The sequence below is a fragment of the Ferruginibacter sp. genome (assembly GCF_031391665.1).
Lineage (GTDB): Bacteria > Bacteroidota > Bacteroidia > Chitinophagales > Chitinophagaceae > Ferruginibacter.
The window spans coordinates 1-49,259 of the sequence record NZ_JANMUN010000090.1 but is presented as its reverse complement, the minus strand read 5'-3'; the positions used below and the strand labels follow the sequence as shown (position 1 = coordinate 49,259).

Below are 49,259 nucleotides of genomic sequence, written 5' to 3'. Positions count from 1 at the left end.
CTTGTAGCAGTGGTTTCGGGCAAATAATAATCTAAATAAACATTGGGTTGTAAAAAGAATTTACCAATGCCATAAGTAAAATCAAAAGAAGCAGCAACAGACTGCAGTTGAAATTTATTGGCAGATTCCGTTTGCTTCTTATTTTGAAGTCTTTTAATTTTTAGCCGGTCGAATATTTTATTGGTATGTGTTGAAGTAATTTTATCACTTCCAAAATTAACGATTAGAGAAGGGGTAAAATCAAGTGCATCATCTTTTGAAAATATTTTATAAAAACTAAAATCATGCGCTACGTTTGCTGATACGGAAAAATAACTGGTCTTATTATTTGTAGAATCATAACCGGATATAAGAACAGTTGTGTCACGACGTGGAATTGAATTAAGAACAGGATAGGTAAAAAGCCCACTTCTAAAAACCACTTCTTTGTAATTTCCATTAGTATAACCTAGTGCTAACCCCGGCAGCAGAATCCCTTTAGCCCTTTTTATATAACCGTAAATATCATTTTGATACAATGATTTTGAATTGTATTTATTTTTATCACTCAAATATCTGGTGTACGAAAAACCGGCCAGCACTTTCTTTCCAAAATAATCGTATGCAGCACTAATACCTGTTTGATACAATTCTAATTTATTTGTACTGTCTGAAGTTAAAAAACCAGTAATTCCAAAACTAAACCCTGCTTTAGTATGGTATATTACTGAAGGAGTAAAAATAATTTGATTAGCAACACCTGTTGCATTAGCCGCATTATTGTTAGAACTGAATGCGCCATTACCCAAGCCTATACTTATATCAACAGAATTTTTTGATTGCTCTTTCATCATTTTTAAAAACTCATCATTCTCCATCATAGAATCCAGCATAGCTTTATCTTTTGCAGAAAGCGAATCTGTTTGGGCAACAGCAACCGAAAAACCAGCAGCAATTATAAAAATAAGCAGGTAAATTTTTAGCATACAATTCAATAGTTTTTTAAGACTTTATTTTTCAAAATTAGTTTAACTGCAATAAAAATTAAAACTATTAAACGTAAAGTTTGATATTATAATTGTTTTACCCGATAAAAACCATACCTTTGCGCCCAATTATTAATAACTGAGAATTACATGACATGCTCAGTTGCTGTTGACAATAGCTTTTACACCGGGTTTATTTTATAACCCACGAACTTACTCCAACGGCCAAAGCATGACACCATCCTAATAGTATTTCGCTTGGCGAAGTATAGGGAAACAAACATGTGGCTATCAATAAAACAACATTTAAATGAATGCATTTGAAGCCTTAGGCTTAAACGAACAATTGGTACAAGCTGTTGCCGATTTAGGATTTGAAACTCCATCGGAAATTCAGCAAAAAGCAATACCCGTTCTATTATCGGGCACAACCGATTTTATTGGTCTTGCTCAAACCGGTACAGGAAAAACTGCTGCTTTTGGTTTGCCATTATTACAATTAATTGACCCCTCGGAAAGGCATGCACAGGCTTTAGTAGTTTGCCCTACAAGAGAATTGTGTTTGCAAATTACCAACGACCTGGAGAAATTTAAAAAGCACAGTAAAAATATTTTTACCGAAGCAGTATATGGCGGTGCGTCAATCACCATGCAAATACGCAACCTTAAAAAAGGCGTACAAATTGTTGTAGCCACACCGGGAAGATTAATTGATTTGATAGAAAGAAAAGCAATTGACTTACAAAAAGTAAAATACGTAGTACTTGATGAAGCAGATGAAATGCTTAACATGGGTTTTAGAGATGATATTGATTTTGTATTGAAGAATACCATCAACAGGGAAAGCATTTGGTTATTCAGTGCTACCATGCCCCCAGAAGTTAGGGCCATCAGCAAAAACTACATGGAAACACCTAAAGAAGTTACCGTAGGTAAAAAGAACAGTGGTAATGTAAATATTGACCACCAGTTTTTTGTAGTGCCGCAACAACACCGCTACGAAGCATTAAAAAGATTAATAGATTTTAATCCCGGCATGTACGGTATAATTTTTACCCGTACAAAAATTGATGCACAGGAAATTGGCGAACGCTTAGCAAAAGCAGGTTACGAAATTGAAGCCCTGCACGGCGACCTTACGCAACAGCAACGGGATAAAGTAATGGGCCGGTTCCGTACAAAAAGTTTACAATTATTAATTGCAACCGATGTGGCTGCCAGAGGGATTGATGTGGATGGCGTAACACATGTTATCAATTTTGAATTACCTGATGATATGGAAGTGTACACCCACAGAAGCGGACGTACAGGAAGAGCGGGCAAAACCGGTATTTGTCTTTCTATATGTCATAGCAGGGAAACTTTTAAAATAAAGTCGCTTGAAAGAATGATCAACGCACAGTTTCATAAAGTAGATGTGCCAAGTGGTAAAGATGTTTGCCGCAAACAGTTTTTTCATTTTATGGATACTTTAATGCAGGCCGATGTTAGCCATGGCGATTACGAAACGTATATGCCCGACCTGATGGAAAAATTTGCAGGTGTTACAAAAGAAGAAGTACTGCAACGTGTAGCCGCTTTAGAGTTCAGTCATTTTTTAAAGTATTACGAAAATGCGGAAGACCTTAACAGAAACGATATTCGTGGCGAAAGAAGGCAGCCTGCAACAGGTGGCGATGCAAGAGACGGCAGCAGAAAAGAACGTACAGATTTTAACCGCAGGGATAATGGTTTTACAAGACTGTTCATAAACCTTGGTACCAAAGATGGTTTTTACAAAGCCAGTTTTTTACAATTTATTTTAGATGAAAGTAATTTAAAGAAAGAAGTGCTTGGCAAAATTGATATGAGGGATATGAACAGCTGGATAGAAATTGATAAAGCCGAAGCAGGACGCATGATAACCGCTATTGATGGCAAGCGTTACAACAACCGCACTATTCGTATGAATGAAGCTGATGGTGGTTTTAAACGCCCCAACGATGAAGGTACTGGCGTTACAAGAGAAAGAAAGAGAACTTACGCACCAAAAGAGAGAAGAAGTTTTAGATAATTTTTTTTCAATACAAATTTTTAATCCCCTGTTTACATTGCTGGGGATTTTTTTTTCTGTTTTACTAAAACAATGATATATTTATTTTCCGATACAAAATTTACTAAACACATAGTCCAAAACATTTTCGTTAGTAATTGTACCCGTAAGTTCGCCAATGTGCTGCAGGCAAAGTTTTATATCGGGTGCAATTAAATCGGTGCTAAGGTTAGCCTGCAAATTTTGTTGTATAGATAAAAGATGGGCTTTTATTTTTTGCAGGTGTTCCAAATGCCTGGTGTTGGTAATAAGCGTATTTTCTGTATTTATTTCCTGCAGAATTATTTTATTATAAAGTGCAGCAGTAAGCTCTTCGATACCAGTTTTATTTTTTGCAGAAATGTATAAGTAGTCATTTTTTTTAACAGCAGGTAAATGGGCATCTATTTTATTTACCACCACAATGTAATTTTTGTGCCTGATGCTTTGCAGCAGTTCGGTATCAATATCAGTATCTTCTACAATCATCAAAACTATATCAGCCTGTTCAATTTTTTCCCTGCTTTTTTTTATACCAATAGTTTCAATTTCATCCTGTGAGTGGCTTCTAATACCTGCTGTATCTATAAAATGAAAGAGTATTCCTTTAATGTTGATAGTTTCTTCTACCGTATCTCTTGTAGTGCCGGCAATGGCGCTTACAATAGCACGTTCATCATTTAGCAAAGTATTCAGCAAAGTGCTTTTACCTGCATTGGGCTTACCAATAATCGCAACTTTTACGCCATTAGCAATAACATTTCCTAAATTAAAAGAATCAATAAGACTGCTTATTTTCAGAAGAGAATTATCTAAAAGTTCATTAAATTTTTTTCTGTCGGCAAACTCAACATCTTCTTCGGCAAAATCTAATTCCAATTCCATTAATGCACTAAACTCAATCAGCTTTTCTCTTATCTCAATTAAATCATTTTTAAAACCGCCTTTTAAATTGTGAAGCGCTGCCTGCTGCTGTGCATTACTGTTACTTGCAATTAAATCTGCTACCGATTCAGCCTGTGTTAAATCTAACTTGCCATTTAAAAAAGCACGTTGGGTAAACTCTCCCGCTCTTGCCAGTCTTGCGCCTTTGTGTATGCAGGCCTGCATTATATGCTGCTGTACATAAGCACTTCCATGGCAGCTTATTTCTACCACATCTTCGCCGGTATAACTTTTAGGATTTTTAAAAAGTGATACCACCACTTCATCAATTACTGCATCATCTGCTTTTAATAAACCCACATGAAGTGTGTGCGATGATTGATCGTTTAAATTTTTAGAAGGAAACAACTGATTTATGATTGCAATAGCCTGTTGGCCACTCAACCTTATTACACCAATAGCACCAATACCCGGTGGGGTTGCAATCGCTACAATGGTATCTTCCCAAACAGAAATATTGTTTTGCATGCGGCAAAGATACCGCCTGTGTTTACTATGCCCGAACTTTAGGCATTAATTTTTTGCCAGTAATTTTTTATCTGCCTCGTTTATCTCATCAATAAAATAATGTTTGATGTTATTGATGGTAACTTCATCAGCCATATCAACAAAGTTTTTAAATGCAGATTCAGCACCTGGTTTAATAATCAGTACCATATCATCTGCAGTGCCTTTTGCATTTTTTACTGCGGCTAATTTCGCTAACAATACTTTTCTAATTCCGTCGGTGGTAAAAGCCGTTTCTTTTATTAAAGGATTATTTTCTGGCATACCCTCGTAATAAAATATTTTATTGTCTTTGCCCAGCATAACGGTAAGTACACAAGTTTCGCAAATTTCTGAAGGCTCAGATGCCTTATCATTAGGTACAATTAAATTCATTGCAGTGGGCTTTGTTAGTGCAGTAGTAAACACAAAAAAAGTAAGTAATAAAAAACCTAAATCAACCATTGGGGTTAGATCTACACGGGTACTTTTTTTATTTAATTTTTTACCATTATTATGTTTTGCGGTTGTTGCTGTTTGTATTTCGGCCATAGTAGTAAGTTTTATAAGAGACGGCAAAACAATTCTTTTCCATAATCAACAGCACAAAAAAAATCCTTCCGTTAAACGAAAGGATTTGAAATATTTTTAAAAAGAAAATTTTACTGAGGCTGAACCGAAAAAGTAATTGGCTGACGACGGTATGCATTTACATTACGTCCGTTTTGTATAGCAGGTGTCCAGTTTTTGGTTCTTTTAATAACCCTTATTGCTTCCTGGCAAATACCATAACCCGGATCAGTTTCACAACTAATATCGCTTAAGCTGCCATCTTTGCTCACCACAAATTTTACTATTACAGTAAGGTTACCTTCTGGTGCACCGTTTTCGCCGGGTACTTCAGTATTAAGATTTTTTTCAAGATAGCTGCGCCAAGCCCTGTCTCCACCAGGGAAACCAGCTTCTACTTCCACCTTGGTAAATATCTTTCCTTCATCATCATCTACTTTTGGTACTTCTACTACACCAGTTCCTTTATCTTCCACCGGTGCCTGTACTACCTGTTCTTTATTATCACTTTCTACAGTTTTTGTACTGATGGCCTGGTCTTCCTTTATCTCCTCAATTTTTTCTTCAGGTTTTACCTCTTCATCTTTTACAATTTTAGGAGGTGTAAATTTTACCTGGTTAATTTCGGGAGGTGGCGGCGGCTTTGGCGGTGGTGGTGGCGGTACTACAGGCGGTGGCGGTTCTTTTTTTAACTCTGCCATTTGTGTATCTACCACGTCAATAGTTTCTGCACTGTTTTTGCCTACAAATTTTGCAAATACAGAACCTAAAAATATTAACAACGCAATAGCTGCTGTTATCAACAAAGCTTTTGTAAGCCTTCTGTTGTACGATTTGCGCAAGTCGTAAGCACCGTACTGTTTATTTTTTCCATCGAAAATAATATCGAGGACATCGGCGCTTAAAATTTTATTTATATCCATTGTTACAGACTTTTGTTAATTAGATTCAAAATTGAAACAATTCCATAAATTATTTCCCTCCGGGATTTGCTTCTTCAGTTTTTTGAATAAGCATTTCTTCAGTGGGTGTAATATCCACTTCGGCATAGTGGCCGGGAGGCACGTTACTAATGGTCATTTCATCCAGAATATCAATAGCGTTTTTAAAAGTAGCGTCCTTATTGGCTTTAATAATATACATCAAATCTCCAATAGGGGTATTTTTTGCTTTGGTTGCAATCACTTCACGTATTTCTTTAAAAGTTGAACTTTTAAATTGTTGACTGATCGTTTCCGGAAGCAACTCTCCAAAATAATAAAATACGTGGTCATCTTTACCCAGTAAAAGGGTCATAGCACCAGAGTTTTTTACTTTTAGCTGATTTTCCGGATCGTCCTTAGGCTCGTTCATTGCCATACCTTTTGGTGTACTCATGGTTGTAGTAAACACAAAAAAGGTAAGTAATAAAAAACCTAAGTCAACCATTGGCGTGAGATCGACCCTGGTAGATAATTTTTTTGGTTTTTTTACGCCGGGGCCTTTTTTATGGCCACCACCCGACGACGTATCCATTTCTGCCATATCAATATGTTTTTAACTCCGCATTTGCCGAGTTGGTTAACAAAATTTATTTTACTCCTTCTGCTTTAGGAGGATTTTTACCTAATTCAGAATCAGCAGGAATACCTTCAGGATTGGTAACAATTTTAAACTTGAAAATATCATTCTTTTTAAACGCAGCTTTTACGTTTTTAAAAGCAGGATACTTAGCATTGTTATCACCTTTAACCAATAAATTAAGATTGTCTATTGACTCTCCTTTAAAGGCATTAGATACACTGTGTATCCAGTCGGCCAGTTCATTATTGGTGCTGTCACTGGGGATACCATCCATTTTTTCTGCAGGTATACCATCCTGCAACTGCAGAAAACTTTTAAGTTTACTGAAAGGCATTCCGATAAATTCCTGTTTTTTAAGTTTGGAAATTTCTGCAGGAGTCAGACCTAAACTTTTTGATGTATTAATATCTTCAATAATAGCATCTTTATGTTTTTTATCATTCAGCATTAAAAAAACCTTTCCGTCTTTTGCTAAAGTAACAACAATGGCCTCGTCTTTTACCACTTTGGTTGATACCGAAGTAGGTGTAGTTATAGTTACTGCCTCAGGAGGTTTTTGTTTGGTTGCCAGTATAAAAAAAGACAACAGCAGAAAAGCTACATCACACATCGCCGTCATGTCGATGTTGGTGCTTTTTCGTGGTATTTTAACTTTTGGCATTTTTAAAAATTTTAATGTTTACTTAAGATGCAAAATCATTGTTCTTCCATACCATTATTTGTACAGAGAAGCAAAACTTTGTGTTAAAGTAAAACCTGATTCATCAATACCGTAAGTGATGCCATCAATTTTTGTGGTAAAAATATTGTACATAATAATAGCTACCGCAGATGTACCAATACCCAAAGCTGTATTATACAAAGCCTCGGAGATACCTACTGATAATTGTTCAGCAGCTGCACCGCCACCATCGCCGCCCAGGTTACCGAAGGCACGAATCATACCCAATACCGTTCCTAACAATCCTAACAATGTTGCAACAGATGCAATGGTTGAAAGAAATACAAGATTTTTTTCCAGCATAGGTAATTCAAGCGAAGTAGCTTCTTCCACTTCTTTTTGAATGGCCATTACTTTTTGATCGGTACTTAATTCACCATTATTGATCATTTCTTTGTAACGGTGTAAACCAGCTTTCATTACATTACCTACACTCCCTTTTTGTTTATCGCATTCTGCAAGGGCAGCATCAACATTCTTATTGGCAAGGTGATATTGCACTTTACGGATAAAATCGGCATTATTACCAGTACCGTTTGCTTTTGAAATGGTTAAAAAGCGCTCTATAACAAATGTTACCACTGTTAAAAAGCAACCGATAAGAATTGGAACAATTATACCACCTAAATACATTTTACTTAATGCAGTTTTAGGTTTTTCATGGTCGGGCATAAACCATCCGTGTCCTGGTTTTTCAAAGTTGGAATCACTACCCAGTACAAAACGCCAAATTATATATCCTGCAAGGACACAAATAATGGGAGCTAATAAAGAAATTGCATTACCTGATTTTTTTACCTGCACTGATGTAGCTGGTTTTACAGTTGGTTTTGTTTCTGCCATGACATTCAATTTTTAATTAGTGAAAAAGTAGATTTTAAAATTTTGTTTAAGATTTCATTATTGATTGCGCAATTCTACTAAATAAATATTATCAAACAATCATTTTTTACTCACATTTTTTAACGTGGAGGACACAAGTTAATAAAATAATTGAAAGCAACAACCTGATGAATAATTTTTTTTAATTTTTTTTTATACGGATGCCCAATTCATTTTTTTACATAAAAAAAAAATAAAATAACCCAGCCGTAACAATTTATTTACCTTTTATCCATAAATACTATTATTTTAAAAGGTATTCTATATTTTCGTTTATCAACTCTATCTGTTTAATAAAAATAAAACTCATGAACTATTGCTTTAAAAAAATTACGCTTGCAATCTTTGCGGTATCGTTTGCGGTTGCTGCATCAGCACAGGATAAACCTGTTATGCCGCCGGGATCACCTGCAATACCACCCGCCGGCGCCCCCAAAACCGGGCCTAAACCTTATAAAGAAATTATTACCGACAAAGCCAGAACCAGTAAAGGTTTGTTTACTGTACATAAGGTAGAAGACAAATATTATTTTGAAATACCTGCTAAATTATTAACCCGTGATATACTGGTGGTAAACAGGGTTTCTAAATCATCTGTAGAAAGCGCCAAACAATTTTACGGCTATGCCGGCGATCAGATCGGAGAAAATGTAATCCGTTTTGAAAAAGGGCCTAACAACAAGATCTTTTTAAAAAACATCTCTTATAATGTAAATCCTTCTGACAGCACCAAGGATATGTACCGCTCCGTAATGAAGAGTAATATTCAACCCATATCAATGGCATTTGATGTTAAAGCTTATGCACCTGATAGTTTAGGTGGTGGTATTGTTATAGATATTACTGATAATATTACTGCCGATAATGAAATTTTTGGTTTTGCAGGGTTTGCAAAAACACAATTTCAGGCTGGCAGTTTTCAGGCTGATAAATCTTATATAGTTAGTGTAAGGCCTTACCCAACTAATATTGAAATAACCACTGTAAAAACATTTGGTAAAAGTGCAGGTATACAAATGCCTGTTCCGGGAATGCCACCTGCGCCGCCAAGCCAGGCCACTGTTACTTTAGAAATGAACAGCTCCTTACTTATTTTACCCGAAAAACCAATGAAGCCAAGATACAGGGATAACCGTGTTGGATATTTCAGCACAGGTTTTACTGATTTTGATGCTAACCCACAGGGAGTAAAAGATATTAGTTTAATTGCCCGCTGGAGAATGGAAGCAAAGCCGGAAGATATGGAGAAGTATAAACGTGGTGAGCTGGTTGAACCGGTTAAACCCATCGTTTTTTATATTGACCCCACCACACCAAAAAAATGGATCCCCTATTTAATTATGGGTATAAACGATTGGCAGATTGCTTTTGAAAAAGCAGGTTTTAAAAATGCTATTGTTGGTAAAGAAGCGCCAACAAAACAACAGGACAGTACCTGGAGTTTGGAAGATGCCCGTAACAGCGCTGTTATTTACAAACCGTCGTCTGTTGAAAATGCTTACGGGCCAAGTACTGTTGACCCAAGAAGCGGAGAAATTATGGAAAGCCATATCGGCTGGTTTCATAACGTAATGAAGTTATTGCACGACTGGTATATGATTCAGGCAGCTGCTATTGACCCTAAGGCCCGTAAAATGGTTTTTGATGATGAATTGATGGGACAGTTAATTCGTTTTGTATCATCGCATGAGGTTGGGCACACACTTGGTTTACCGCACAACTTTGGTTCATCTGCAGGGGTGCCTGTTGAGAATTTACGCAACAAAGCATGGGTTGAAGCAAATGGCCATACACCAAGCATTATGGATTATGCCCGTTTTAATTATGTGGCACAGCCAGAAGATAATATTACTGCGGCGGGTATCTATCCCCGTATTGGAGATTATGATAAATGGAGTATTGAATGGGGCTACAAATTAATTCCCGAAGCTGCAACTGCCGAAGATGAAGTGGCCATTTTAGATAAATGGATTGAAGCTAAAGCAAGCGATAAACGTTTTTATTTTGGCCGCCAGGGCCAGCCTGATGACCCACGTGACCAAAGCGAAGCCATTGGTGATAATGCCATGAAAGCATCAACTTATGGTATTAAAAACCTGCAGCGCATTTTGCCCAACTTAATCAGCTGGACAAAAATGCCTAATGAAGATTATACAGATTTAGGGGATATATATGATAATGTGGTGGGTCAGTTCCGCAGGTACATTGGCCATGTAACGTATAATTTCGGCGGCGTGTACGAAAATTTAAAAAAGAATAATCAGCCCGGAAATATTTACGAATACGTAAGTAAAGAAACACAAAAAGAAGCGGCAGACTTTATTAACAAACAGGTATTTACCACACCAACATGGCTTATTAATAAAGATATCAGCAGCAAAACAGGCTTAAACTCCACCACCACAATTTTATCTGTTCAGGAAACAGCTTTAAACAGAATGCTCAGCACCAGCACCATGAACAAGATGCTGAACGCCGAAGCGGCTATTGGCAGCCAGGCTTATACCATAACAGATTTGCTTACGGATTTAAGACAGAATATTTTTACGGAGCTTACTGCAAAAAAAGCCATTGATATTTACAGAAGAAATTTGCAAAAATCTTATGTAGAAAGATTGGGCAGTATTATTAACCCTGCAACCGGCCCACAAGCTGGTTTGAATTTTACATTTGGCAATGCTGCACCGGTAATGGATACCAAAAAATCGGATATCCTTTCTTATTTAAAAGGGCATGCAAGAGAATTGAAAGCTGCAATTGATGCCGCTGCAATTGGCAGTACTGATAAAGCAACCAAATATCATTTACAGGATTTGAGTGACAGATTGAGGAAGACGCTGGATCCTAAATAAATTTAGAATAATAATTTTTTAAAAGGCGCTTTGTAATGAAGCGTCTTTTTTTTATGTTTTACAATATTTGGATGGACACAATATTTGTAGAGGTATATTTATGCTGCGGTTAAAAACTGATGAGATTTGCAGGCACAAGTGAATTGCCTGCGGCAGAAGAATGCGCCAGGTTGGGGTTGCAAAGTATATGACAACCTTGTGTGAGCAACTCGAAAGGCAAAAGAAATATTTCGATAACATCAAATGATTATAATAAGGGTATTGCAATTGTTCTTTTGGTTTGGCAGAGGCATTACCGAAGTATGTTTTTACAAGTCCGATTTACCGGGTTTTTTTAGATAAAGAATATATACCTTTTTTAGAAACAGTATCTATAACCACTAAATATTGACATCAATTTTATGAAGGTAAATTATTGATACAATGAAGATGATAAAATTCAATAATTTTAAAAAAAATGAAGTTGATAAAACAAATAATAAAACAATAAAGATGTCCAGATAAATTAGCTTTTCTTTCAACAAGTACCAAATTGAATCAAAATTTGTAAATAAAATATTCCCTCTTGGAATAGTATGCCTAAAACTAAAGTATAAAAAAATATTAAACCACATTATTAGACAACTTAAAATACTTAATAAAATCAAAGATCTTTTTTTGAAATTATTGCTCATTTATTATTTCTTTAGTAATTAAAAAGAATGGAGTTCCACCGGTAAAATTTTACAGAAGAATTTATTCTACTGGCGCAGATATGCAGCGTGGCTTTGAGTGATAGCGTATCTGTGCCATGCTTATTCAAAACATAAAATGTTTTATCTGTATAATTACTAACAAGCCTTCTATTGCTTAAATTAATTATTTTAAAAGACTTCCCTTACTCATACCGCAGCGCATCAATAGGATTTAATTTACTTGCTTTTACTGCAGGATATAATCCGGCGGCCAATCCTACCAGTGAGCAAACAACTATTCCTCCAATTATCCATCCCCAAAGTAATACTAACCCTGATTTTAAAAACATGGCTATCAAGTTGCCTAAAAGGATTCCAACGATAATTCCTACAACTGCTCCCAGTAAACTAATTAAGATCGACTCCCACAAAAACTGGTTGCGAATATCTTTTTTTGTACCACCCAAAGCTTTTATCAAACCAATTTCTTTTGTTCTTTCGTTTACAGCTACCAGCATAATATTCATTAATCCAATTGACGATGCCAGCAAAGTAATTAATGCCACGCCAATTATCCCTTTTTCTAAAAAGCCCAGATTATTTATCAGCGATGCTGCAATACTGTCACTTTTATCAATGTAAAAATTATCTTCTTCCTTAACATCTAATTTGCGTATTGGCCTGAAAGCACCTTTGGCCTCCCCCACTGCTACATCCATTAAATTTATATCACTAACCATTACTGCTATAACAAAAGAGGATGTTTGTGTGGCATACAAACGCCTGATATTATTGTAAGAAGTAATGACCACTTTGCCGGTATTAAAAAAAGCACTGGAGCCTTTATCTTCCAAAACTGCAAGCACCCGGTATGGATTATGATCTACGCTTATAACTTTATCTACTGCTTTTGAAGGATTTTCGGGATATAATTTTTCCGCAACACCGCTGCCTATAACACAAACATTTCTGCCCGATTCAATATCTGCAGGTGTAAAATTTCTGCCATAAGCAATTTTATAACCGTTTAACTCCAGGTAATTTTCATCGCCGCCGGTAACGTTTATATCAGGATTTGTTTTTTTCTTTTCGTTATTTACCACAATACTTCCTGCGCCTCTTATTGCTAAACCAACAATTGCCGGAAACGGATACCGCTCTTTAAATTCTTTTGCCTGCTCGTAAGTAATAATTTTTCCGGTGTTAGATTTTTTTTCTTTTAATGCCGACTTACTGGTTTTTTCCACATCACGCTGGCCGCCGCCGCCAAAGCGGATGTTCCTGTCTTTATACCTTACACTAAAAGCATTGGCACCCATGGTAGAAAAACTATTGGTAAGACTGTTACTGGCCGCTTTTAAAGAAGTTAAAAACCATATTAATGCACAAATACCCAATGCAATAATAGCAACTGTAATGCCCGTTCTTAAACGGTTACTGCTGATGTTGCGCCACGAAAGTTTAATAGTGTCTTTAAAAGTCATTGCACTGTATTAACCCTAAAGTTAACAACAGAAAAGAAATGAAGGGAGAAAACTTTTATGAATGGTATGAGAAAGGGAATTGGGAATTATTAATTGGGAATTTGGGTTTCAAATTCGGCAGCTATAATAAATTTTAAAATTATAAGTACAGCCAGTCGATAATTAAATCCGGCTTAACGCCTAAAACAATGATAAGTGCTGCAGTTATTAAAAGCAAAATTTTAAAAGCCGGGGTTACATCCCATTCCTGCACTGCTGCATCATTACTTTCTTTAAAATACATAGCCTGTATTACCCTGAAATAATAATATGCACTTATTGCTGCACACAAAACTGCAAGGATAACCAGCCATAAGTTGTGGCCGTTAGTTACTGCTGCTAGCAACATGTAAAATTTTCCCTGGAAACCTGCTGTTAATGGAATACCGGTAAGCGACAATAAGAACACCGTTGCTGCAAATGCCAGTACGGGTTGTTTTTTTGCAAGCCCGTTAAACCCATCAATAGTATAATCATTCATTTTTATCAACACTGCAAAAATGCCGATGGTTGCTAAGCTGTAAGCTGCTGTATATAACACCAGGCCTTCTTTGGCTTTTTCGTTTAATGCAAATAAAGCAAAAAGCATAAAGCCCGCCTGCGCAATACTCGAATATGCCAGCATACGTTTTACACTTTGCTGAAATACTGCTGTAAGGTTACCAATTAATAAAGTTGCTGCGGTAATTAATACAATTAATTTTTGCCATTGCGGTTGTACACTGCCAAAAGCTTTTTCGAACAAACGCAGAAATGCAAAAAAAACAGCGGCTTTTACAATGGTAGCCATAAAAGAGGTGAATACTGTTGGAGCGCCATCGTACACATCGGGTGTCCAGAAATGAAAGGGTGCAGCAGATGCTTTAAAAGACATAGAGATCAATAAAAGCACCAATCCTACTGCAATCATTACAGGCATTTTGCCGGCTCCCATATTTATTTTATCTAAAAAGAAAGAAGCCGATTCGGTACCGCCATAAATAAATGCAATACCCATCAGCATTATGCCGGTGGAAAAAGCCCCCATCAAAAAATATTTAAGTGCTGCTTCGTTGCTTTTTAAATTACGTTTGTCGCTACCTGTTAAAATATACAAAGGGATAGAAATAATTTCGATACCAATAAATAACATGAGCAATGTATTGAAAGTTGCCACTATGCAAACACCGCACAATACAAAAAATATTAAAGCAAAATATTCTGCCACATGATTGCCCACTTTTTCAATATCACGGCCACTCAATAAAAAAAACAACAATGTACAAACCAGCATTACGGTAATAAAAGTTAAGTTGAAAGCCGTGGTATGCAGCATATCTTTTACATCAATTGCAAAAAGAATTTCTCCTTCATTTACTGTGTACAATTCCCTTGCATTAGCTGCAATTATAAGTAACAGGCCACCAATAGCAATATACTTTGGTATGCTTTTATTTTTTATAAATGCCCCGGCAAGCATCAGTACAATTCCCCAGGCTGCTGTTAAAATAGTTGCGTTCATATTCCCCTATCCCCTAAAGGAGGACTGCTTATTTTTTATTGTTAATTATTTACCTTTTCCTAAAATTACTGTTACTGCATCTTTGGTTAAGTTAAACAAAGGTTGCGGAAACACACCCACCAAAAATATAGCCACCACAATTACACTCAGTATTATTTTTTCGTTTAATGCTATTTCTTTTACCGTTGCAGTAATGGCGTTTGTTTCGCCATAAAAAACTTTTTGCACCATGTTTAAAGTATATACCGCAGCAAGAATAATGCTGATACCTGCAATGGCTGCATACCAAACATTGAATTTAAACAAGCCGCTGAACATCATAAACTCACCCACAAATGCATTGGTTAATGGCAAGGCGATATTTGCCAAAGCAATTACCACCAGCATAATAGTTAGTACAGGTGCTTTGTGTGCAATGCCACCGAGTTGAGAAATTTTTCTTACGCCAGTTTGCTTTTCAATTAAATCCACCACAATCCACAAACCAATTATATTAATGCCATGGCTGAACATTTGCATCACTACGCCCTGTACTCCAATTGATGTGGAAGAAAAAATTGCTGCACACATCAATCCAATATGTGCAATGGAAGAATAGGCCACCAATCTTTTTAGATCATCCTGTTTTATTGCAATCAAACTGGCGTATATCATTCCAAAAACTGACAAACCAATAATGAGTGTATCATATTTTGCAACAGCATCAGGAAACAGGGGAATCAACCAACGCAACACAGCAAACACACCCATCTTTACCATTATACCACTCAACACCATTGTTACGGCTGCCGGTGACTGTTCGTAAGTATCGGGCTGCCAGGTATGAAAAGGAAATATGGGCATCTTAATTGCAAACGCAATAAAGAATAACCAGAACAACCAAAACTGCTGCGGATATGTAAGCGGCACATTATAAAAAGCGTTTAATGCAAAAGAATGAGCCACTTCGCCATTGCCGGCAGTTTGCAGGTACACATAAATAATCCCTATCAGCATTAATAATGAACCGGCAAATGTGTACACAAAAAATTTGAAGGTGGCCTGTATTCTTTTTTCTCCGCCCCAGCGGCTGCATAAAAAATAAACAGGTATAAGCGCCAGCTCCCAAAAGAAATAAAATACCAGTGCATCCATTGCCGTAAATACACCCATTAAGCCGGCCTGAGCTAATAACATTAAGCCATAAAAAGCATTGGCATTTTTATAATTAGTATTATATGTAGCCACAAAAATTAAAGGAAAAGAAAATGCTGTTAATAAAGTTAATAATTGCCCCATTCCATCCAATCCAATATTAAAGCTGGCACCCAATTGATGCAGCCACTGATAACTGTCTTTTAACCCACTTAATTGTTTATCGCCGGCATACATTAAACTGGCAAATGAAATTGCTAAAGTTATTATTGAAGAAAATAAAGCCACTGCTTTTGCATTCTTCTCACTTCTTATAATAAAACAAAGTAAGCCGGCAATTAGCGGAGACCATATTAATAATTCAGGAAAACGTAACCCAAGAGTTTGCATATCTGTATCTTCTAATTACAAAAACAATTGTACTATAAATAAAATTAAAATTCCGATAACCATTAACAAAACATAAGTGCCCACATGGCCGCTTTGCAACAAACGTACCTGGCGGCTGCCATAATTAACGGCTTTGCCTACACCGTTTACAAAACCATCTATTCCTTTTTTCTCTACAATATTATTAAAAAATGCAGATAGCGATTGCAATGGTTTTACAATAACTGCATCGTACAATTCATCCACATACCATTTATTTTGCAGCACTTTACCTAAACCTGTTTCGGCAACATCTGTTTTTTGATATTTACTAAACTTATTCCATGCAAACACTAATGCTATCAATGCACCAATAACCGAAACAGCCATTAATAAATATTCTGTAGTATGAGGTAAGGGATGGGCAGTTATTAATTTATTACTGTCGGCAAAAATGGGTTCAAGAAAAGTTTCGAGTATGTGACCGCCATGCATAAATACTTCAGGGATGCCGACCCAACCACCGGCTAATGCCAGTATTGCCAATACAACTAAAGGAAACGTAATTGCCTTAGGGCTTTCGTGTAAATGATGTTCCTGATCGTGTGTGCCACGGAATTTTCCTAAAAAAGTCATGGCATATAATCGGAACATATAAAACGCCGTCATTAACGCACCTAATACACCAATACCCCATAGTAAAGGATTTTTTTCAAACGCATGAGCCAGTATTTCATCTTTACTAAAAAAACCGGAGAAAGGCGGCATACCTGCAATAGCCAAACAGCCAATTAAAAAAGTAAGATGAGTGGTCCCCATGTATTTTTTTAGCCCGCCCATGTTACGCATATCCTGTTCGCCGCTCATGGCATGTATAACACTGCCGGCACCTAAAAACAATAAGGCTTTAAAAAATGCATGCGTCATTACATGAAATACGGCGCCGGTATATGCGCCAACGCCCAGGCCTAAAAACATATAACCGAGCTGACTAACGGTACTGTACGCCAGCACTTTTTTAATATCGTTTTGTTTAAGAGCAATTGTTGCTGCAAGAATAGCCGTTGATAAACCCACAATAGCCACCACACATTGTGTAGTTGGCGCCATGGTGTATAAAAGATTGCTACGTGCTATCATGTAAATACCAGCAGTTACCATTGTAGCAGCATGTATTAATGCAGATACCGGAGTAGGCCCCGCCATAGCATCGGGCAGCCAGGTGTATAAAGGAATTTGTGCACTTTTACCCATAGCGCCTACAAACAATAACATGGTGATGGCAGTAATATCAAAAGTTGTAAACCCTTTTACTTTATTATTACCAACCATGTCGAATACATTATGAAAATCTACTGTCCCCAATTTTGAAATTAACCAGAACACGGCCAGTAAAAAACCAAGATCACCAATGCGGTTCATTACAAAAGCCTTTTTTGCCGCAGTATTGTAATTATTATTTTTAAACCAAAAGCCAATTAATAAATAAGAACAAAGGCCCACACCTTCCCAGCCTATAAACATAATTACATAGTTGGCGCCCATTACCAATAGCAACATTGAAAAAACAAAAAGATTTAAGTAAGCAAAATATTTTGCAAAATTTTTGGGTTCTTCATCATGCATGTAAGAAGTAGAATACACATGAATCAAAAAGCCAACACCGGTAATTATTAATAAGAAAAGAGAAGACAATTGATCAATCTGAAAATCGAAACCAATTTTAAGTGATGCCACATTTATAAAATCGAAATAATGTGCAACATGTGTGTTGCCATTTTTTACATTGAAGAAAACCCAAACACTTAAAATAAAAGAAATCAAAATTACACCACTGCCAATAACACCCGCCAGTGTTTTTGATAAATGCTTTCTGCCCAAACCATTAATTAAAAAACCGATTAATGGTAAAAAAGGTATCAGCCAAACTAATTGTAAAACGTTGTTCATAAGCCCCTATCCCCTAAAGGGGGATTTTTAAAGTCTGAAAATTTGTAAAAAAATCAGACTCTTGTTAAAAAATATTTCAAATTATAAAGTTCTTGCCTTTCTCTCCGCCAAAAGGCGGATTGGGGGCTTATTAGTTCTTTAATCTGTTTAAAAAATTTACATCTACCGAGTGTACATTGCGGTACATCATTACAATAATAGCCAACCCTACAGCAACTTCTGCAGCTGCCACTACCATTATAAAAAACACAAAAATTTGAGCATCGCTAACCACCGATGGTGATGATGCACCAATTGCAGCAGCTGCATGCATTTTAGAAAATGCTACCAGCAATAAATTCACTGCATTCAGCATTACTTCTATACACATAAAAATAATGATGGCATTGCGGCGGGTTAATACGCCTATAATTCCTATGCAAAATAATGCTACTGCTAATCCTATGTAATATTTAATTTCCATAAATAAGAAGCCCCTATCCCCTGAAGGGGGAAAAGGAGAAGATTATTTTTTACTGCTGATTCAATATTTTTAATTTATAATTTAACATATAACCCCATGCCCAATGTTGATGATGCAGGAGCTACTGAAAAAATATCTTTGATTTTCTTTTTTACTATGCCGTTAAAAACATCTACTGCTTTGTAAGATGCCCCTTTGGTTAAAAATTTTACCACCAGGCCCGAAGCAATACTGCTTAAAGCACCAATTAATGGTTTTTGATAATCTTCTTTTAATGAAGATTTATCAATAGCTTTTATAGCGCTGTAGGCTGCAATAGCACCGCCAGCATAAGCAGCAATTTTATAAATGGTTCTGCCTGTTTTAAAAGTGTTGAATAATTTTATTGCCTGCTCGCTTTTTTTAAGGCCTATAATTTCCGCAACCTTAGCAATTTTTGGAATTGAAACTTTTCCGAGAGCAAATTTTGGGGCAAAGCCACGCTGTACATTCAATACTTTTCCCAATATTTTATCAAGGTTTAAATTATCGAAATCAATTTGTGCCGATGCATTGCCTGCAGCTACACAAAAGATAAAACATACAACCACTATTTTTTTCATTCCATTTATTTTATACTGATAAAATACTACTGTTCTTTTTTACTCATTACCACAGCTCCTACCATAGCACTTAAAAATAAAATACTGCTTATTTCAAACGGCAGTACATAATCTCTGAACAAAACCTGGCCAAGGTTTTTTATTAAGCCGTAATCGCCGGTTTGCATTTGTACTGCACTATTAACTGTGGTAGATTTTACCAATGCCGCCATCAGTACTAAAAACAAACTTCCTCCCGAAACCACCCCTGCAAACTGCATCAGTTTATTTTTTTGCGGCTCTGCATTCAAATTTAAATTCATCATCATTACCACAAATAAAAATAATACCATAATAGCACCGGCATAAACAATAATATTTACGATAGCTAAAAATTGTGCATTCAATAAAATATAATGACCCGATATTGCAAAGAATGTTACCACAAGGTACAATACACTATGCACAGGATTTTTTCGGGTAATAACCATTAAGGCACTGCCAATTGCCAATACCGCTAAAAACCAGAATACTATTTGTGTTATGCTCATTGTTATTTTATTTTAATACTGTTGAACGCAGTTGTTTGTTGATTAAAAGTCAAGTTACCCAACTCAACTATTTTTAATCATTCAACTTTACTCAACTTTCACCTCAGGTTTTACCCTGTTACCAAGGGCTTTTGTATAGGCATCAGGATTTTCAATGGGGTGAGGTATTAATAATTCATCTTTATTGTAAATAAATTGCTTGCGCTGATAATCGGCTGGTGCAAATGTTTCGCTTAAATAAATCGCATCTTTCGGGCAAGCCTCTTCGCACAAGCCGCAAAAAATACAACGCAGCATATTTATTTCATACTTAGCTGCATATTTTTCTTCCCTGTATAAATTTTCTTCACCTGCTTTTCTTTCTGCAGCTTCCATAGTAATCGCTTCTGCCGGGCAGGCCACTGCACATAAACCGCAGGCCGTGCAATTTTCTCTTCCTGCTTCATCCCTGTTTAAAACATGCAAGCCACGGAACACAGGACTGAAGGGACGTTTTACTTCGGGATAATTTATTGTAGGTTTCTTTTTAAAGATGTGCATGAAAGTTATGATCATTCCTTTAAAAATTGCAGGCAGATACATCCTTTCAAAAAAACTCATTGGTTTTCTTTCTACCTGTTTTACCCTGTTTGTTAATGCCTGCATATTTGTAAAACCTTTTAAGGTTTATTTTAAATTATTTGTTCAAAAATAAAAGTATTCCCCCGGTTGCCAGCATGTTTACCAAAGCAATTGGTATCAATATCTTCCAGCCAAGATTCATTAACTGATCGTAACGAAAACGTGGTATCGTCCACCGTACCCACATAAATAAAAATAAAAAGGCTGCAATTTTAATTAAGAAACAAAGCACCTGCAACAGCACAGCCCATTGCCCAATACTGTTTTGTAAATTTTGTTCATTTACAAAAGGTATATCGTAGCCACCAAAAAATAATGTAGCCATTATAGCACTGCTGATAAACATGTTGATATACTCTGCAAATAAATAAAAACCCAGTTTCATGGAAGAATATTCCGTATGATATCCGCCGATCAATTCATTTTCTGCTTCGGGCAAATCGAAAGGTGTGCGGTTACATTCTGCAAAAGCACAAATTAAAAATATTAAAAAACCCAAAGGTTGATAAGCCACATTCCACCAGTTACCGGTTTGCTGTTGCAAAACGATTTCTTTAAGGCTCAGGTCGCCTGTTATCAGTATCAATGCAATTAACGAAATACCCATGGCCAGTTCGTAACTGATGATTTGAGAGGCGGCCCTTAAACCTCCCATTAAAGAAAATTTATTATTACTTGCCCAGCTGCCAATCATTATACCATATACGCCTAAACTTAATACCCCAAAAACATACAGGATACCAACATCAACATTAGCAATTTGTAAAGAAATATCCCTGTCGAAAAAATGTACTTTATCGCCCCACGGAATTACCGCACTCGTCATAATTGCAGTTAGCATTGCCATTGACGGGCCAAGAATAAATAAAAATTTTGAAGAAAAATTTGGAATAATCTCTTCTTTAAAAAATAATTTTAAACCGTCGGCTAAGGGTTGCAGTAAGCCAAACGGGCCGGCACGGTTGGGGCCTCTCCTGTCCTGCAAAATAGCTGCCACTTTACGTTCTGCAAAAGTGGTGTACATAGCAATGCCCAGCGATGCCATTACTACAATCAGTATCAACACTAATTTCTCTATTATAAAAGGCCAGTCAATTGCTAAAAGCATAATCCTTTATTAAAATATTTTATTCTTTTATTAATCCCCATTGGGTACTTTCTCCCTCGCCATTTACATGCTCTGCCGATTTTGCAAAATCCTGCATGTGTGCAGGGCCTTCTATCTTACTTAAATGTACCGAAGGATTATTTACCTCACTTACATTATGTATGTTCATTAAAAGCTTGGGCTCACGGCCACCCATAACTTTTTGTATGGTTTCTCCAGGCATTACCATTCCTACATAATGGCCTTGCCCAATTACCGAATGCCTGCTGATAACTGTTGGGCCTTCAATAACCCAATCGTTGGTTTTCTTTTTATCAAAGCGGCAGGTGTTGCATATCCATCCGGGCTTTCCATCATAACTCTGTACTTCGCCCCACTCATCTTTACGTGCAGTTACCCTGTACACTTCATCGCCACGCAGCCATAAAGTTGCTTTGCCGCAGCATTTTGGATTATCGCAGTTGCGGTGTGCTTCTACAGGTTTTGTAAACCATACCCTGTTTTTAAAACGGAAAGTTTTATCGGTTAATGCACCGACAGGGCACACATCAATCATGTTACCACTAAAATCATTTTCAATAGCTTTGGAAATGTAAGTAGATATTTCTGCATGATCGCCTCTGTCTAAAATTCCATGTACACGGTTGTCCGTTAGTTGATCGGCAACATAAGTGCAACGGTAACAAAGTATGCACCTTGTCATGTGCAATTGAATGTACGGGCCAATATCTTCTTTATCAAAAGTTCTTCTTTTAAATTCGTAACGGGTGCCTTCTTTACCATGGTCGTAACCTAAGTCCTGCAAATGACATTCGCCGGCCTGGTCGCAAATGGGACAATCAAGCGGATGATTAATTAATAAAAATTCCACCACACCTGCTCTTGCATCTTTTACTTTATCGCTGGTAATATTTTTTACGATCATGCCATCCATTACATTGGTACGGCAACTGGCCACCAATTTTGGCATTGGCCTTGGGTCGGCAGTAGAACCTGCAGCCACTTCTACCAAACAGGTACGGCATTTACCCCCACTGCCCTGTAACTTGCTGTAGTAGCACATTGCAGGCGGTGTAACATCGCCACCAATTTGGCGGGCAGCATTTAAAACAGTAGTGCCAGGTACCACATCAATAGTGATGTTATCAATGGTAACTTTAAATGTTGTTGGTGTTTCTTTTTTTATTTCGTCTGCCATAATTTTTTTACGCAAAGCCGATAAGGGGCAAAGCCGCAAATTTTATATGTTATAAAAATTATCATTACTTTTTCACGCAAAGCCGGTAAGGGGCAAATACGCAAAGATCATCATTACTTTTTCACGCAAAGTTGCTAAGGAAAAAAGTCGCAAAGATTATCTACGCTTGATAATATCATTTCTTTGCGCCTTACAAACTTTGCGCTTTTGCGTGGTAAACCTTTGCGTGGCATACTACGCAGGCACGGCAACATGAATCGAATCCGCATAATGCGCCAATCCATAATTTTTTCTTAAACATTCATCCGGGTTCAACACATGCCATTCAAACTCATCCCTAAAATGTCTTATCGCGGCTGCAACCGGCCAGGCCGCTGCATCACCTAACGGACAAATAGTATTGCCTTCAATCTTTCTTTGAATATCCCACAGCAAATCTATGTCACTTATTTTGCCTTTACCTTTTTCTATGTTTAATAAAATCTTTTCCATCCAGCCGGTTCCTTCACGGCAGGGGCTGCATTGTCCGCAACTTTCATGACGGTAAAACCTTGCTAAAGTGTAGGTATTTTTTACCACACACTGGTCTTCGTCCAAAACAATAAATCCACCACTGCCCATCATGCTGCCTGTTGCAAATCCCCCATCGCTCAGGCTTTCATAGTTCATTAAACGCTTTTCGCCTTTGGCAGTAGTTAATAATAAATTTGCAGGAAGTATAGGCACTGATGATCCGCCGGGAATACAGGCTTTTAATCTTTTTCCGTTGGGAATACCGCCACACCACTCATCGCTGTAAATAAATTCTTCTACGCTGATGGTCATATCAATTTCGTAAACACCTGGTTTATTAATATTGCCACATGCAGAAATTAATTTTGTACCGGTACTTTTTCCCACACCAATTTTTGCATACTCATCGCCACCATCATTTATTATAGGAACAACTGCTGCAATAGTTTCTACATTATTTACAACTGTTGGTCTTTCCCACACACCTTTTATTGCAGGAAATGGCGGTTTAATTCTTGGGTTGCCACGCTTGCCCTCCAAACTTTCTATCAATGCTGTTTCTTCGCCGCAGATGTAAGCGCCTGCACCACGATGTACATAAATTTCACAATCGAAGCCGCTGCCTAAAATATTTTTTCCGAGAAACCCATGTTGTTTTGCTTCGGCAATAGCCTGTTCTAAAATATCAATAATCCATGCATATTCACCACGTATATAAATGTAACTCACGTTGCTGCCCAATGCAAACGACGACACGATCATACCCTCAATTAAAATATGCGGAATAAATTCCATCAGGTAACGGTCTTTAAAAGTACCGGGTTCGCTTTCATCTGCATTAACTACCAAATGCCTGGGCACACCTTCGGGTTTGGCAATAAAACTCCATTTCATTCCTGCCGGAAAACCTGCGCCTCCACGGCCCCGTAAGCCACTTTTTTTAACTTCATCCACAATTGCCGCAGCATCCATTGTCTTCAACGCTTTTTCCACGCTGCGGTAGCCACCTTCACGACGGTACACATCAAAACCACGGATGCCCGGCACATTTGCGTTTGCTAATAATAATTTTTTACTCATTTGCCCCTATCCCCTAAAGGGGGACTGATTATGTTTTGTTATAGATATTTTGTTACGAACATTTTTTCTTTTTTCAACTTTATTGGCGTCGCACTCTTCAACAATACTTCGTTATTCAACTTTTATCGTAGCTTACTTACGCCTTCACCGCCTGCCTTGCAAACAACACCCAGCGTTTACCTTTCTTCACCCATACTTCTAATACTTTTAAATGGTAAGTATTGGTGGCTTCTTTCATTGTTGCTGTAATGTCTGCTATAAACCGCACATTAGCCATATTGCCATTTATCAACACTGTAATACTGTCTTCTTTAAAACTTTGGTAACTGATATACCCCGTTTCCAAATCTTTAATAATATCAACTTTATTTTCTACCCAGCCATTGCTGTGGCCATAACTTAATGCTTTATCTGTTTGCTGGTTTATAGAAATGGTATTCTTTTTTACCAGCGCCTGGTGAAATTCTTTTACCGTTGCGGTTAGTTTTTCTTCGTCGGTTTGAGCATTGCAAAAAACAAAAGCACATAATAAAAAGGCTGTTATAAAAAATTTCATGGTTTTAGTTTTGCCATTAACATCCTCATTGGGTGCAATGTTCTTGTAAAAGGATTTAAAACTAATCCCAACGATTCTAATGTTGTTGCGCCCAACAAAGGTTCATCTCCTTCTTCACCATATACAACCGGCGCCGGGCCACCTTCTCCTTCAAATTCAAAATAAGCACTGCACACTCTTCTTTTTAAAGTGGTACCATCAGCAAGGGAGAAACTCATTTCTTTATAAGGCTCAATATCCAATGCATCCAATATTTTACCGGGTACTAAACTGTAAATCGCTCCACTGTCAACCAAAAAATTAACTTCCGCAATCTTTTCAGACTTGCGGTGCTCCTTTACTTTTAATATGGCGTTAGTTATTCCCATTAATTTGCTTTTGCCCTGCACTCCTCTATTATCGCATCCACTTTTTCTTTAGTTAAATGTTCCCGGTAATTTTTTCCTAACTGCATCATAGGTGCGTAACCGCAGGCGCCTAAACATTCTACCGTTTTTAAAGTAAACATACCATCGGTGGTGGTTTCTCCAACAGCAATGTTTAATTTTTGCTTGATGTAATCAATAATAGTATCGCTACCGTTTATCATGCAGGGACCGGTCTGGCAAACTTCAAACATGTATTTACCCACAGGTTTTAAATTGTACATGCTGTAAAAACTGGCTACTTCATATACTTCTATTGGTTCAATGTTTAATAGCGTGGCTACATAATCCATCACCGGCACATCCAGCCAGCCGCCAAATTCTTCCTGCGCCAAATGCAATACCGGCAACAAGGCACTTTTTTGTTTGCCTTCGGGATAACGGCTGATGATCTCCGAAACCTTATTTAATTTATCTGATGAAAAAGTCATCCTATTTAAATTTATTACGTTCTTTTAATTTTTTTATATCTAATAAATCCTGATCCCTTCCTGATTTTTCTTTATTTATAAGAAGTTCATTATACCCAATAAAATTTGTTGGCACCCCGTTCATATTCACAATTCGCTTATTTTGAAAAGCAAAATTAAAATCTATACCATTCAAGTCATTTAGAATATCTATTCTTATTGGCGAATAACCCAATTGAGCAATCATGTCGTCCTTTAAAAAATCTTCTGCTTTAAAATTCAGTGAACCAAATCCAAAATCTTTTAAAATTGCTAAAATCTTTCTTGCATTTTCGTCAGTCTTATTTATACAAATATCCAAATCCTTTGTTGTTCTTGGATAGCCATGTACACTAACAGCAAAACCACCAATCACCAAATATTCCAATTCATATTTATTGCAAAGACTAATAAAATCTTCAAAATCCTTTTGAAATTCAGGCATTTTGCTTTTCATAATCTTTTCGTTTAATTATCCCTCCAACTTTTTCAATTCGTGGTAAATTATTTTGTTGTCCATTAAAATAATTTAGTTTTCTCAAATCAAAACATTCTTTCAACAACTCTTCTGCACTTAGTTTGGAGTAATATAAATTATCATTTTGTTCTGCTTCTTTATAAGAAACAAAATTCACCACCATTTTAATATCTCTCTTTATCCTCATTCTTTAATATTAAAACTTACATATTTACGCATCCATCTCCCCCGCAATCAAATTCAAACTGCTCATAGTAATCACCGCATCGCTCAACATACCTCCTTTTACCAATTCCTCAAAAGCCTGGTAATAAATAAAACATGGTCGGCGAAAATGTAAGCGGTACGGCGTTCTTCCACCATCACTTATTAAATAAAACCCCAGCTCGCCATTAGCGCCTTCCACAGAACTGTACACTTCACCGGCCGGAATATCGGTTTCACCCATTACAATTTTAAAATGATAGATGAGTGCTTCCATTTTAGTGTACACATCTTTTTTCTCGGGCAAATAATAAGCAGGTACATCAGCATGAAAAACTTCTGCTTCAGCCCCTTTAAATTGCTGCACTTTTTGGTAAGCCTGTTCAATAATGCTGAGGCTCTGCCACATTTCTTCGTTACGCACTAAAAAACGATCGTAACAATCGCCGGTTTTACCAACAGGAATAATAAAATCAAAATCCTGGTAGCTGCTATAGGGCGTGTGTACCCGAACATCATAATCTACACCGGCGGCACGTAAATTAGGGCCGGTAAACCCATAGTTTAATGCCCTGTCGGCTGCAATGGGACCACAACCAATTGTTCTGTCCATAAAAATCCTGTTACGGGTAAACAGGTTTTCAAATTCTTTTAATTGCTTGGGGTATTCTTTTAAAAATTTTTCTAATTTTTCAAATGCTACAGCAGTAAAATTTCTTTCGAACCCTCCAATGCGGCCAATGGTAGTGGTTAGTCGTGAGCCGCAAATTTCTTCATAAATTTCATAGATCAATTCTCTAAACTGCATCAGGTATAAAAATCCGGAATAAGCCCCGCTATCCACACCCACAATGGAATTACAAATTAAATGATCGCTTATCCGGGCCAGCTCCATAATTATTACCCGTAAATAATCTACCCGTTTGGGCAGGGTTAAGCCTAATAATTTTTCGCAGGTAATATGCCAGCCCATATTGTTGATGGGGGAGGAACAGTAATTTAACCTGTCGGTAAGCGGCGTTATTTGATACAGCGGCCTGCGCTCTGCAATTTTTTCGAAGGCACGGTGAATGTAACCTACTGTGGAAGTAGATTTCATAATGCGTTCGCCATCCAGCTCCAAAATATTTTGAAACACTCCATGCGTTGCAGGATGCGTTGGCCCCAGGTTAAGCGTTGTAGTTTGCTTTTCTATGGAACCTTCGGGTAATAAAATGTGTGATGTATCTGTCATGTTTAAAAATTTCCTTCAGGAAATTTTAATTATCTTTTATTAATTTTTTGTTACCGGCATTCTTTCTTTAATCATCTTCATTGGCGTCGCACTCTTCAACATTATATCTTTATTGAGCTTTAATTGTGTTTTGCAAAAAACTTTCTTCCCTTATGCAAGATTATTTTTATTTTCTACCAATATACTTTTCCAAATCGCTACAAAGTTTCAATTTGCAATTTTATAAAAGAGTCTTAACATTTTATTCTCCAAAGTTACCCTTTAGGGGCGGAGGGGCTACTCTTACCTGCCAAACATCTCATCATCCTTATCAATCCTCGTCTGCTCTTCCAATGGGAATTCTTTACGCATCGGAAAATAATCCATCTCCTCCACGTTCAATATTCTTATTAAATTAGGATGACCTATAAAATTTACCCCGTAAAAATCATAGGTTTCTCTTTCCATAACATTTGCTGCACTGTATAAAGCGGTGGCAGTAAAAACATCGGGCTTTACAATATCTGTAAATACTTTAAACCGTATTCGTACATTATCAACTAAGTTATGCAGGTGATACACCACTGCCAATTCTGCTCCTTTTCTTTCGGGGTAATGCACTGCCTGCAAATCGGTTAAAAACTGAAAACGCAGTTCTGCATCATCAAACAAAAACTGCATTACCTTAATATTAAAATCTTTTGGTGCAGTAAAAGTTAACATGCCATATGGCTCCTGCCAATCGGTTAAATGGTCGCCAAATTTTTCGGTTAGCTTTTGTTTTATATTTTCGTTCGAAAGTGACATTTTAATTATTTCAGATTTTAGATTGACGATTTCAGATTTAAAAAAATCTGAAATATAAAATCGGCAATCGCCAATTTACTGTATGCCGTATCCTGTAAGCAATTCTTTATATTGATCGCTGTGCCTTCTCCTCAATCCTTCTGCATTTACCAAATCCTGTATTTTCATAAATCCATCTAACACGGCTTCGGGCCTTGGCGGGCAACCGGGTATATAAACATCAACAGGAATAACCTGGTCTATACCCTGCAAAACAGAATAACTGTCGAAAATTCCTCCGCTGCATGCACAGGCTCCCATAGCTAAAACCCAGCGAGGCTCTGCCATTTGCAGGTAAACCTGTTTTACAATTGGCCCCATTTTTTTTGCTATGGTTCCCATTACCATTAACAGATCGCACTGGCGTGGAGAAAAGCCCACACGTTCGCTGCCGAACCTGGCTAAATCGTAATGGCTGGCCATAGTTGCCATAAATTCGATACCGCAACAACTTGTTGCAAAAGGTAAAGGCCAGATGGAATTTTTACGGGCAAGGCTCACCACTTTTTCTAAATTGGTAGCCATAAAACCTTCGCCCATGTATCCCTCAGGAATACCCTCAAACTTTATGTGATTATTATATTGTACCGGACGTGACATAATTTAAAATTTTTAATTTTTGAATGGAGAATGTTATTCAATTTAAACATTCGATATTTTACATTGCTCCATTCGATATTGCTGCGTTAATCTTCCCAATCTAAAGCCCCTTTTTTAATTATATAAACAAACCCTGCTAAAAATAAACCTACAAACATAACTACTGCTATAAAACCATCTTTACCCAATTCTTTAAAATTTACCGCATAAGGATAAAAGAAAATAACTTCTACATCGAACAACACAAATAAAATAGCTACTAAAAAGTATTTAACTGCCATCGGCTGGCGGGCATTGCCTTTAATTTCTATACCGCTTTCAAAATTCTGGAGTTTATCAGCGGTTTTTCTTTTGGGCCCCAGATAGTTGCTGAGCACCATTATAGTAATAATTAAACCTGCTGCAAAAAACAGTTGCAAAGCAATAGGTAAATAATTATAGGTATTATTTGTATTGACTGTTTGAAGGAAAAAAAACTGCATTCGGATATTTTATTATAGAATTACCGCAAAAATAAGGCAGCACCAGCAATAATCAATATTATGTAGCACAAAAAACCCCGTTACTTTTTCAATAACGGGGTTTAGTATTTTATTAATTCTTAGCTTTTACTTTTTTTTTGGAGGTGCGGCTTTTATTGCTGGCGTTTTAGCAGGCGTTTTACCACCTGTTGCAGGTTTTGCAGCGGGGGCAGTTCTTGCAGGAGTTGTTCTTGCAGGAGCATCAAATTGTTTTTTTAATGCTAAAACCTCTCCATCTGTTGGCTCTTTAAGTAAATACCTTGCACAATAATCAGATGCACCCTTTTTATCTTTCTTTACATTATAAGTGTATTGAATAAAATATTTGTAGGCATTCAATAAATGTGTTTTTACTTTAGCCGAATCGGTAGCCCATTGTGCTTCGCCAAGATCAATTACTTTTTGATAACTTGGAGCTGCCAGGCCCAGGGCCATGGTTGTATCCATTTTTTCCTGAGATAATGCTGTCATATAATATCCGTAAGTTTCGTTAGGATATTTGGTAATGTATGAACTCCACCCATCTATTGCAGCCTGATAATTTCCACCACGGCTATAGTTTATGGAAGCATTAAAAATATCAGTTTTTGTAGGTGCTTTTTTGGTATCCAGAATTTTTTTATACCAGTTTGCTGCATCTAAATACTGTTTTTGAGTTTCGAACCTTACTGCCATTGTTTTCATCAATGCTACTTTACCAATTTCGGTAGTATCGAAAGTGATACCTTTTTCAATTAATGTGGCTGCAGCAGCTTCGTTGCCCGGAAATTTTAATAAGTTTCTTACATAAAATTCAATATCAGTCGGGCCAACCTTTTCTGGTTTTTGCAATTGAAAGAATTTTTCAAAAGAAGTTTTTGCATTTACTGAATCGTTTAATTTATCGTAAGCATAACCTTTTAAACCATATAAACGAACATCGGGATTTGCACCACCGCCTGTAATACAAGCATCGGCCTGTGTAATTGACTCTGCAAATAAACCCTGGGCATATTTAATAGTAGCCCTGTAATAACAAGATTGTGGTTCATCATCACCCATCAACGTTAAATATTTCTCCAGGTATTCTGCCGATTTTTTTACATCAGTTTTGTAAAATAAATTATACAGGTTATTAAAAACAGGTGCATAATTAGCATCCATCGCAATGGCCTCATTAAAATACCTCATATAAATTTCCGACTGCGTAAAACCTTGGGTTTGATAAATTTTACCAATACGGTATTTTGCCCTTGCATAAGTTGGGTTAACCGTTAAAGCACTTTCGTAAGCCCTTTGTGCACTGCCACCATCAGAAGCCTTACGGTATGCATCGCCTAATAAGGCCCATGTTTCAGGATCTTTAAAGCCTTTTAATGTGGTGGCCAATTTTAATTTGTCAACAGCATAATTTGCATCGCCGTTTTTAGAATCAAAATCGCCATTTGCTAAACCGATTGCATTTAAAACAGCAATATTTTTTCCCTGGCTTAAAGAAATAGCTGTTTCAAAACGGTTACGGGCATCCTGTGTTTTACCTTCCAGCAATTCAATATGCCCGATACCTGCAGTCAACAAAGCATTGTTGCTGTTAGCTTCAAGTGTTTTGCGGTACAATTCTTTTACTGCTGCAATATTTTCTGTTTTATCCGGGCCTAACATTGTTTGGCCAAGCCAGTAAACAGCATCTGCGTTATTTGCATTTGCTGCAACTAATTTTTCAAATACAGCTTTTGCGCTTTTGTATTTTTCGTAATACAAAAACTTTTTGCCTTCATCAATACTTTGTGCATTAATAAAGTTTGCAACCAGCATAGTGGTTAAAAATAATACCGCCGCTTTTATCTTGTTCATTTTATTTTGCTTTTATACTTTACAATGTTATTAATTTTATAGACACTTTCTTCAAAAAACCGAATAATCTTTTTATAATTTTTCGTTGATCTTTACATTTCTTATATAAAAACTCATTTTATGTCCTAAATATGCCCTTCTGAAAATAAGCTGCCCTCTTTCATTTTTTAAAAAACTTGTAAACCCTGTACCAAGCCCTGCACTACTTTCTTTGGCGATGTAATACAAACCACGTACCAAAGGGTATCTTTTAGTTAAGATGCCCAGCTGTGTTGGTTTTACATACATCGAGTCGGCACAGTTATCACATTTTATATACGCCATTTTCACTTTCTTTAACATATTAACCTGTCCTGTATCTTCCGGGTTTCCTATCCAGCTTATCCCAACAAAGCCCACAGCGTTTTCATCAGTAGCAACATATTCCAATACTTCCCTGCTGCTCTTTACCGCTTTTACAACGCTGCTATCGAATTTTTGGCCACGCAATATACTATCGACTGCAAAACGCACTATACTGGTTGCATTCAATCCATCAAAAATAAAAGTTTGTTTTTTACCCATTGCACCCGACAATTGTTTTTTCAACCTGTCGATAGTAAATAAAGTATCGTTGCTTTTACCATTTACCACCACCACAATGGCATCGGATGCAACAGTACCCCAAACGGGTACATAGTTTAAAGTGCTTTTAAAAAAATCTTCTTCTTTTGGATTTAAACCCCGTGTAGCAATAATCATTCTTGTTGCCGAATCGTTTAATATATCTTTAAAGCAATCGGCTTCTGTTTTATAATGGGCAATAATTTTCGCTTTGGGGTAAGAGGCTTCAAAAACTTTTATCTGCTCCTCAATAATTGGTTTGTAAGATTCATCTACACTTATATTAATAGTGCCTTCGGTTGGCGAATCGAGTGCTGTGCCTTTATATTTACTTTTACAGGCTGCAGCAAACAGCGTACAAACAATAATTATAAAGCCGGTACTTTTTTTTATGCTCGTCACGATATTTTTTATCATCAGTCTTTAAAATAATTTTTACTGTACCCTCTGAACATCCTGAACACGCCATAAATCCAACATATTACTGCAAACATTTTCATTAAGTCCGAATCGTATTTGCTTAAAAACTCAATGGAATATTTATTGGGGAACATAAAGAAAAAACCAGCAGCTATAAAAAACACTCCCATAGTATAATTGGTAATGCTCCGCATGCGGATAAGATTTTTATCCCTGTTATTCGGTTCTTCTTTTTCAAATTCTTCCAGTGCCATAAAATATTTTTTTAAAAAAGAACTGTAAGGTGCAAAGCCTTACAGTTTAAAATAATATCGGGATGGCAAATTACATAATTTATGGCGTAAATCAGTTAGCCGGAACAAACTTTACAGGTATCGTAAAATAAACTGATACATTTTGTCCGTTAGTTTTTCCGGGAACCCAGTTGGGCATTTTTTTCAACACCCTTACCACTTCTTTATTAAATTCTTCCCCACCATCCTGTACGGTTACAAAACTTTGTAATTTTCCATCGTAGTCTACCACAAATTTCACTTTTACACTTACTTCTTCTCCTTCTTCCATTTCTTTAGGATTGTTTAAATTTCTTTGTAAAAATTTTCTTAATGCTTCCATTCCGCCGGGATAAGAAGGCATAATATCAGGACTGTAAGTGGGTGTTTTAATATCGATTGCTGGTTTTACAATTACAACATCAGGGCCTTTTTCACCACCCCCAGGTTCTCCATCAAAGGGCTTAATTACACCAGGCCCTTCGGAGCCAGGTACAATATTAGTTACACTAGCAATTTTATCTTTTTCGTCAATTGTTTGTACTGTATCAGCCTTATCTCTAGTTATTACAATATTGGCTACATCCTTTTTTGTAGTAACAGGTTTTTCTATTGCCTTAGTTTTTTCTTTTTGTTCTTTTTTTTCTGGTTTTTTGTCTGCCTCAGCAATGTGTGTAGTTATCGTTTCGTACATTCCATTTTCTGCAACCATTTTCTTTTTAGGAATAAAAGTAAATGCTGATAACACTATTACAAATCCAATCATTACTGCAACCGATTTCATTAACCTGTTATCATAAAATTTACGCAGGTTATAAGCACCGTATTCTTTGTTCCGGTTTTCAAAAAGAATATCTAATACATCGCTTTTCAAAATTAATTCTGTTTTCATTTTGTTAGTTTTAATCCCGACTGTAATTCGAGAGATGAATGAATATTTTTGAAACAAGCGCCTGTTCGTAAATGAGATGATATTGTGTAAAAATTCCATAAAGCAATTTTAGTTTTTGGTTTGGTGCTTGTAATGTTATCGCTTTACTTTTTATTGACCATTGACCATTGACCATTGACTCATTCCCAATTATCTTTGCGCCATGAAAATTTTAATGGTATGCCTGGGCAATATTTGCAGAAGTCCATTGGCAGAAGGAATTTTAAAAAACAAAGCATTGCAAGCCGGATTAAACTGGACGGTGGAAAGTGCAGGCACTAACGGTTATCATAATGGCGAGCCGCCTCATCAAATGAGTATTAAAGTGGGTTTACAAAATGGCATTGATATCAGCGGACAAAGAAGCAGGCAATTTGTTGCTGCAGATTTTGAAAAATATGATATAATTTATGCCATGGCTAAAGATGTGGTGGATGATATGAAGTGGATAGCAAAAGATAAATTCGAACCAGAAAAAGTAGCATTAATATTAAACGAATTGTATCCAGGTGCAAACAAATGTGTACCCGACCCATGGAGTGGTCCCGAAAAAGGCTATCATGAAACGTATAAATTAATTGAACAGGCCTGCGAAAAAATTGTACTTCGAGAAGTTGGTAAATAGATGCTATTTTTGGTTCTCAAAAAAAACAGGTAATCCTTTTTTCAATTTGAAATATTTACTAAGTAAATTACCCCTTATATTCACAACACAACATGATCAATAAACCATCCATACCACAAGGCACCAGGGATTTTTCGGCTCAAACCATCAGGAAAAGAAATTATATTCTCAACACCATAAAAACAGTTTTTGAATTGTATGGGTTTCAACCATTAGAAACACCTGCAATGGAAAACTTAGAAACCTTAATGGGTAAATATGGCGACGAAGGCGATAAATTAATTTTTAAAATTTTAAATAACGGCCTCAACAACGAAAAAAATATTGAAGCGGCAAAAGCAGGTTTTGAAAAAGTTTTAGAGGGGAAAAACAGTGTTGATGTTACAGAGAGAGCTTTAAAATATGATCTTACCATTCCTTTTGCTAGGTATGTGGCCATGAATCATACCAAATTATCTTTCCCATTTAAACGCTACCAGATACAACCGGTATGGCGTGCCGACAGGCCGCAAAAAGGCCGCTACCGTGAGTTTACGCAATGCGATGCAGATGTGGTAGGGAGTTATTCTTTAATGAATGATGTGGAGTTTGCATTAATTTATGATGAAGTTTTTAACCGCCTGGGGTTATTTGACTATGAATTAAAAATAAACAGCCGCAAAATTTTATCGGCATTGGCAAGGGCTTGCAATGCTACCGATAAATTGGTAGTGATTACTACCGCTATTGATAAATTAGATAAAGTAAGCGTAAACAAAGTAAAAGCAGAATTATCAGAAAAAGGATTAACAGAATTTCAAATTGAACTGATTGAAAAATACATTGCCATCAGCGGAACCAACGAAGAAAAAGTAGAACAGTTGATTAATTTGCTGGGCAAAATGCCCGAAACAAAACGTGGCCTTGAAGAAATTAAAAAAATATTGCAACACACAGCAGGCAAAAATGTAGTGGTTGATTTTACACTGGCACGAGGTTTAAATTATTACACCGGAATTATTTACGAAGCTAAAGCACCTGCCATTGTACAAATGGGCAGCATTGGCGGCGGTGGCAGGTACGATGATTTAACAGGTTTGTTTGGCGTGCCCGATATACCCGGTGTGGGCATTAGCTTTGGGGTTGACAGGATTTATGATGTACTGGAAGAATTAAAATTATTTCCGGAAAATTTACAGGTAAGTACAAAAGCTTTGTTTTTTAATATGGGAGAAACTGAAAGTAATTTTGCATTTACTGTAATGCAAAAGCTGCGTAAAGCAGGTGTTGCCTGCGAATTGTTCCATATTGAAGAAACCAAAATTGCCAAACAATTTCGCTATGCAGAAGATAAAAAAATTCCTTTCGCTGTAATTATTGGTAGCAAAGAAATTGAACAAAACTATTGCCAGGTAAAAAATTTAGCCACCGGTGAGCAGCATGTAGTTATTTTTGAAAACTTAATTAATTTTTTTAACAACAATTAAAGGTTACCAAAACATTTTTATCGTATCAACCAAAAAACCAAAAGTATGCAAACAAATTTTCGTAACGCATTATTAACTGTTTCTGCAGTTTTAATATTTGCTTCCTGTACAAAAACTAACAAAGAAGGGAAATTTATTCCAAAAAATGCTGCCATTGCGGTACTTGTAAACGGTGCATCACTCTCCACAAAATTACCATGGGATGATGTAAAACAAAACGAACTGTTTAAACAAATGTATGCCGACACCAGCATTCCTGCATTTGTAAAACTGGCGTTGGATAATCCAGACAACAGCGGCATAGACACCAAAACTGATTTATTATTTTTTTTACAAAAAGATACAATCGGTGGCATTGGCGCTTTTACCGGCACCATTAAAGATGCTGAAAAATTTAAATTATTTACACTTGATGTAACTAAAGGCGGTGTGCAAAGCGAAAGAGATGGCGTTAATTATGTAAGCAAATACCCTGTTTGTGTGGGCTGGAACAAAGAAAGATTTGTGTACCTGGTTGATGCACCGCAAATGAATATGCAAAGTGCCATGAGCAAAGATAGCAATGGTATGTACAAAGAAAAATCACGTGATATTGGTTCCGCATGTAAAATTGTTTTTGATTTAAAAGAAGATAACTCATTGGCAAAAAATGAAAAATTTACAGAGCTTGTAAAGAAAACCGGTGATATACATTTTTGGATGAACAGTGAAGAATTGTATAAGGGTACGGCTTCAATGCCGGCAATGGCCATGTTAAACATCAGTAAATTATACGAAGGCAGTTTTACCGCTGCAACTGTAAATTTTGAAAATGGTAAAATTTTAATGGATGCAAAAAGTTATGCCGGAAAAGAGATGACCGACTTATATAAAAAATACGGCGGTAAAAATATTGATGAGGATATGATTAAGCGCTTACCCTCAAAAGATGTTGCTGCAGTATTTGCCATGAGTTTTAAACCCGAAGGCATAAAAGAATTTTTAAAATTGCTGGGTGTGGAAGCGTATGCTAACATGGGGCTTGCATTTGCAGGTTTTAGTATGGATGATTTTATTAAAGCTAATAAAGGAGATGTATTAATTGCACTTACCGATTTAAAACAAAAAGTATCAACTGATACTTCATCAGCAATAAATAATGCAAAAGGTGATAATATAGAACCCGATATTATTTTTGCCAGTTCTATTGGAGATAAAGAAGCATTTAACCTTTTAATTAAAGCCGGAGAAAAATTAGGGAAAGATGTACCTGCAGGTATTCCTATTGCTTACAAGAGTGATGGAAAATTATTTGCTATTGGTAACTCAAAAGAAAATATTGATAAATATTTTGCAAACAAAGGCAGTAATAATTTTGATTTTTTAAGTAAGATTAACGGCAACCCCTTTGGCGGATATGTAAATTTGCAATTTATTTTAAAAGCTGTAGAAACTAATTTTTCTAAAGACAGTACAGCAAAAGTTGTTTACGATGCCTCCATAAAAATGTGGGATAATGTGTACATGAAAGGCGGCAACTTTGAAGGTGGCGGTATAACACAAACAATGGAAATAAACTTAATGGACAAAAGCACCAACAGTTTAAAACAATTGAATCAATACCTGGGCCTGCTGAGTAAAATAAAAATGGAAGAGGATAAAAAGCGCAGAACAGTTGACGTGAATTTTGAAGAACTTAATAAAGGTGATATTGCTGTTCCTGTAGCTCCCGCTGTAAAAGAAGGAAATTAATTATAGTGTATCCGCTGAAGGAAAACAACTTCAGCGGATATTTAATTTTGTGCTGCATGCAAATACAACTGCAAAAAGTAGTTCCCACATTTATCGAAGAAGAAAAAATTAACCAATCGCAGATATGGAACAATACTCTTTTATTTAATACCGGCGAAAAAATTGAAATAGTTGCACCAAGCGGCAGTGGTAAAACATCGCTCATTCATTTTTTATATGGGTTGAGAAAAGATTTTAACGGCAGTATTTTGTATGACAATAATTCCATTGCCAATTTTGATGCAGAAAAATTTGCCACTTACCGTCAGCAAAATATCAGTATCGTTTTTCAGGATTTACGTTTGTTTGCCGAACAAACCGTTTTACAAAATTTAGAAATAAAAAGGCAGTTAAATCCTTATCATACCGAAAGCAAAATTGCCGCAATGGCAAAAAGACTGGGTATAGAAAATAAGCTTAACAAACTTTGTAAAACCTGCAGCTATGGCGAGCAGCAACGCATTGCAATCATTCGCAGTTTACAACAACCTTTCAATTTTTTATTATTGGATGAACCTTTTAGCCACCTTGATGAAGGTAACAGAATAAAAGCAATGGAATTAATGGAGGAAGAAACTGCATTGAGAAAAGCCTCAATCATTTTAGCCGATTTAAAAGCAATAGAATATTTTAATGCAGACAGAACATTGCATTTGTAAACCTAATAAACAAATTAACCAGTTAACTGATTAACAATAGATGGCATTAACATTTAAAAACATTGCGCCTTTTTTAAACACCGGCCAAAACAAAGCCAGTCGCTGGCTCAGTTATATTGGCTTGGGTATTGGTGTGCTGTTGCTGTTATGTTCAGTTCAAATGTATATCAACATTAATCAATTATTAAAAGAGAAAAATCCTAAAAAAACAGGCTTCGATTTTATTTCGGTTACCAAAACCATTACCGATGAAAATATGGCGAGGGATAACCGCTTTACAGAAGCTGATCTGCAGCAAATAAAATTACAACCCTTTATTACTGATGCCGCACTTTTAAAAGCCAATCAGTTTAAAGCAGTAGCCGGAGCCGGGCAGGTAATTCCGTTTAGTACCGATATATTTATTGAAGCCATAAAAAATGATTTTATTGATACCGTGCCATCAAATTTTACCTGGCAACAGGGCCAGTCAGATGTACCCATAATTTTTTCTTCGGATTTTTTAGAAATGTATAATGTATTTTCCGGCAGTTGGGATTTACCGCAGCTTTCTGAAAAAACTGCTATGGGTATTAATATTTTTTTACGCTGCACCGGCCGCAATGGTGAACAGCTTTTTAAAGCCCGTATAGTTGCCTTTAGCGACAGGATAAACAGCATTCTGGTGCCTGAAAATTTTTTAGCTAAACTAAATAAAGATTTAGAAGGCAAAGAAGAAATTTCTGCTTCAAGAATTTATTTAAAAACAAAAGATGCCAACAACCCGGATCTGCTTAATTATTTACAGCAAAATAATTATCATGTAAATAAAGACAAAACAAAATTTGGCAGGATAAAACAAATTCTTCAGGCCATTGTCAGCGGCCTTGCAGGTTTTGGTGTACTGGTAATTTTGCTGGCCATGGTGTTGTTTTCTTTTTATCTGCAATTGATGATTGCAAGAAGCAAAGAAAATTTACAATTGCTTTTAACATTGGGTTATTCGCCGCACTGGCTTAGTAAAACAGTTGCAAAAAAATGGATACCGGTTTATGTTGCTGTGGTAATAGCAGCAGTTGTTGTAACTGCCTTATTGCATTTTACCTTTCAGCAATTTATTATGAAAGGCAAGGAAGAACTTTCTCCATTTATCCACTGGATGGTGTTGGTAATTGCGTTGTTATTACTTGTAATATCTGTTGCAGTAAATTTTAGATTGGTAAAAAAGTTGTTGTATAAATTATAATCAATCTATTTCAAGGCAGCCGTAAGCATCTTCATTGTTATCTGCTAAAAAATCTTTTACTACTAATTCTTTATCTCTTAGAATTTTTTCCAGCGCATTTGTAGAAACATTTCCCGTTCTTAACCAAATTATTTTAGGAGGAAAACTGTTTAAAACCGAAAGTGTAAAATAATCTTCATCGAAGGTTACAATTGCAAAATTATTTTCCTTTGCAAATTGAAAAATTATTTTATCATCAATTGAATTAAGTTGAAAATTGGAGATATGTTTAATTCCGGGAAACAAATCCTGCAATTTGCTAACAAGCTTAAAGGAAATATTCTCGTCGAGCAAAAGTTTCATTTATACAGCAATTTTAATTTTGCGTTCTTTATCAGCAGCAAAAGATAAACAGGCAAGTATTTGCTCTTTATTTACTTGAGGGAAATCATCAATTATTTCATCAAAACTCATCCCTGATGCCAGCCAGCTTAACACATCATAAACACTAATACGTGTGCCAGTAATGCATGGTTTACCAAAGCGGATGTTTGGGTTCACTGATATGTATTCAGAATAATTCATTTCTTAAAAATACTAAAAAAAAATTATAACGCTTCATAAACCACTGCTGCCCCCTGCCCCACTCCAATACACATTGTTGCCAAACCATATCTTGCTTTACGCCGTTTTAATTCATATAATAATGTAGTAGAAATTCTTACACCACTGCAACCTAATGGATGCCCCAAAGCAATAGCACCACCATTTACATTTATCTTTTCCAGGTCCAAACCCAATTCATGTATGCAGGCAATAGATTGCGATGCAAACGCTTCATTCAATTCAATCAGATCTAAATCAGCAACAGTTAAAGCCGCTCTTTCTAAAGCTTTTTTTGTTGCAGGCACAGGCCCAATACCCATAATAGAAGGATCAACACCTGCAACAGCCATACTTACAATTTTTGCAATGGGCTGCAATCCATATTTTATAACTGCGGCTTCGCTTGCCAGTAACATTGCAGCAGCTCCATCATTTATTCCTGAAGAATTTCCGGCAGTAACAGTACCATCCTTTGCAAAAGCAGGTTTTAGTTGTCCTAATTTTTCTAAATCAGATAAACGTGGATGCTCATCTTTATCAAAATCAAAAACATCTTTACCAATTTGAACCTGCAATGGAATAATTTCTTCATTAAATTTATTTGCTGCCTGCGCCTTCGCATATTTTTGCTGGCTTTCCATTGCAAATTCGTCCTGTGCATTGCGGCTGATATTCCATTGCCGGGCAACATTTTCCGCAGTTTCCCCCATCGTGTAAGGATAATAGAGATCGGATAATTTTTTATTTACAAAACGCCAGCCCAAAGTAGTATCAAAAATTTGCGGCTCTCTTGCAAAAGCAGCGGTTGCTTTTGGCATTACAAAAGGTGCCCTGCTCATACTTTCCACACCACAGGCAATGTATAAATCACCATCGCCGCAGGCAATTGCCCTTGCTGCATCCATAATAGCCTGCAGTCCGCTGGCACATAAACGGTTTACAGTTGTGCCACTAACGGTTACGGGAAGCCCAGCAAGCAAAGCAGCCATACGGGCAACGTTGCGGTTATCTTCTCCGCTTTGATTGGCGGCACCTGCAATCACATCTTCAATCGCATTTACGTCAATAGAATCATTGCGTTTTATCAAAGCCTTAATAACATAAGCCAGCAAATCATCCGGCCTTATATTACTTAAAGCACCGCCATATTTACCAATGGGTGTTCGTATGGCATCAATTACATAAACAGTTTGCATAAATACTTTTTTTGAGCCGGGCTATGATGCTTTGTTCAACTTCATTGGCGTCGCACTCTTGTACAGAAAATCTTTATTGAGCTTTCACCGAAGCGTAGATTGCCTCTTTATTAAAAACACAACAATTCTTCAGAATTTCTGTAAATGTAAAGAAAGTATTTATAGTAATAATGCAGTTATGGTTGGGATATTTCCACCAGCACATCCGCATTACCGCCATTGCCGGTACATAAATAAACCCTGCCGGCAGGCGAAACACAAATATCACGTATGCGGCCAAACTTGTTTTTAAACAATTGCTGTTCGCTAACCACACTAAGTCCATCGGTACTTAATTTTAAAACCCTCAGGTTGGCATCTTTTAAAGAAGTAAGTAATAAACAATTTTTCCAGGCAGCAATACGGTCGTTGTTATAATAATCCATTCCGCAATAAGCAAAGGTTACATTACCGCTGCTCCAAATGGGTTCTTTTACATTGTTGGCTGCACAAAAAGTTATTTCGGCTGGGTCGTTACATGGACCCGTTACAGTTGGCCATCCGTAATTTCTATTTTTTTCTATAATGTTTACTTCATCTTCCACATTTGGCCCATGTTCGCTGGCATACATAATACCATTTGCCATCACCAATCCCTGTGGATTGCGGTGCCCTAAACTCCAAATGGGCGAACCCGATATTGGATTGTCGGCAGGAATACTTCCATCTAAATTAAACCGCAAAACTTTACCTGATAAAGAACTTGTCCGCAATGCATTATTCGCTACTGATGCATCACCTGTTGTCATAAACAATTTTGGTGCAGCTTCGGTAGTTATCCAAAGCCTGCTGCCGTTATGAATACTTGATGCAGGAATATTATCAATTATTGTTGCAACAGTTTGAAGATTATTATTTATAAATTTAAACTGCACTAATTTCTCCAGATAATTGCCGCCGTTATTATAATTATACACGGCATAAAAAAAGCCATTCGTTAAAAAGTCGGGGTGTTGCACCAGGCCTAATAATCCGCCTTCACCATTACTAACAGCATCGGGCAGGCTTGTTGAAAAAACAACCTCTTTAGTTTTGGGATTTATCTTACTTATTTTGCCTCCTCTTTCTGTCATCCATATAAAATCATCTTTACCCCATAAAATTTCCCAGGGGAAATTTAAATTATTTTTTAGGATACGTATGCTGTCGGTGGGCCAGTCGTCCGGCACCACTACAACATCATTATTTTTTGTTTTGCAGGATTGCAGCACTATAAAAAATACAATAACTAAAGTTGAAATTATACGCATAGGAAAAGTTTTTAATGAAGCTGCAATTTTTCTGCCAATCTCTCCATAAAAGCATATTGTTTATCAAATTAGCTATACGCATTGTACCTTTGCGGCATGTCAGCAGTTAAAAATATAAGAACCCTCACCCTTCCCGAACTTAAAGAATACTTCGAATCAATAGGCGATAAAAAATTTCGTGCCATACAAACTTACGAATGGATATGGAAGAAAAGTGCCACCAGTTTTGATGATATGAGTAACCTAAGCAAAGAGTTACGTATAAAATTAGCCGAACATTTTAGTTTACCGGCCATAACCACCGATGCCACACAAATAAGCGGCGATGGCACCATAAAATCACGTTTTAAAACATTCGACGGGCATTTTATTGAGGGTGTGCTGATACCTACTGAAAAAAGAAATACTGCCTGTGTATCTTCTCAAATTGGTTGCAGCCTTACCTGCTCATTTTGTGCCACCGGTAAAATGGAGCGCAAACGCAATTTAAATTTTGATGAAATTTACGATCAGGCAGCACAACTGAATCAGCAGAGCGAAAAAGTGTACAATAAAAAATTAAGCAATATTGTTTTTATGGGCATGGGCGAGCCATTGCTTAATTACACCAATGTATTACAGGCCATTGATAAAATTATAAGCAATGATGGTTTAGCCATGAGCCCCAAACGCATCACCGTTTCCACAGCAGGTGTGGCAAAAATGATTAAGAAATTAGGTGATGATAAAGTGAAATTTAATTTGGCACTTTCTTTACATGCGGCGACCGATAAAAAACGTGATGCTATAATGCCGATTAACGAAAGCAATAATATTGAAGCATTGGCAGAAGCGCTAAATTATTTTTACGAAAAAACAAAAAACGATATTACTTTAGAATACATTCTTTTAAAAAATGTAAACGATTCTTTGGAAGATGCGGAAGACCTGGTAAAAATTTACCGTCAAATCCCTACACACTTAGTAAATGTAATTGAATATAATCCTATTGATGGCGCTTCGTTTGTTAAACCCGATGAAGACACTACTCAACAATTTACCGATTACCTGGCCAAACACCGTGTAAATGTAAGGGTGCGCCGCAGCCGTGGTAAAGATATTGATGCTGCATGTGGTCAATTGGCTAATAAGAAATAGCGTTAAATTTTCAGCATCCTTTTTAACATTAATAAAATGGTTGGCACCTTGTAGTGCTAACCATTTTTTCTTTAACAAAACATATTTTTTACAGATTAAACCCCGTTTACCTGCGGCGGTCTATGAGTAAATAAAAATTAAATTACCATGAAAAAATTATTGATCGCATTATTTGCATTAGGCACCCTTACACTTTCTGCCAATGCACAGGAAAAAAGAATGAGTAAAGGGAAACATCAAAAACATGAAAAACATGATCTGTCGCAAAAGTTAAACTTTAGTGAAGAACAGAAAAAGCAGGCTGCTCTTTATAAAGAAAGTTACAAAACACAAATGCAGCAGCTGAGCAAAAACGATAACATCACAGTAAAAGAATACCGTGAAAAAAAGGAGGCGCTGCACAACGAACAGAAAGCCAAAATGGAAAGCCTGCTTACAGCCGAACAAAAAGTGAAAATGACACAAATGAAAGCGGAGCACCAGGCAAAAAGACAACAGCATGATGCAGCAAGAATGGATAAGATGAAGACAAAATTAAATCTTACTGAGGCACAGATGGCGCAAATGAAAACACAGCATGAAGCAATGAAATTAAAAATGCAGGCCATTAAACAAGATGATAAAATGGATAAAGCTGCAAAAAAAGAAAACATGAATGCATTAAAAGCACAAATGAAAGAAGAAAACAAAAAAATATTTACAGCCGATCAGTTGAAAAAAATGGAAGAAATGAAAAAAGACAGGAAAGGAAAGAAAGCAGTTAAATAAAACTCCACCAGTAAAAATAAAGGCGAACCGCAGGGTTCGCTTTTTTATTTCTATATTTGCAGCTCACTCCTGTTGTAAAACAGTAAATCTCTTCAATTATGAGCCAGTCTCCGTTTCAAAAATTTACCGTAAAGAAAAAAAACAGCGTAGTTAAAGAACAAATACGCCAGGAAAAGAAAACTTACCGGAAAGAACGCAATGCCTTTTTCGATAAGAAAAAAGAAGAAGAATACCAGGCTAGAATGGCCAAGAAAAATGGTATGGCAACTAAAGCCGCAGATAATTCAAAAGCAACATTAGCATTAAGCAATAAGCAAGAGGTAAAACCTGCAGCCGAAGCAAATGGAACCCGTACCACTCCCAAATTTAAGCCAACCGGAGGTGCAGCAAAAACGCCGCATGCTAAATCGGAAAAGGCAGCTGCAGCAAATGATAATGCACCAACAGGTGTAATGCCATTAAATAAATTTATGGCGCATTGCGGGGTATGCAGCCGCAGAGATGCAGTAGCTTTAATAAGTGCAGGCAAAGTGAAAATAAATGGCGAAGTAGCAACAGAACCCGGTTATAAAATAAAACAAACCGATGAAGTAATTTACAATGGCAAAAAATTATTTGTCACAAAAAATTTAGTGTACATCTTACTCAACAAACCAAAAGATTATATAACTACCACCGATGATCCGCAGGGAAGAAAAACAGTTTTACAATTAATACAAAAAGCAACTACCGAAAGAGTTTATCCAATAGGACGTTTGGATAGAAATACATCAGGTGTTTTATTGCTTACCAACGATGGTGATCTTACTCAAAAATTATCGCACCCCAGCTACGAAATAAAAAAAATATACGAAGCCAAATTAGATAAGCCTTTAACCAAAACAGATTTTGATAAAATTATAAAAGGATTAAAATTAGAAGATGGCGAAGTGCAGGTGGACAGCCTTGCTTATGCCGACAGTAAAGACAAATCGATAATAGGTATTGAAATCCATAGTGGCCGCAACAGAATTGTACGCCGCATATTTGAACATTTAGGTTACGATGTAAAAGGATTAGACCGGGTGATGTATGCCAATCTTACCAAAAAAAATGTAGAACGCAGCAAGTGGCGTTATTTAAGCGATAAAGAAATTCGTTTGCTTAAATACATGAATGCTTCTAAAACCAAACAACCGATTTAAATGTTACCTGATTTTTCAAATACACCAAAACCTGCTCCGATTTTTAAACTTGCTGCAGCTATCATTTTTGAGAATGAAAATTTTTTGGCTATAAATAAACCTGCAGGGCTTTTATCTATCCCCGACAGGATGCAAAGTGAAGTGAGCCTTAAAGATATGCTGATAAATAAATACGGCAGCATTTTTACGGTGCACCGTTTAGATAAAGATACCAGCGGCATTATTTTATTTGCAAAAAACGAAACCGCCCATAAATTTTTATCGCAGGCATTTGAAGAAAGAAGGGTAGAAAAATTTTACCAGGGTATTGTACATGGTTCGCCTGCTGAAAAAAAAGGCACTATTGACGCACCTATCAGCGAACACCTGGTGCAAAAAGGTTTAATGGTTATACACCGCAATGGCAAACCTTCAGTAACCGATTATGAAGTAATTGAAGATTATAAATCTTATTCGCTTTTACAATTTCAATTGCATACCGGCCGCACCCACCAGATAAGGGTGCATTGTAAAAATATTGGTCATCCTTTAGCGTGTGATGAACTGTACGGTGATGGTAAACCTATTTTACTATCTTCTCTCAAAAAAAAATATAAACTTAGTAAACACGATGAAGAAGAGCGACCGATGCTGAACAGGCTGGCACTGCATTCTTATTGTTTAAAATTTACTGACGCCGAAGGCAATGCATTTAATTTAACTGCAGAGTTGCCTAAAGATATGAGAGCGTTATTGCAGCAGTTGAAAAAAAATTCCTAACAATATCGAATTGAAAATGTGCGAATGTCGAATGTGTTTAAATTTTAAAAACATTCGACATTCGCACATTCAATATTCAACATAAAAAATTAATCAATATTTGGTTGCGGTGTGTAACGCAAATATGGTTTTACAATCTCCAATCCTTTCGGGAATTTTTTAAGTGCATCTTCGGTGCTAACAGCTGGTACAACAATAACTTTTTCTCCTTCCTTCCAATTAGCAGGTGTAGCCACACTGTATTTTGCAGTAAGTTGTAAAGAATCTACCACACGTAACACTTCAACGAAATTTCTTCCGGTAGATGCAGGATAAGTGATGATTAATTTTACCGCTTTATCCGGCCCGATAACCACCAGCGAACGAACTGTTGCAGTTGCCGATGCATTGGGATGAATGAAATCGTATAACTCGGAAACTTTTTTATCATCGTCGGCAATTATTGGAAATTCGACAGAGCAATTTTGTGTTTCATTAATATCACCGATCCAGCCTAAATGTTTATCAACAGGGTCAACACTTAATGCCAGCACCTTAACATTACGTTTTGCAAATTCGTCTTTTAAGGCAGCAGTACGCCCCAGTTCTGTTGTACAAACCGGTGTATAATCGGCAGGATGAGAAAATAATATCCCCCATGAATCGCCTAAATATTCGTAAAAATCAATTTCGCCTAAAGATGTTTTTGCTTTAAAGTTGGGAGCAATATCCCCTAATCGTAAACTCATATTTAATATTTTAGACTGCAAATATAAATACTCTACTGATTAAATAGACTAATATTTTAAAATATTTTTTTAACTTTACCTATATTTGTTTTATATGCTATCCAAAAAAACTCAATACGGCCTAAAAGCCCTTGGTTACCTTGCCGCTAAGTACGGTGAGGGGCCTGTATTAATTTCGGAAATTGCCCGCAAGAAAAAAATTCCTATTAAGTTTTTAGAAAGTATTCTTTTACAATTAAAAAACAAAGGGGTTTTAGACAGTAAGAAAGGTAAAGGCGGTGGCTATTTTTTAGCAAACGCTCCTAAAAAAACAACGCTGGCTTCGGCTATAAGAATTGTAGATGGCCCTATTGCCATGATACCCTGTGTGAGTTTAAATTTTTATCAAAAATGTAAAGATTGCAATGAAGCAACCTGCGGTTTAAATAAAGCCATGGCTTTTACAAGAGATGCTACATTAAAAATTTTAGAGAAGAAAACTTTGTATGATTTAATTGACGCAGAGTAATTTTTAAATATCGAATTTACGAACGGCGAATATCGAATGTGTTGAACACTATAGGAATTTTAGCAACATTCGATATTCGCCATTTAAAAATTTACTATTAATTTGAAGATGCTCTTTTAACAGAAGCCTTTCCAAACCTGCCCTTTACATTATCAATGGCTTTGTATAAATCATTTTTTCGTTCCACATCATCAAATAAATTGGTTTGCACGGCATCGTTGGTTAGTTCGCTTAACCTAACGCCAATCAACCGGATGGGTGAACCTTTCTTCCATAACTTATTAAACAACTCTTTAGCCACAGGAATAATTTCATCATCGGCACAGGTATAAGGCACAGTGGTTTGTCTTGATGTAGTTTCAAAATCGGGATACCGGATTTTAACTGCAACACATCCGGCAACTTTTCCATCCTGTCTTAATTCATAAGCGATCCTTTCCACCATACGCACCAGTTCGCTCATTAAAAAAACCATATCCGTTTTATTTTCATCAAAAGTATTTTCGGTAGAAACTGATTTTGCTTCGTGGTACTGGCTCACTTCGCCATTATGAATGCCCTGGCTTTTATACCACAGATCTAAGCCCCATTTACCCAATCTTTCTTCCAATGCTTCGGCTGTTCTTTCGCTGATGTCTTTTATGGTAAATATGCCCATTGCTTTTAATTGCTCATAAGTATGCTCTCCCACTCCCGGAATTTTATTTACGGTCATCGGTGCCAAAAATTCTTTTTCTTTCCCAAATGGTATTTGCAGGTAACCATTAGGCTTGGCCGCATTAGTAGCCATTTTAGCCATCATTTTATTACTGGCTAACCCAAATGAAATGGGCAACTGTGTTTCGTCAATAATTTCTTTTCGCAGATCAATTGTCCATTGCAGCGGATTGAAGAATTTTTCCATGCCTGTTAAGTCAATATAGAATTCATCAATAGAGGCTTTTTCAAAAAGCGGTGCTTTGGCGGCTATGATTTGGGTAACCCAGCGGCTGTATCTGCTGTATTCGCCACGGCTGCTGTTGGCCACAATTAATTGCGGACATAACTGAAATGCTTTTTTACTTGGCATGCCGCTGTGAATACCAAACTTTCGTGCTGCATAGCTGCAGGCTGCAACTACGCCACGTTCTCTGCCGCCAACAATTACGGGTTTATCTTTTAAAGATGGATTGTTTAAAATTTCTACCGATACAAAAAATGAATCGAGATCGAAATGAGCTATGATGCGTTGGGGAGATTTCACGCTGCTAATTTACAAAAGAAATTGGCACGCTGAGGACTGAGGATGCAACCGTGGTATTTATAAATTAGTAAACCGCAAGATTGTTTGAGAAATGAAAATGGCACGCTGAGGGACAGAGGTTGCAGAGGTGATATGTATAAATTTTAAACAAACTGCTTGCTAATGTAACAAACCTAAAAGTTGTCAGCCTGAGTTTATCGAAGGCGGGCTCTTGCTGAATTAACCCGGTTTCGACAAGCACAACAACGTAAGAGAATTAAATTAAAAAATGGTAAAAAATTATTGATAAATCTCCAGTAAACCATCGGGCAGCGTAACAAAAACTTTACGATTTTTTATATCTACTTTCTCCAGACTGTCTTCATGAATAGGAATTAAAGCTTCTTTACCATTGTAACTTATGCTGCATAAAATTTGGTGTGGTTGCTCAATAACTTCTTCAATT

The 49,259-nt window shown here is 36.6% G+C and carries 50 protein-coding genes; 12 read left to right on the top strand and 38 right to left on the bottom strand.

Translation table 11 applies throughout. The features are described 5' to 3' along the window. Positions 1-965, bottom strand: a 965-nt coding sequence (locus ACY651_RS07015; RefSeq protein ID WP_462251089.1) for a hypothetical protein, incomplete at its 3' end; no start/stop codon positions are given. Between the two features lie 310 nt (positions 966-1,275). Here ACY651_RS07015 and ACY651_RS07010 point away from each other — a divergent pair. Beyond that, on the top strand, positions 1,276-3,018 hold the full coding sequence (locus ACY651_RS07010) for a DEAD/DEAH box helicase (RefSeq protein ID WP_462251087.1): 1,743 nt from the start codon (positions 1,276-1,278) through the stop codon (positions 3,016-3,018). Positions 3,019-3,099: 81 nt separating this feature from the next. Here the strand turns inward: ACY651_RS07010 and mnmE are convergent, their stop codons facing one another. The 6 genes from mnmE to ACY651_RS06980 all read right to left on the bottom strand — a co-directional run bounded on the left by mnmE (position 3,100) and on the right by ACY651_RS06980 (position 8,164). Next, positions 3,100-4,449, bottom strand: coding sequence for a tRNA uridine-5-carboxymethylaminomethyl(34) synthesis GTPase MnmE (mnmE, locus tag ACY651_RS07005; protein WP_462251085.1), 1,350 nt, complete (start codon positions 4,447-4,449; stop codon positions 3,100-3,102). 45 nt (positions 4,450-4,494) lie between these two features. Next, positions 4,495-5,019, bottom strand: a complete 525-nt coding sequence (locus ACY651_RS07000) for an ExbD/TolR family protein (RefSeq protein ID WP_462251083.1) — start codon at positions 5,017-5,019, stop codon at positions 4,495-4,497. A gap of 110 nt (positions 5,020-5,129) precedes the next feature. Next, entirely contained in the window at positions 5,130-5,960 is an 831-nt protein-coding gene (locus ACY651_RS06995; protein ID WP_462251081.1) for an energy transducer TonB, read from the bottom strand. A gap of 49 nt (positions 5,961-6,009) precedes the next feature. Further along, complete coding sequence (locus tag ACY651_RS06990; RefSeq protein WP_462251079.1) at positions 6,010-6,561, bottom strand: ExbD/TolR family protein; 552 nt, start codon at positions 6,559-6,561, stop codon at positions 6,010-6,012. Positions 6,562-6,607: 46 nt separating this feature from the next. Further along, positions 6,608-7,261, bottom strand: a complete 654-nt coding sequence (locus ACY651_RS06985; RefSeq protein ID WP_462251077.1) for an ExbD/TolR family protein — start codon at positions 7,259-7,261, stop codon at positions 6,608-6,610. Between the two features lie 54 nt (positions 7,262-7,315). Continuing rightward, the gene (locus ACY651_RS06980; protein ID WP_462251075.1) at positions 7,316-8,164 is read right to left on the bottom strand and encodes a MotA/TolQ/ExbB proton channel family protein; all 849 of its coding nucleotides are present in this window, start codon (positions 8,162-8,164) and stop codon (positions 7,316-7,318) included. Between the two features lie 347 nt (positions 8,165-8,511). On the opposite strand from ACY651_RS06980, the gene ACY651_RS06975 reads away from it, so the two are divergent. After that, positions 8,512-11,055 (top strand): zinc-dependent metalloprotease, encoded by a 2,544-nt coding sequence (locus ACY651_RS06975; RefSeq protein ID WP_462251073.1) that lies wholly within the window; start codon positions 8,512-8,514, stop codon positions 11,053-11,055. 877 nt (positions 11,056-11,932) lie between these two features. On the opposite strand, the gene ACY651_RS06970 is transcribed toward ACY651_RS06975, so the two are convergent. The 24 genes from ACY651_RS06970 to ACY651_RS06855 form a co-directional block, all read right to left on the bottom strand. Next, positions 11,933-13,213, bottom strand: a complete 1,281-nt coding sequence (locus ACY651_RS06970) for an ABC transporter permease (RefSeq protein ID WP_462251071.1) — start codon at positions 13,211-13,213, stop codon at positions 11,933-11,935. Between the two features lie 139 nt (positions 13,214-13,352). Beyond that, positions 13,353-14,753 carry an NADH-quinone oxidoreductase subunit N gene (locus tag ACY651_RS06965; protein WP_462251069.1) on the bottom strand — a complete coding sequence of 467 codons (1,401 nt, stop codon included), beginning with the start codon at positions 14,751-14,753 and terminating at the stop codon, positions 13,353-13,355. Between the two features lie 45 nt (positions 14,754-14,798). Then, on the bottom strand, positions 14,799-16,277 hold the full coding sequence (locus ACY651_RS06960; RefSeq protein WP_462251067.1) for a complex I subunit 4 family protein: 1,479 nt from the start codon (positions 16,275-16,277) through the stop codon (positions 14,799-14,801). A 15-nt stretch (positions 16,278-16,292) separates the two neighbouring features. After that, positions 16,293-18,206: an NADH-quinone oxidoreductase subunit L gene (nuoL, locus tag ACY651_RS06955; protein WP_462251065.1), complete on the bottom strand. Its 1,914-nt coding sequence runs from the start codon at positions 18,204-18,206 to the stop codon at positions 16,293-16,295. Between the two features lie 130 nt (positions 18,207-18,336). Continuing rightward, a complete protein-coding gene (gene nuoK / locus ACY651_RS06950) occupies positions 18,337-18,669 on the bottom strand; it encodes an NADH-quinone oxidoreductase subunit NuoK (protein ID WP_462251063.1) in 333 nt (110 codons plus the stop codon). Between the two features lie 74 nt (positions 18,670-18,743). After that, complete coding sequence (locus ACY651_RS06945; RefSeq protein WP_462251061.1) at positions 18,744-19,271, bottom strand: hypothetical protein; 528 nt, start codon at positions 19,269-19,271, stop codon at positions 18,744-18,746. Positions 19,272-19,297: 26 nt separating this feature from the next. After that, positions 19,298-19,801, bottom strand: coding sequence for an NADH-quinone oxidoreductase subunit J family protein (locus ACY651_RS06940; RefSeq protein WP_462220920.1), 504 nt, complete (start codon positions 19,799-19,801; stop codon positions 19,298-19,300). An 87-nt stretch (positions 19,802-19,888) separates the two neighbouring features. Then, on the bottom strand, positions 19,889-20,446 hold the full coding sequence (gene nuoI / locus ACY651_RS06935) for an NADH-quinone oxidoreductase subunit NuoI (RefSeq protein WP_462251059.1): 558 nt from the start codon (positions 20,444-20,446) through the stop codon (positions 19,889-19,891). A 31-nt stretch (positions 20,447-20,477) separates the two neighbouring features. Then, a complete protein-coding gene (nuoH, locus tag ACY651_RS06930; RefSeq protein WP_462251057.1) occupies positions 20,478-21,530 on the bottom strand; it encodes an NADH-quinone oxidoreductase subunit NuoH in 1,053 nt (350 codons plus the stop codon). Positions 21,531-21,549: 19 nt separating this feature from the next. Then, positions 21,550-22,728, bottom strand: a complete 1,179-nt coding sequence (locus ACY651_RS06925; protein ID WP_462251055.1) for an NADH-quinone oxidoreductase subunit G — start codon at positions 22,726-22,728, stop codon at positions 21,550-21,552. Positions 22,729-22,962: 234 nt separating this feature from the next. Continuing rightward, positions 22,963-24,321, bottom strand: a complete 1,359-nt coding sequence (gene nuoF / locus ACY651_RS06920; protein ID WP_462251053.1) for an NADH-quinone oxidoreductase subunit NuoF — start codon at positions 24,319-24,321, stop codon at positions 22,963-22,965. A 136-nt stretch (positions 24,322-24,457) separates the two neighbouring features. Beyond that, a complete protein-coding gene (locus tag ACY651_RS06915) occupies positions 24,458-24,877 on the bottom strand; it encodes a nuclear transport factor 2 family protein (protein WP_462251051.1) in 420 nt (139 codons plus the stop codon). Next, positions 24,874-25,245, bottom strand: coding sequence for an aspartyl protease family protein (locus tag ACY651_RS06910; protein WP_462251049.1), 372 nt, complete (start codon positions 25,243-25,245; stop codon positions 24,874-24,876). The genes ACY651_RS06915 and ACY651_RS06910 overlap by 4 nt, the downstream gene beginning before the upstream one ends. Then, positions 25,245-25,733: an NADH-quinone oxidoreductase subunit NuoE family protein gene (locus ACY651_RS06905; RefSeq protein ID WP_462251047.1), complete on the bottom strand. Its 489-nt coding sequence runs from the start codon at positions 25,731-25,733 to the stop codon at positions 25,245-25,247. The genes ACY651_RS06910 and ACY651_RS06905 overlap by 1 nt, the downstream gene beginning before the upstream one ends. Position 25,734: 1 nt before the next feature. Beyond that, positions 25,735-26,208, bottom strand: coding sequence for a hypothetical protein (locus ACY651_RS06900; protein WP_462251045.1), 474 nt, complete (start codon positions 26,206-26,208; stop codon positions 25,735-25,737). Further along, a complete protein-coding gene (locus ACY651_RS06895) occupies positions 26,189-26,416 on the bottom strand; it encodes a hypothetical protein (RefSeq protein ID WP_462251043.1) in 228 nt (75 codons plus the stop codon). The genes ACY651_RS06900 and ACY651_RS06895 overlap by 20 nt, the downstream gene beginning before the upstream one ends. Before the next feature lie 24 nt (positions 26,417-26,440). Next, entirely contained in the window at positions 26,441-27,667 is a 1,227-nt protein-coding gene (locus ACY651_RS06890) for an NADH-quinone oxidoreductase subunit D (RefSeq protein ID WP_462219939.1), read from the bottom strand. A 282-nt stretch (positions 27,668-27,949) separates the two neighbouring features. Continuing rightward, positions 27,950-28,453: an NADH-quinone oxidoreductase subunit C gene (locus tag ACY651_RS06885; protein WP_462251041.1), complete on the bottom strand. Its 504-nt coding sequence runs from the start codon at positions 28,451-28,453 to the stop codon at positions 27,950-27,952. 75 nt (positions 28,454-28,528) lie between these two features. Next, complete coding sequence (locus ACY651_RS06880; RefSeq protein WP_462219942.1) at positions 28,529-29,092, bottom strand: NADH-quinone oxidoreductase subunit B; 564 nt, start codon at positions 29,090-29,092, stop codon at positions 28,529-28,531. A gap of 86 nt (positions 29,093-29,178) precedes the next feature. Next, complete coding sequence (locus ACY651_RS06875) at positions 29,179-29,574, bottom strand: NADH-quinone oxidoreductase subunit A (protein WP_462251039.1); 396 nt, start codon at positions 29,572-29,574, stop codon at positions 29,179-29,181. Positions 29,575-29,700: 126 nt separating this feature from the next. Then, on the bottom strand, positions 29,701-31,446 hold the full coding sequence (locus ACY651_RS06870) for a tetratricopeptide repeat protein (protein ID WP_462251037.1): 1,746 nt from the start codon (positions 31,444-31,446) through the stop codon (positions 29,701-29,703). A gap of 72 nt (positions 31,447-31,518) precedes the next feature. After that, on the bottom strand, positions 31,519-32,466 hold the full coding sequence (locus tag ACY651_RS06865) for a PstS family phosphate ABC transporter substrate-binding protein (RefSeq protein WP_462251035.1): 948 nt from the start codon (positions 32,464-32,466) through the stop codon (positions 31,519-31,521). Beyond that, entirely contained in the window at positions 32,466-32,723 is a 258-nt protein-coding gene (locus ACY651_RS06860; protein WP_462251033.1) for a hypothetical protein, read from the bottom strand. The genes ACY651_RS06865 and ACY651_RS06860 overlap by 1 nt, the downstream gene beginning before the upstream one ends. A 91-nt stretch (positions 32,724-32,814) precedes the next feature. Further along, positions 32,815-33,633, bottom strand: a complete 819-nt coding sequence (locus ACY651_RS06855) for an energy transducer TonB (protein ID WP_462251031.1) — start codon at positions 33,631-33,633, stop codon at positions 32,815-32,817. Positions 33,634-33,835: 202 nt separating this feature from the next. On the opposite strand from ACY651_RS06855, the gene ACY651_RS06850 reads away from it, so the two are divergent. The 5 genes from ACY651_RS06850 to ACY651_RS06830 all read left to right on the top strand — a co-directional run bounded on the left by ACY651_RS06850 (position 33,836) and on the right by ACY651_RS06830 (position 39,417). Continuing rightward, entirely contained in the window at positions 33,836-34,297 is a 462-nt protein-coding gene (locus ACY651_RS06850; protein ID WP_462251029.1) for a low molecular weight protein-tyrosine-phosphatase, read from the top strand. A 92-nt stretch (positions 34,298-34,389) separates the two neighbouring features. Further along, positions 34,390-35,763, top strand: coding sequence for a histidine--tRNA ligase (gene hisS, locus ACY651_RS06845; RefSeq protein ID WP_462251027.1), 1,374 nt, complete (start codon positions 34,390-34,392; stop codon positions 35,761-35,763). 45 nt (positions 35,764-35,808) lie between these two features. Continuing rightward, positions 35,809-37,494 carry a DUF4836 family protein gene (locus tag ACY651_RS06840; RefSeq protein WP_462251025.1) on the top strand — a complete coding sequence of 562 codons (1,686 nt, stop codon included), beginning with the start codon at positions 35,809-35,811 and terminating at the stop codon, positions 37,492-37,494. A 56-nt stretch (positions 37,495-37,550) separates the two neighbouring features. Further along, positions 37,551-38,192, top strand: a complete 642-nt coding sequence (locus ACY651_RS06835) for an ATP-binding cassette domain-containing protein (protein ID WP_462251023.1) — start codon at positions 37,551-37,553, stop codon at positions 38,190-38,192. A 40-nt stretch (positions 38,193-38,232) separates the two neighbouring features. Then, on the top strand, positions 38,233-39,417 hold the full coding sequence (locus ACY651_RS06830; protein ID WP_462251021.1) for an FtsX-like permease family protein: 1,185 nt from the start codon (positions 38,233-38,235) through the stop codon (positions 39,415-39,417). On the opposite strand, the gene ACY651_RS06825 is transcribed toward ACY651_RS06830, so the two are convergent. The 4 genes from ACY651_RS06825 to ACY651_RS06810 form a co-directional block, all read right to left on the bottom strand. Further along, positions 39,418-39,759, bottom strand: coding sequence for a DUF5615 family PIN-like protein (locus ACY651_RS06825; RefSeq protein ID WP_462251019.1), 342 nt, complete (start codon positions 39,757-39,759; stop codon positions 39,418-39,420). It abuts the gene before it with no gap. Beyond that, on the bottom strand, positions 39,760-39,957 hold the full coding sequence (locus ACY651_RS06820) for a DUF433 domain-containing protein (RefSeq protein ID WP_462251017.1): 198 nt from the start codon (positions 39,955-39,957) through the stop codon (positions 39,760-39,762). A gap of 47 nt (positions 39,958-40,004) precedes the next feature. Continuing rightward, positions 40,005-41,198, bottom strand: coding sequence for a thiolase family protein (locus ACY651_RS06815; protein WP_462251015.1), 1,194 nt, complete (start codon positions 41,196-41,198; stop codon positions 40,005-40,007). Between the two features lie 176 nt (positions 41,199-41,374). Next, entirely contained in the window at positions 41,375-42,487 is a 1,113-nt protein-coding gene (locus tag ACY651_RS06810; protein ID WP_462251013.1) for a PQQ-dependent sugar dehydrogenase, read from the bottom strand. 96 nt (positions 42,488-42,583) lie between these two features. Here ACY651_RS06810 and rlmN point away from each other — a divergent pair, with 96 nt between their 5' ends. From rlmN to ACY651_RS06790, 4 genes are all read left to right on the top strand, one after another. Then, positions 42,584-43,624 (top strand): dual-specificity RNA methyltransferase RlmN, encoded by a 1,041-nt coding sequence (gene rlmN / locus ACY651_RS06805; protein WP_462251011.1) that lies wholly within the window; start codon positions 42,584-42,586, stop codon positions 43,622-43,624. A 147-nt stretch (positions 43,625-43,771) separates the two neighbouring features. Continuing rightward, positions 43,772-44,392 carry a hypothetical protein gene (locus ACY651_RS06800; protein ID WP_462251009.1) on the top strand — a complete coding sequence of 207 codons (621 nt, stop codon included), beginning with the start codon at positions 43,772-43,774 and terminating at the stop codon, positions 44,390-44,392. Between the two features lie 98 nt (positions 44,393-44,490). Continuing rightward, entirely contained in the window at positions 44,491-45,576 is a 1,086-nt protein-coding gene (locus ACY651_RS06795; RefSeq protein WP_462251007.1) for a pseudouridine synthase, read from the top strand. Further along, a complete protein-coding gene (locus ACY651_RS06790) occupies positions 45,577-46,335 on the top strand; it encodes an RluA family pseudouridine synthase (protein WP_462251005.1) in 759 nt (252 codons plus the stop codon). It begins immediately after the preceding gene. Between the two features lie 89 nt (positions 46,336-46,424). Here ACY651_RS06790 and ACY651_RS06785 read toward each other — a convergent pair whose 3' ends face one another. Further along, complete coding sequence (locus ACY651_RS06785; RefSeq protein WP_462251003.1) at positions 46,425-47,063, bottom strand: peroxiredoxin; 639 nt, start codon at positions 47,061-47,063, stop codon at positions 46,425-46,427. Between the two features lie 94 nt (positions 47,064-47,157). On the opposite strand from ACY651_RS06785, the gene ACY651_RS06780 reads away from it, so the two are divergent. Beyond that, positions 47,158-47,571 (top strand): RrF2 family transcriptional regulator, encoded by a 414-nt coding sequence (locus tag ACY651_RS06780; protein WP_462251001.1) that lies wholly within the window; start codon positions 47,158-47,160, stop codon positions 47,569-47,571. A gap of 97 nt (positions 47,572-47,668) precedes the next feature. On the opposite strand, the gene dinB is transcribed toward ACY651_RS06780, so the two are convergent. Together dinB and ACY651_RS06770 are read right to left on the bottom strand one after the other, a co-directional pair. Continuing rightward, positions 47,669-48,814: a DNA polymerase IV gene (dinB, locus tag ACY651_RS06775; protein ID WP_462250999.1), complete on the bottom strand. Its 1,146-nt coding sequence runs from the start codon at positions 48,812-48,814 to the stop codon at positions 47,669-47,671. Between the two features lie 279 nt (positions 48,815-49,093). Next, positions 49,094-49,246, bottom strand: a complete 153-nt coding sequence (locus tag ACY651_RS06770) for a hypothetical protein (RefSeq protein ID WP_462251091.1) — start codon at positions 49,244-49,246, stop codon at positions 49,094-49,096. Between the last annotated feature and the right edge of the window lie 13 nt (positions 49,247-49,259).

Coding starts and splice junctions, on each gene's coding strand:
- ACY651_RS06890 (WP_462219939.1), bottom strand. CDS start 27,667: ATGACAGATACATCACACATTTTATTACCCGAAGGTTCCATAGAAAAG.
- ACY651_RS06880 (WP_462219942.1), bottom strand. CDS start 29,092: ATGTCACGTCCGGTACAATATAATAATCACATAAAGTTTGAGGGTATT.
- nuoK (WP_462251063.1), bottom strand. CDS start 18,669: ATGGAAATTAAATATTACATAGGATTAGCAGTAGCATTATTTTGCATA.
- ACY651_RS06835 (WP_462251023.1), top strand. CDS start 37,551: ATGCAAATACAACTGCAAAAAGTAGTTCCCACATTTATCGAAGAAGAA.
- nuoF (WP_462251053.1), bottom strand. CDS start 24,321: ATGAGTAAAAAATTATTATTAGCAAACGCAAATGTGCCGGGCATCCGT.
- ACY651_RS06970 (WP_462251071.1), bottom strand. CDS start 13,213: ATGACTTTTAAAGACACTATTAAACTTTCGTGGCGCAACATCAGCAGT.
- nuoL (WP_462251065.1), bottom strand. CDS start 18,206: ATGAACAACGTTTTACAATTAGTTTGGCTGATACCTTTTTTACCATTA.
- nuoI (WP_462251059.1), bottom strand. CDS start 20,446: ATGCAGGCATTAACAAACAGGGTAAAACAGGTAGAAAGAAAACCAATG.
- hisS (WP_462251027.1), top strand. CDS start 34,390: ATGATCAATAAACCATCCATACCACAAGGCACCAGGGATTTTTCGGCT.
- ACY651_RS06900 (WP_462251045.1), bottom strand. CDS start 26,208: ATGAAAAGCAAAATGCCTGAATTTCAAAAGGATTTTGAAGATTTTATT.
- ACY651_RS06875 (WP_462251039.1), bottom strand. CDS start 29,574: ATGCAGTTTTTTTTCCTTCAAACAGTCAATACAAATAATACCTATAAT.
- ACY651_RS06795 (WP_462251007.1), top strand. CDS start 44,491: ATGAGCCAGTCTCCGTTTCAAAAATTTACCGTAAAGAAAAAAAACAGC.
- ACY651_RS06940 (WP_462220920.1), bottom strand. CDS start 19,801: ATGAGCATAACACAAATAGTATTCTGGTTTTTAGCGGTATTGGCAATT.
- ACY651_RS07010 (WP_462251087.1), top strand. CDS start 1,276: ATGAATGCATTTGAAGCCTTAGGCTTAAACGAACAATTGGTACAAGCT.
- ACY651_RS06855 (WP_462251031.1), bottom strand. CDS start 33,633: ATGAAAACAGAATTAATTTTGAAAAGCGATGTATTAGATATTCTTTTT.
- ACY651_RS06785 (WP_462251003.1), bottom strand. CDS start 47,063: ATGAGTTTACGATTAGGGGATATTGCTCCCAACTTTAAAGCAAAAACA.
- ACY651_RS06965 (WP_462251069.1), bottom strand. CDS start 14,753: ATGAACGCAACTATTTTAACAGCAGCCTGGGGAATTGTACTGATGCTT.
- ACY651_RS06815 (WP_462251015.1), bottom strand. CDS start 41,198: ATGCAAACTGTTTATGTAATTGATGCCATACGAACACCCATTGGTAAA.
- ACY651_RS06810 (WP_462251013.1), bottom strand. CDS start 42,487: ATGCGTATAATTTCAACTTTAGTTATTGTATTTTTTATAGTGCTGCAA.
- ACY651_RS06825 (WP_462251019.1), bottom strand. CDS start 39,759: ATGAAACTTTTGCTCGACGAGAATATTTCCTTTAAGCTTGTTAGCAAA.
- ACY651_RS06915 (WP_462251051.1), bottom strand. CDS start 24,877: ATGAAATTTTTTATAACAGCCTTTTTATTATGTGCTTTTGTTTTTTGC.
- ACY651_RS06895 (WP_462251043.1), bottom strand. CDS start 26,416: ATGAGGATAAAGAGAGATATTAAAATGGTGGTGAATTTTGTTTCTTAT.
- mnmE (WP_462251085.1), bottom strand. CDS start 4,449: ATGCAAAACAATATTTCTGTTTGGGAAGATACCATTGTAGCGATTGCA.
- rlmN (WP_462251011.1), top strand. CDS start 42,584: ATGTCAGCAGTTAAAAATATAAGAACCCTCACCCTTCCCGAACTTAAA.
- ACY651_RS06905 (WP_462251047.1), bottom strand. CDS start 25,733: ATGACTTTTTCATCAGATAAATTAAATAAGGTTTCGGAGATCATCAGC.
- ACY651_RS06980 (WP_462251075.1), bottom strand. CDS start 8,164: ATGGCAGAAACAAAACCAACTGTAAAACCAGCTACATCAGTGCAGGTA.
- ACY651_RS06910 (WP_462251049.1), bottom strand. CDS start 25,245: ATGGGAATAACTAACGCCATATTAAAAGTAAAGGAGCACCGCAAGTCT.
- ACY651_RS07000 (WP_462251083.1), bottom strand. CDS start 5,019: ATGGCCGAAATACAAACAGCAACAACCGCAAAACATAATAATGGTAAA.
- ACY651_RS06860 (WP_462251033.1), bottom strand. CDS start 32,723: ATGGCACTGGAAGAATTTGAAAAAGAAGAACCGAATAACAGGGATAAA.
- ACY651_RS06990 (WP_462251079.1), bottom strand. CDS start 6,561: ATGGCAGAAATGGATACGTCGTCGGGTGGTGGCCATAAAAAAGGCCCC.
- nuoH (WP_462251057.1), bottom strand. CDS start 21,530: ATGCTTTTAGCAATTGACTGGCCTTTTATAATAGAGAAATTAGTGTTG.
- ACY651_RS06780 (WP_462251001.1), top strand. CDS start 47,158: ATGCTATCCAAAAAAACTCAATACGGCCTAAAAGCCCTTGGTTACCTT.
- ACY651_RS06975 (WP_462251073.1), top strand. CDS start 8,512: ATGAACTATTGCTTTAAAAAAATTACGCTTGCAATCTTTGCGGTATCG.
- ACY651_RS06830 (WP_462251021.1), top strand. CDS start 38,233: ATGGCATTAACATTTAAAAACATTGCGCCTTTTTTAAACACCGGCCAA.
- ACY651_RS06840 (WP_462251025.1), top strand. CDS start 35,809: ATGCAAACAAATTTTCGTAACGCATTATTAACTGTTTCTGCAGTTTTA.
- ACY651_RS06925 (WP_462251055.1), bottom strand. CDS start 22,728: ATGGCAGACGAAATAAAAAAAGAAACACCAACAACATTTAAAGTTACC.
- ACY651_RS06945 (WP_462251061.1), bottom strand. CDS start 19,271: ATGAAAAAAATAGTGGTTGTATGTTTTATCTTTTGTGTAGCTGCAGGC.
- ACY651_RS06985 (WP_462251077.1), bottom strand. CDS start 7,261: ATGCCAAAAGTTAAAATACCACGAAAAAGCACCAACATCGACATGACG.
- ACY651_RS06850 (WP_462251029.1), top strand. CDS start 33,836: ATGAAAATTTTAATGGTATGCCTGGGCAATATTTGCAGAAGTCCATTG.
- ACY651_RS06865 (WP_462251035.1), bottom strand. CDS start 32,466: ATGATAAAAAATATCGTGACGAGCATAAAAAAAAGTACCGGCTTTATA.
- ACY651_RS06995 (WP_462251081.1), bottom strand. CDS start 5,960: ATGGATATAAATAAAATTTTAAGCGCCGATGTCCTCGATATTATTTTC.
- ACY651_RS06960 (WP_462251067.1), bottom strand. CDS start 16,277: ATGCAAACTCTTGGGTTACGTTTTCCTGAATTATTAATATGGTCTCCG.
- ACY651_RS06790 (WP_462251005.1), top strand. CDS start 45,577: ATGTTACCTGATTTTTCAAATACACCAAAACCTGCTCCGATTTTTAAA.
- ACY651_RS06885 (WP_462251041.1), bottom strand. CDS start 28,453: ATGTCACTTTCGAACGAAAATATAAAACAAAAGCTAACCGAAAAATTT.
- ACY651_RS06870 (WP_462251037.1), bottom strand. CDS start 31,446: ATGAACAAGATAAAAGCGGCGGTATTATTTTTAACCACTATGCTGGTT.
- ACY651_RS06800 (WP_462251009.1), top strand. CDS start 43,772: ATGAAAAAATTATTGATCGCATTATTTGCATTAGGCACCCTTACACTT.